51 protein-coding genes, 1 tRNA gene and 1 pseudogene (1 of these 53 running past the window's edge) are annotated in these 57,185 nt (G+C 67.9%); 27 read left to right on the top strand and 26 right to left on the bottom strand.

The window, feature by feature from the left end:
• Positions 1–367: 367 nt before the first annotated feature.
• The 3 genes from ACFSNB_RS04490 to ACFSNB_RS18870 are packed head-to-tail and all read right to left on the bottom strand — an operon-like array spanning position 368 to position 1,157.
• Complete coding sequence (locus ACFSNB_RS04490; RefSeq protein ID WP_377314973.1) at positions 368–502, bottom strand: hypothetical protein; 135 nt, start codon at positions 500–502, stop codon at positions 368–370.
• A 60-nt stretch (positions 503–562) separates the two neighbouring features.
• Positions 563–1,000 carry a recombinase family protein gene (locus ACFSNB_RS04495; protein WP_417629362.1) on the bottom strand — a complete coding sequence of 146 codons (438 nt, stop codon included), beginning with the start codon at positions 998–1,000 and terminating at the stop codon, positions 563–565.
• On the bottom strand, positions 948–1,157 hold the full coding sequence (locus ACFSNB_RS18870; RefSeq protein WP_417629363.1) for a recombinase family protein: 210 nt from the start codon (positions 1,155–1,157) through the stop codon (positions 948–950). Before ACFSNB_RS18870 ends, ACFSNB_RS04495 begins: the two co-directional genes overlap by 53 nt.
• Before the next feature lie 238 nt (positions 1,158–1,395).
• On the opposite strand from ACFSNB_RS18870, the gene ACFSNB_RS04500 reads away from it, so the two are divergent.
• The 17 genes from ACFSNB_RS04500 to ACFSNB_RS04580 all read left to right on the top strand — a co-directional run bounded on the left by ACFSNB_RS04500 (position 1,396) and on the right by ACFSNB_RS04580 (position 16,914).
• Entirely contained in the window at positions 1,396–1,824 is a 429-nt protein-coding gene (locus tag ACFSNB_RS04500; protein WP_377314842.1) for a TIR domain-containing protein, read from the top strand.
• Positions 1,825–1,828: 4 nt separating this feature from the next.
• Positions 1,829–3,052, top strand: a complete 1,224-nt coding sequence (locus ACFSNB_RS04505; RefSeq protein ID WP_377314843.1) for a TRAFs-binding domain-containing protein — start codon at positions 1,829–1,831, stop codon at positions 3,050–3,052.
• A 106-nt stretch (positions 3,053–3,158) separates the two neighbouring features.
• Entirely contained in the window at positions 3,159–3,455 is a 297-nt protein-coding gene (locus ACFSNB_RS04510) for a type II toxin-antitoxin system TacA family antitoxin (RefSeq protein WP_377314844.1), read from the top strand.
• Positions 3,456–3,986 (top strand): GNAT family N-acetyltransferase, encoded by a 531-nt coding sequence (locus tag ACFSNB_RS04515; RefSeq protein WP_377314845.1) that lies wholly within the window; start codon positions 3,456–3,458, stop codon positions 3,984–3,986.
• Positions 3,987–4,250: 264 nt separating this feature from the next.
• Positions 4,251–4,640, top strand: a complete 390-nt coding sequence (locus ACFSNB_RS04520) for a DUF3024 domain-containing protein (RefSeq protein ID WP_377314846.1) — start codon at positions 4,251–4,253, stop codon at positions 4,638–4,640.
• Positions 4,641–4,760: 120 nt separating this feature from the next.
• Positions 4,761–5,747 carry a bile acid:sodium symporter family protein gene (locus tag ACFSNB_RS04525; RefSeq protein WP_377314847.1) on the top strand — a complete coding sequence of 329 codons (987 nt, stop codon included), beginning with the start codon at positions 4,761–4,763 and terminating at the stop codon, positions 5,745–5,747.
• Between the two features lie 9 nt (positions 5,748–5,756).
• A complete protein-coding gene (locus tag ACFSNB_RS04530) occupies positions 5,757–6,170 on the top strand; it encodes a hypothetical protein (RefSeq protein ID WP_377314848.1) in 414 nt (137 codons plus the stop codon).
• Positions 6,171–6,263: 93 nt separating this feature from the next.
• Positions 6,264–7,916 carry a citramalate synthase gene (gene cimA, locus ACFSNB_RS04535; RefSeq protein WP_377314849.1) on the top strand — a complete coding sequence of 551 codons (1,653 nt, stop codon included), beginning with the start codon at positions 6,264–6,266 and terminating at the stop codon, positions 7,914–7,916.
• Positions 7,913–8,677 carry an RNA methyltransferase gene (locus ACFSNB_RS04540; protein ID WP_377314850.1) on the top strand — a complete coding sequence of 255 codons (765 nt, stop codon included), beginning with the start codon at positions 7,913–7,915 and terminating at the stop codon, positions 8,675–8,677. The genes cimA and ACFSNB_RS04540 overlap by 4 nt, the downstream gene beginning before the upstream one ends.
• 205 nt (positions 8,678–8,882) lie before the next feature.
• Entirely contained in the window at positions 8,883–9,149 is a 267-nt protein-coding gene (locus ACFSNB_RS04545) for a hypothetical protein (RefSeq protein ID WP_377314851.1), read from the top strand.
• A gap of 245 nt (positions 9,150–9,394) precedes the next feature.
• Complete coding sequence (locus ACFSNB_RS04550; protein ID WP_377314852.1) at positions 9,395–9,925, top strand: phage tail protein; 531 nt, start codon at positions 9,395–9,397, stop codon at positions 9,923–9,925.
• A 27-nt stretch (positions 9,926–9,952) separates the two neighbouring features.
• On the top strand, positions 9,953–10,492 hold the full coding sequence (locus ACFSNB_RS04555; protein ID WP_377314853.1) for a phage tail protein: 540 nt from the start codon (positions 9,953–9,955) through the stop codon (positions 10,490–10,492).
• Between the two features lie 59 nt (positions 10,493–10,551).
• Positions 10,552–11,124: a phage tail protein gene (locus tag ACFSNB_RS04560; protein ID WP_377314854.1), complete on the top strand. Its 573-nt coding sequence runs from the start codon at positions 10,552–10,554 to the stop codon at positions 11,122–11,124.
• Positions 11,125–11,388: 264 nt separating this feature from the next.
• On the top strand, positions 11,389–12,081 hold the full coding sequence (locus ACFSNB_RS04565) for a 4'-phosphopantetheinyl transferase family protein (protein WP_377314855.1): 693 nt from the start codon (positions 11,389–11,391) through the stop codon (positions 12,079–12,081).
• 219 nt (positions 12,082–12,300) lie between these two features.
• Complete coding sequence (locus ACFSNB_RS04570; RefSeq protein ID WP_377314856.1) at positions 12,301–14,358, top strand: carbon starvation CstA family protein; 2,058 nt, start codon at positions 12,301–12,303, stop codon at positions 14,356–14,358.
• Positions 14,351–14,542, top strand: a complete 192-nt coding sequence (locus ACFSNB_RS04575; protein WP_377314857.1) for a YbdD/YjiX family protein — start codon at positions 14,351–14,353, stop codon at positions 14,540–14,542. The genes ACFSNB_RS04570 and ACFSNB_RS04575 overlap by 8 nt, the downstream gene beginning before the upstream one ends.
• A gap of 272 nt (positions 14,543–14,814) precedes the next feature.
• Positions 14,815–16,914: a carbon starvation CstA family protein gene (locus ACFSNB_RS04580; RefSeq protein ID WP_377314858.1), complete on the top strand. Its 2,100-nt coding sequence runs from the start codon at positions 14,815–14,817 to the stop codon at positions 16,912–16,914.
• A gap of 507 nt (positions 16,915–17,421) precedes the next feature.
• Here ACFSNB_RS04580 and ACFSNB_RS04585 read toward each other — a convergent pair.
• Complete coding sequence (locus ACFSNB_RS04585) at positions 17,422–17,655, bottom strand: hypothetical protein (protein ID WP_377314859.1); 234 nt, start codon at positions 17,653–17,655, stop codon at positions 17,422–17,424.
• A 345-nt stretch (positions 17,656–18,000) separates the two neighbouring features.
• Between ACFSNB_RS04585 and gltB the strand changes: the two genes are divergently transcribed.
• The 4 genes from gltB (at position 18,001) to ACFSNB_RS04605 (ending at position 26,678) form a co-directional block, all read left to right on the top strand.
• Complete coding sequence (gltB, locus tag ACFSNB_RS04590) at positions 18,001–22,629, top strand: glutamate synthase large subunit (protein ID WP_377314860.1); 4,629 nt, start codon at positions 18,001–18,003, stop codon at positions 22,627–22,629.
• A gap of 1 nt (position 22,630) precedes the next feature.
• Positions 22,631–24,049 (top strand): glutamate synthase subunit beta, encoded by a 1,419-nt coding sequence (locus ACFSNB_RS04595; protein ID WP_377314861.1) that lies wholly within the window; start codon positions 22,631–22,633, stop codon positions 24,047–24,049.
• A gap of 114 nt (positions 24,050–24,163) precedes the next feature.
• Complete coding sequence (locus ACFSNB_RS04600) at positions 24,164–24,397, top strand: sulfurtransferase TusA family protein (RefSeq protein WP_377314862.1); 234 nt, start codon at positions 24,164–24,166, stop codon at positions 24,395–24,397.
• A 214-nt stretch (positions 24,398–24,611) separates the two neighbouring features.
• Positions 24,612–26,678, top strand: a complete 2,067-nt coding sequence (locus ACFSNB_RS04605) for a methyl-accepting chemotaxis protein (RefSeq protein WP_377314863.1) — start codon at positions 24,612–24,614, stop codon at positions 26,676–26,678.
• Between the two features lie 15 nt (positions 26,679–26,693).
• Here ACFSNB_RS04605 and ACFSNB_RS04610 read toward each other — a convergent pair whose 3' ends face one another.
• On the bottom strand, positions 26,694–27,311 hold the full coding sequence (locus ACFSNB_RS04610) for a trimeric intracellular cation channel family protein (RefSeq protein ID WP_377314864.1): 618 nt from the start codon (positions 27,309–27,311) through the stop codon (positions 26,694–26,696).
• A gap of 585 nt (positions 27,312–27,896) precedes the next feature.
• Here ACFSNB_RS04610 and ACFSNB_RS04615 point away from each other — a divergent pair.
• Complete coding sequence (locus ACFSNB_RS04615; protein WP_377314865.1) at positions 27,897–29,510, top strand: CHASE3 domain-containing protein; 1,614 nt, start codon at positions 27,897–27,899, stop codon at positions 29,508–29,510.
• A gap of 139 nt (positions 29,511–29,649) precedes the next feature.
• Here ACFSNB_RS04615 and ACFSNB_RS04620 read toward each other — a convergent pair whose 3' ends face one another.
• The 7 genes and pseudogenes from ACFSNB_RS04620 to ACFSNB_RS04650 all read right to left on the bottom strand — a co-directional run bounded on the left by ACFSNB_RS04620 (position 29,650) and on the right by ACFSNB_RS04650 (position 40,867).
• The gene (locus ACFSNB_RS04620; protein WP_377314866.1) at positions 29,650–30,330 is read right to left on the bottom strand and encodes an N-acetylmuramoyl-L-alanine amidase; all 681 of its coding nucleotides are present in this window, start codon (positions 30,328–30,330) and stop codon (positions 29,650–29,652) included.
• Positions 30,327–31,196, bottom strand: coding sequence for a DMT family transporter (locus tag ACFSNB_RS04625; RefSeq protein WP_377314867.1), 870 nt, complete (start codon positions 31,194–31,196; stop codon positions 30,327–30,329). Before ACFSNB_RS04625 ends, ACFSNB_RS04620 begins: the two co-directional genes overlap by 4 nt.
• A gap of 96 nt (positions 31,197–31,292) precedes the next feature.
• On the bottom strand, positions 31,293–33,110 hold the full coding sequence (locus ACFSNB_RS04630; protein WP_377314868.1) for an ABC-F family ATP-binding cassette domain-containing protein: 1,818 nt from the start codon (positions 33,108–33,110) through the stop codon (positions 31,293–31,295).
• 298 nt (positions 33,111–33,408) lie between these two features.
• A pseudogene (locus tag ACFSNB_RS04635) lies at positions 33,409–33,604 on the bottom strand (CatB-related O-acetyltransferase); the annotation flags it as partial.
• Positions 33,605–34,096: 492 nt separating this feature from the next.
• A complete protein-coding gene (locus ACFSNB_RS04640) occupies positions 34,097–38,506 on the bottom strand; it encodes a PAS domain S-box protein (RefSeq protein WP_377314869.1) in 4,410 nt (1,469 codons plus the stop codon).
• 183 nt (positions 38,507–38,689) lie between these two features.
• Positions 38,690–39,463 (bottom strand): DUF6125 family protein, encoded by a 774-nt coding sequence (locus ACFSNB_RS04645; RefSeq protein WP_377314870.1) that lies wholly within the window; start codon positions 39,461–39,463, stop codon positions 38,690–38,692.
• A 90-nt stretch (positions 39,464–39,553) separates the two neighbouring features.
• Complete coding sequence (locus tag ACFSNB_RS04650; RefSeq protein WP_377314871.1) at positions 39,554–40,867, bottom strand: GntT/GntP/DsdX family permease; 1,314 nt, start codon at positions 40,865–40,867, stop codon at positions 39,554–39,556.
• A 285-nt stretch (positions 40,868–41,152) separates the two neighbouring features.
• On the opposite strand from ACFSNB_RS04650, the gene ACFSNB_RS04655 reads away from it, so the two are divergent.
• The 4 genes from ACFSNB_RS04655 (at position 41,153) to ACFSNB_RS04670 (ending at position 44,795) form a co-directional block, all read left to right on the top strand.
• Positions 41,153–42,454 carry a glycoside hydrolase family 5 protein gene (locus tag ACFSNB_RS04655; protein ID WP_377314872.1) on the top strand — a complete coding sequence of 434 codons (1,302 nt, stop codon included), beginning with the start codon at positions 41,153–41,155 and terminating at the stop codon, positions 42,452–42,454.
• A gap of 273 nt (positions 42,455–42,727) precedes the next feature.
• Positions 42,728–42,804 (top strand) — tRNA-Arg (locus ACFSNB_RS04660).
• Positions 42,805–43,198: 394 nt separating this feature from the next.
• Positions 43,199–43,678 carry a hypothetical protein gene (locus ACFSNB_RS04665; RefSeq protein WP_377314873.1) on the top strand — a complete coding sequence of 160 codons (480 nt, stop codon included), beginning with the start codon at positions 43,199–43,201 and terminating at the stop codon, positions 43,676–43,678.
• Positions 43,679–43,769: 91 nt separating this feature from the next.
• Positions 43,770–44,795 (top strand): hypothetical protein, encoded by a 1,026-nt coding sequence (locus ACFSNB_RS04670; protein ID WP_377314874.1) that lies wholly within the window; start codon positions 43,770–43,772, stop codon positions 44,793–44,795.
• Between the two features lie 10 nt (positions 44,796–44,805).
• Here ACFSNB_RS04670 and ACFSNB_RS04675 read toward each other — a convergent pair whose 3' ends face one another.
• Positions 44,806–45,498: a response regulator gene (locus ACFSNB_RS04675; RefSeq protein WP_377314875.1), complete on the bottom strand. Its 693-nt coding sequence runs from the start codon at positions 45,496–45,498 to the stop codon at positions 44,806–44,808.
• Between the two features lie 355 nt (positions 45,499–45,853).
• Here ACFSNB_RS04675 and ACFSNB_RS04680 point away from each other — a divergent pair, with 355 nt between their 5' ends.
• Positions 45,854–46,885 carry a TerC/Alx family metal homeostasis membrane protein gene (locus tag ACFSNB_RS04680; RefSeq protein WP_377314876.1) on the top strand — a complete coding sequence of 344 codons (1,032 nt, stop codon included), beginning with the start codon at positions 45,854–45,856 and terminating at the stop codon, positions 46,883–46,885.
• Positions 46,886–47,013: 128 nt separating this feature from the next.
• On the opposite strand, the gene ACFSNB_RS04685 is transcribed toward ACFSNB_RS04680, so the two are convergent.
• The 13 genes from ACFSNB_RS04685 to rpsE all read right to left on the bottom strand — a co-directional run.
• The gene (locus ACFSNB_RS04685) at positions 47,014–47,862 is read right to left on the bottom strand and encodes a hypothetical protein (protein WP_377314877.1); all 849 of its coding nucleotides are present in this window, start codon (positions 47,860–47,862) and stop codon (positions 47,014–47,016) included.
• A gap of 70 nt (positions 47,863–47,932) precedes the next feature.
• Positions 47,933–49,180 carry an OmpA family protein gene (locus tag ACFSNB_RS04690; RefSeq protein WP_377314878.1) on the bottom strand — a complete coding sequence of 416 codons (1,248 nt, stop codon included), beginning with the start codon at positions 49,178–49,180 and terminating at the stop codon, positions 47,933–47,935.
• A gap of 422 nt (positions 49,181–49,602) precedes the next feature.
• The gene (locus tag ACFSNB_RS04695; RefSeq protein WP_377314879.1) at positions 49,603–50,067 is read right to left on the bottom strand and encodes a hypothetical protein; all 465 of its coding nucleotides are present in this window, start codon (positions 50,065–50,067) and stop codon (positions 49,603–49,605) included.
• 139 nt (positions 50,068–50,206) lie between these two features.
• Positions 50,207–50,719, bottom strand: a complete 513-nt coding sequence (locus tag ACFSNB_RS04700; RefSeq protein WP_377314880.1) for a phosphate-starvation-inducible PsiE family protein — start codon at positions 50,717–50,719, stop codon at positions 50,207–50,209.
• 557 nt (positions 50,720–51,276) lie between these two features.
• Positions 51,277–51,699, bottom strand: a complete 423-nt coding sequence (rplQ, locus tag ACFSNB_RS04705) for a 50S ribosomal protein L17 (RefSeq protein WP_377314881.1) — start codon at positions 51,697–51,699, stop codon at positions 51,277–51,279.
• A gap of 189 nt (positions 51,700–51,888) precedes the next feature.
• Entirely contained in the window at positions 51,889–52,905 is a 1,017-nt protein-coding gene (locus ACFSNB_RS04710) for a DNA-directed RNA polymerase subunit alpha (protein ID WP_377314882.1), read from the bottom strand.
• A gap of 114 nt (positions 52,906–53,019) precedes the next feature.
• A complete protein-coding gene (gene rpsK, locus ACFSNB_RS04715) occupies positions 53,020–53,415 on the bottom strand; it encodes a 30S ribosomal protein S11 (RefSeq protein ID WP_377314883.1) in 396 nt (131 codons plus the stop codon).
• Positions 53,416–53,427: 12 nt separating this feature from the next.
• The gene (gene rpsM, locus ACFSNB_RS04720; protein ID WP_377314884.1) at positions 53,428–53,805 is read right to left on the bottom strand and encodes a 30S ribosomal protein S13; all 378 of its coding nucleotides are present in this window, start codon (positions 53,803–53,805) and stop codon (positions 53,428–53,430) included.
• 232 nt (positions 53,806–54,037) lie between these two features.
• The gene (locus tag ACFSNB_RS04725; protein ID WP_377314885.1) at positions 54,038–54,691 is read right to left on the bottom strand and encodes an adenylate kinase; all 654 of its coding nucleotides are present in this window, start codon (positions 54,689–54,691) and stop codon (positions 54,038–54,040) included.
• Positions 54,692–54,753: 62 nt separating this feature from the next.
• Positions 54,754–56,100: a preprotein translocase subunit SecY gene (gene secY, locus ACFSNB_RS04730; RefSeq protein ID WP_377314886.1), complete on the bottom strand. Its 1,347-nt coding sequence runs from the start codon at positions 56,098–56,100 to the stop codon at positions 54,754–54,756.
• Positions 56,101–56,363: 263 nt separating this feature from the next.
• A complete protein-coding gene (gene rplO, locus ACFSNB_RS04735; RefSeq protein ID WP_377314887.1) occupies positions 56,364–56,855 on the bottom strand; it encodes a 50S ribosomal protein L15 in 492 nt (163 codons plus the stop codon).
• A gap of 62 nt (positions 56,856–56,917) precedes the next feature.
• The gene (gene rpmD, locus ACFSNB_RS04740; protein ID WP_377314888.1) at positions 56,918–57,100 is read right to left on the bottom strand and encodes a 50S ribosomal protein L30; all 183 of its coding nucleotides are present in this window, start codon (positions 57,098–57,100) and stop codon (positions 56,918–56,920) included.
• Between the two features lie 12 nt (positions 57,101–57,112).
• Positions 57,113–57,185: the 3' portion of a 30S ribosomal protein S5 gene (gene rpsE / locus ACFSNB_RS04745; protein WP_377314889.1), read on the bottom strand. 563 nt of this gene lie beyond the right edge of the window; only the last 73 of its 636 coding nucleotides appear in the window; its start codon lies beyond the right edge, outside the window — the gene reads right to left on this strand; it ends in the stop codon at positions 57,113–57,115.

The following is a 57,185-nucleotide window of genomic DNA, read 5'->3' on the forward strand; positions in this document are numbered from 1 at the left end:
CGGTTCGCCCGCCGATACTCACGGCGGGCGGTTTCGGTCCAGGGCATCGATCTCTCTCCGTTTCGTCTCGCAACAAAACGGAATCACAACCCTCTGAAACCGCTCAACTCTTTTTGAGTTGGGCTCTTAGAGGCTCGGCCGGGGCGTGGCAGCGCCCCTTGCCATCCTTACCCCGAACTGTTACACCAAGGGCAGTTTCGGGTTGCCTGAAGCCTAGGATTTCTGCGGGTTCTGTGGCGCGAGAGTCGAATCCCACCCTCTCCGCCATTTGCCCAAGCCAAGTCGTTGATGTGACTTGGCTTTTTTGTTGCCAAGTCGGGGGAACCCACAGGATGACCCACAAGCGGTCTCCCGGTTGCCCTCCGGCCTATGCCTCTCCCTGCCGCCCCATCCTTGTCAGCAGGTCGGTCAGCTTCCAGGCAACGGCCGGCCCCGCGAAGAAGCTCACTGGAGCTGGGAACGCCCCCTCTTTGATCCTCGCGTAAATCGCCGCCTTGCACAGGCCGACCTTTCGGTCATGATAATGCGATCTGCGCTGGTTTCCTGACGAGTCCGCGGCAAGCTACGCGCCAGCCACCGCCCGATAGACCGACGCCCGCCCGATACCGAGACGAGTCGCAATTTCGGTGGCACCAACACCCTCAGCCTTCAGCCGACGCACGTCCTCCGCCTTTACCATGGCGGTCGGCTTTCGACCTTTGCATTTCCCTTCGGCTTTCGCCTTGGCAACGCCCTCCCTTTGGCGCTCCAGCATGATCTCTCGCTCCCAGCAATGGATGCCGCCGAGAATCGTGATCATCAACTTGCCGGTCGGCGTGCTGGTGTCGATCCCCATGTTGAGGATGCGCAGGCCCGCTCCTTTCCCATTCAGCTTCTCAAAGATCGACAGCAGATGGGAGACGGAGCGCGCCAATCTTGAAAGGTCGGAGATAACGACTGTATCGCCATCACGGGCGTAGTCGAGTAGCCGGGCAAGCTGCTGGCGACCCGCAATGTCCACGGACCACCTGCTCGGCAAAGACCTTCTCGCATCCAGCCGCCTGGAGGTCGCGAATCTGCGCCTCGATCCCGGCGACCTGTTCCAGAGTCGAACTGCGGGCATAGCCGATCAGCATCGCATCCCCCGTCTCAATAAGCTCCAAGGATGCTATGGGCATTTTGTCCCAGAAGTCAAATTGCGCTCTATTGAGACATTGCGCGGGACAGAGCTGCGGGCCTCACAAGACCCTGACCTAACGATACGAAGCCCTTCCAAGCCCCCCTCATCTCAACCCGCGACCTCTTCCGGTATAGCCCGTAAGGTAGTATCATTGGCACGACCAACGGCTGAGCGACATAGCATTTAAACAAGCTCAGGCCGTCTGGAACCAAGCCTTACGATGAGGGGAAAGACGAATGACAAAGCCCAACATTATGATCTCTCACCGCTGGTCGTATGCCGACGATTACAACAGCTTGGTTGAGAAATTTAAGAAATACGGCTTTAGCTACCTGGATTATTCCGTGCCATCCCACGATCCGCTGGATGTAAATCGCGTAAACCAGATCAAGGCCGCGCTGCGCGAACAGGTGAGGCAGTGCAATTATTTTGTCGTTTTTGCACAAATGGCGATGGTGAACAGCGATTGGTGCAAGTTTGAAGTTGGTGTTGCTGTGGAATACAAAAAGCCGATCCTCTCTGTTCGGCCGCACGGCTATACTGGAAACATCCCTGTGTTCATTCAAAATGCTGACAACGAGGGTGGGCCTGTTGGCTTTAACGCCCCGGCCATCATTAGGAAGATTTGCGACACTCTCGATCACCCCGTTCCCGCAGGAGTCTGAGGAGGTGAGAAGCAAGCTCTGCTTTACCATCATGGGATTCGGAAAGAAAACGGACTTCTCCACGGGAAAGACTTACGATCTAGATAAGACGTATACGAATATAATAAAGCCCGCCGTCGAAAGATGCGGCTATACAAGCATTAGGGCTGATGAAATTCAGGACTCCGGCATCATTGACAAGAGCATGTATGCTTTGCTGGTGAGGGCGGAGCTAGTAATTGCTGATATCACCACACTAAACCCCAACGCGATTTACGAATTAGGGATAAGGCACGCTGCACGACCAAATCACACGGTGATCTTAAAGGATAGGGAAGGGAAAATTCCCTTCGACCTCGACCACAATCGCTTCCTGATATACACCCACCTTGGCGATGATGTTGGCGCTTCGGAAGCGAAGGCATGCCAGCAGCGGCTTGAAGAGCTAATCAGAGCAATAGAAGAGCAAAACGGAACCGATAGCCCGTTGTTCGAATATCTGACTGACATCACCCCACACAAGTTGTCAGATAGAGATTACGAACATGTAATCTCACGACTTCTTCAAAAAGAAAATCACGTTTTTGCCTTCTCCGAAAGAGCAAAGGCATTAAAGGCTAGCGGAGATTTCCTACGCGCCGCCTCTTTGTGGGAAAAGGCATCTGCGATAATGCCAGACGAACATTATTTCATTCAGCAGCATGCACTCTGCGTGTACAAATCCGAATACCCCAGCAAAGAGACTGCCCTGATTTCCGCCCTCACCATAATATCAAAAATATACCATGAAGATGAAACAAACGACCCAGAGACTCTTGGTCTTGTCGGAGCCATTTACAAACGCCTCTTTGAGATCAACGGGGACCGGCAAACCCTCAGCCTAGCCATCAATGCGTACAAACGAGGATACCTACTCTCAAGAAATTATTATTCAGGGGAAAATTACGCATCTTGTCTTGATATCTTGGCAAAAACGACAAACGATGAAGAAGAGGTTGCTTTCAGTAAGTTTGAGGCGAAGAGGACAAGGCGCGAAATTGTCGCGAGCCTATCACAACAAATAGAAGACTCTGACGATCAGGACCTAAAATGGGCTTATGCAACTCTTGCCAATTGCAGCTTCCACCTAGGTAATTCTGATAGTGGCTTGCGATTTGAGGCCATGTTTCTTGCGAAAAATCCCGATCAGTGGGAGATAGACACGTATCTTGCCCACAAGCCGAAAGCCTTGTCTAAACTGGAAGCCTGATTCGCCCGCTCCCTGATCTATTTGCTCTTCTGGCATACGCCCTGGCTCGTATTGCAAAATGCGCTACCGTCACACATATTAGCTTTGACATCAGGGAGCAGTTGCCATGTCCGCCACCGCCAATCGCAAAGACCATCCGCTCTCCATGCGACTGCCCGACGCCGATCTCGCCATCATTGATCGGGCCGCTCAGTTGCGCGGGCGGTCACGAACGGACTTCGTCCGCGAAGCGGCGGTGCGTGCCGCCGAAGACGCGCTGATGGAGGCCGGGTTGGTGCGCATGAGCCAGGAAGGGTTTGCCGCCTTCATGGCGGTGCTGTCCGCCCCGGCCGTACCCGTGGCTCCCATGGTTGAAATTCTGAAGCGTCCCGCGCCGTGGGAACGAGAGAGCGGGCAAGGCTGAGTGTCGACGCCCCTTTCCACCCCTGAACCGTTGAACGCGACACACGACGTGTCGCAATTCACCTGCGGCAAGCCTGCCCTTGACCACTGGCTCCAGACCCGCGCCCTGTCCAATCAGGAAAAGGGCTTCACCGTTGTGATGGTCGTCCATGATGCGGGGCGGGTGGTGGGCTATTACGGCTTGGCGCCCACGGCAGCGGTGCCGACCGTACTACCCCGCTCCATCAAGACCGGCCAACCGTCCAACCCCGTCCCTTGCTTGCTGTTGGGGCAGTTGGCGACCGATATGGAGTGGGCCGGTCACGGTATCGCTACCGGCCTGCTGCGCCATGCCCTGATCCGTTGCGTTCAGGGAGCACGGTTGATTGGTGGGCGCGCCCTGATGGTCAATGCCATCGATACCGAGGCGGCTGAATTCTGGCGCCGTCGTGGTTTCTCACCGTCCAGAGATGACCCGTTGATGCTGTTTCGATCTATCGCGGATATCGCGGCATCGGTGACGGCGGCGGGTATGGATGTCAGCGCGCCCTGAGTTCGATTCGCATATTGTCCACCGAAGCCATTGTCGGCGCTACAGAAATGGCGCGACAAAACGGCAATGGTGGCGTCATTTCGCATATTGTTTTCGCTGAATTTTTGGCGGCTCACGGGTCAATCCCACCGTCTCCACCATCTCGCCTCTGTGCGCGACTTCGATCATTCTGACAGAAATGGTTGAGTGTTGTAGCAACACCCTCTGGGCATCAAAATGGGCGTCGAATGCTCACGCTGTCCAGGAATACCAGGAGATGAGGTCATGGCAAAGCGGTTGGGGTCGTGGGGCAGGGCACTGTCCAAGGATGACAAGGCGGCCATCGCCGCCACCTGCGACCGTTTCATCGCCGACGTTCTGATCCCGCGTTTCCTCCCCGAAATCCGCCCCACGCCCTTCAACTACCCCGTCGCCCTGTTCGGGAAATGGCGCGGCGAACGCTACAGCTTCATCCGCCGCTATCGCTCGGGGTTCGCCGACAATGCCGGCGAAGAGTTCGACGCCCCCTTCGCCCGCCTCGATCACCAGGGCAACCATCGCTTCGACCTGATGTGGCATCGCCATACCGGGCAATGGCTTTGCCTGCATCCCGACCTGACCTTGCCCGAAGCCTTGCGTCTCATGGAGACGGAAGGGTTGGTGCAGCCGCTTTAACGGCCGGAACGCTTTTTGCTCCGTTCCCGGCACACCCTCCCTTATACCAGGGAGGGGGCAGCCCCCCGACGCGGCGTGGTCCGGCCTTGCTGGCCGGTCCTTTCTGACGGAGACACGATCGTGGCGTTTCGGTTTCGTCCTGACACTTTCACCCTGACGCTGGTGGGAACGGTGGTGCTGGCCAGCCTGTTGCCGGCGCGAGGGACGTTCGCGGACTATTTCCACGATTTTTCCAATGTCGCGATCGCCCTGCTGTTTTTCCTCCATGGCGCCCGGCTGTCGCGTGAGGCGGTGTTCGCCGGCCTGACCCATTGGCGGCTGCATCTGCTGGTGCTGTCGGTGACCTTCCTGCTGTTCCCCGCCCTCGGGCTGGCGATCAAGGCGCTGGCGCCGGGCTGGCTGCCGGATCGGCTGGCGCTTGGGATGCTCTATCTCGCCTGTCTGCCTTCGACGGTGCAATCCTCGATCGCCTTCACCTCGATCGCCGGCGGCAACGTCCCGGCGGCGATTTGCAGCGCCTCGGCCTCCAACCTGCTCGGGGTATTCCTCACCCCGCTGCTGGTGACGCTGCTGATGCAGGTCGATGGCGGCGGGACGATGTCGCTCGGTTCGATCGAGGCGATCGTCGCCCAATTGCTGCTGCCCTTTATCGCCGGGCAAATGCTGCGGCCGTGGATCGGCGGCTGGGTCGGCCGCCACCGCCGGCTGGTCGGGCTGGTCGATCGCGGCTCGATCCTGTCGGTGGTCTATGTCGCCTTCGGCGAGGCGGTGATCCATGGCCTGTGGCGGCAATTGCCGCTCGACGGGCTGGCGGTGATGGTGGTGGTCTGCCTGTTCCTGCTCGCCCTGGTGCTGACGGCGACGACGTTTCTCAGCCGCGCCCTCGGCTTTTCGCGCGAGGACGAGATCGCCATCGTGTTCTGCGGCTCGAAGAAAAGCCTCGCCAGCGGCGTGCCGATCGCCAACGTGTTGTTCCCCTCGGCCGAGGTCGGCCTGATCGTGCTGCCGCTCATGCTGTTCCATCAGATCCAGTTGATGGCCTGCGCCGCCCTGGCCCGGCGTTATGCCGCGCGGGCGCCGACGGCTCCCCTTCCCCCGGAATCCTGAGACACGATATTGATCAAGGGGCTGATCAAATTTCTGGCGATCTGCCTGGGCACGCTGCTCGCCCTCGGCGTTGCGCTGGTGGTCGGGGTGATTTTCCTGCTCAAGCAGGAACACGGCTTTTGCGCGCCGGATGCAATCGAACAGGAAATCGTCTCTCCGGACCGGCGCAGGGTCGCCCAACTTTGGGTATGCGGGGAGTTTCTGGGCGCGACCTACTCTCTCGAGATGGAAGACGTGGATCATCCCAACGTCTGGGGCAAACCCGGCCCGATCCAGACTTTTACGGAGATGGGAACCGGCCGCCCGCGCCTGCGTTGGGTCGATGCCCGGACACTGGAAATCTCGCTGCCGCCCAGAATGCAGCCCGGCACCGAACTCTCGCACTATCACGGCATCGCGATCCGATACAGCCACCGCGACTGACCGGCGGCCAATCAAGTTGCCCTTGGGGAACAGAATCGGGCAGAGTGCCGGGTTCCTGTCCTCTTAGCGACGAAAGGCCCGACGGGTTCAGCCATGAGCGAGCGCGTTTATCTCTACGACACGACGCTGCGCGACGGAGCGCAGACGCAAGGCGTTGACTTCTCCGCTGCCGACAAGGCGCGGATCGCGCGCGAGCTGGACCGAATCGGCATCGATTACATCGAGGGCGGCTGGCCCAAGGCCAACGCCACCGACGACGCCTTCTTCGCCGATCCGCCCGCGTTCGAGCACGGCAAGCTGGCGGCGTTCGGGATGACCCGCCGCGCCGGCCGCTCGGCCGACAACGATCCCGGCCTGGGGGCGCTGCTGGTGACTCCGGCCCGGGTGGTCACCATGGTCGGCAAGAGCTGGGACTTCCAGGTCACCGTCGCGCTGGGGATCGACCTCGACGAAAACCTGCGGATGATCGGCGACTCGATCGCCCACGCCGCCCGCAAGGTCGATGAGGCCCTGTTCGACGCCGAGCATTTCTTCGACGGCTACAAGGCCAACCCCGATTACGCCCTGGCGGCGGTGAAGACCGCCTATCAGGCCGGCGCCCGCTGGGTGGTGCTGTGCGACACCAACGGCGGCACCCTGCCCGAGGAGATCGAGCGGATCGTCGGCGCGGTGATCGCCGCCGGCATCCCCGGCGACCATCTCGGCATCCACTGTCACAACGATTCGGAAACCGCGGTCGCCAATTCGCTGGCGGCGGTGCGGGCCGGGGCGCGCCAGGTCCAGGGCACCCTCAACGGCCTGGGCGAGCGCTGCGGCAACGCCAATCTGGTGTCGATCCTGCCGGCGCTGATGCTGAAGATGGGGTTCGAGACCGGCGTCACCCCCGAGGGGCTGACCGGGCTCAAGCGGCTGTCGCGCCTGCTCGACGAGGTGCTCGACCGCGCCCCCCAGCGCGGCCAGCCCTATGTCGGCGCCTCGGCCTTCGCCCATAAGGGCGGGCTGCACGTCTCGGCGGTGGCGCGCGACCCGCGCTGTTACGAGCACATCGACCCCACCGCCGTCGGCAATCTGCGCCAGATCGTGGTGTCGGATCAGGCCGGCCGCTCCAACATCCTGGCCCGGATGAACGAGATCGGGGTCGATTTCGACGCGGTCAAGCGCGACGCCCTGGTCGAGGTGGTCGAGCGGATGCAGGTCGGCTTCGACCCGCATTCGGTCAGCGATCTGGTCGATCTGATCAAGAAGCTGGAGCATGAGGGCTACGCCTACGATCAGGCGGCGGCCAGCTTCGAGCTGCTGGTGCGGCGCGCTTTGGGCGAGGTGCCGGATTATTTCCGCCTTCAGCGCTACCGGGTGATCGACGAACGCCGCCGCAACGCCCGGGGCGACTGGGTCACCCTGTCCGAGGCCACCGTCAAGGTCGCGGTCGGCGAGCACGAGCACATGGAGGTCGGCGAGGGCACCGGTCCGGTCCACGCCTTCGATGTCGCTCTGCGCAAGGTGCTGGTGGCGGTCTATCCCGAGCTGGCCGAGATGGAGCTGAAGGATTACCGGGTGCGGATCACCGAAAGCACCGCCGGCACCTGCGCCAAGACCCGGGTGACGATCGAGAGCGAGGACGGGCGCGGCCATCGCTGGACCACCGTCGGCGTCCACACCAACGTGCTGGAAGCCTCGCTGGAGGCGTTGCAGGACGCCATCACCTTCATGCTGTTCCGCCTGCGCGACGTCGAGGTGCCGGAATGAGTGACGGGAGCGCGCCGGCGCTGGCGCCGGCGATCATCCTGGTCCGCCCGCAATTGTCGGAGAACATCGGCACCACCGCGCGGGCGATGCTCAATTGCGGCCTGACCGATCTGCGGCTGGTGGCGCCGCGCGAGGACTGGCTGTCCGACCGCGCCGTCGCCGCCGCCTCGGGCGCCGACCGGGTGTTGCTGGCGGCGCGGCGGTTCGACACCACCGCCGAGGCGGTGGCCGACCTGACCCGGGTGTGGGCCACCACCGCGCGCGACCGCTACATGGTCAAGCCGGTCGATACCCCGCGTCAGGCCGCCAATGTCATTCGCGGGCTCGAGGCCGAGGGCCAACGTTGCGGCGTGCTGTTCGGGCCGGAGCGGACCGGGCTCGAAAATGACGACGTGGCGTTGGCCGACACCGTGCTGACCGTGCCGCTCAACCCGGATTACACCTCGCTCAACCTCGCCCAGGCGGTGCTGCTGATCGCCTATGAATGGTATCAGGCCGAGGCACCGGACTCGCTGCCGGCGATGACCAAGGGCGCCCGCGACACCGGCCCGGCGCCGAAGGAAAAGCTGATCGCCTTCTTCGAGCATCTCGAACGCGAACTCGATGCCTGCGGCTTCCTGCGGGTGCCGGACAAGCGGCCGGTGATGATCCGCAACATCCGCAACATCTTCCAGCGCGCCCATCTGACCGGGCAGGAGATCCAGACCCTCCATGGGATCGTCCACGAGCTGGTGACCTTCCGGCTGCGCAAGGGCGCGTGACAAGGCGGCGGGGCTGACGCCTGTGGGCTCCGCCCACCCCCGCCAAGGGCCGCAAGGCCCTTGGAACCCATTAATGGTCGGGCACGGAAAGGCCGGTCAGCTTGGGCGCGAGCGTTGGTCGCGCGAAGAACAAGGAAAGGGTTCCAAGGGCCTTGCGGCCCTTGGCGGGTGCGGGCAGAGCCCGCGCAAGCAGACGGGGGAGCGGATGCGGACCATTCTGATCCTCGGCATGCATCGCAGCGGCACCAGTTGCCTGACCGGGATGCTGGAACAGGCCGGCCTGCCGCTCGGCGAGGTCAACACCGTCAGCCGCCACAACCGCAAGGGCAACCGCGAGAACAACGAGGTGATGCGCCTCAACGACGCGGTGCTGGCGGCCAGCGGCGGCCGCTGGGACCAGCCCCCGCCGGCCTTGTGCTGGGACGACCTCCACCGCGCCGAGCGTGAAACGCTACCACCCGCCCACCCCTGAGCCCCATCACCGCCCCCGGAACCGGGAAACAAAAGGTGACCGATTCCTTTCGCTGGGGATCGGGTGTCAACCCCATACCTTACGATGATAATAAAGACCGATAGACAACCTTAGGGTTGATCCGGGTTTGACTCGGATCATGGGTTGAGGCCATACTAAATTACCTTCAGTAGCTGACTGAAAGACAGCATCAACCAGGATGCCGCCTCGCGGAAGGCTTATGACCTAATGGAATGGAGGGTCTTATGGCGGAACCATTTCTTGGCGAAGTCAAGCTTTTCGGCTTCGGCCGCATTCCCCGGGGATGGGCGCCCTGTGACGGTTCGTTGTTGCAGATCCGGTACTTTCAGGCGCTGTTCTCTCTGATTGGAACAACCTACGGCGGTGACGGCAAGACGACCTTCGGGGTTCCCGACCTGCGCGGTCGGGTGGCGATTGGCGCGAGTTCGACCTCGCCAAGTGATCCGACCCACCTCGGCGCCGCCAGCGGTCAGGAAGGGGTGGTGCTGGTCGCCAACAACATCCCCGCCCACAACCACCATTTCATGGTCAGCGTCAATGCCGGCAACGCCACCGGGGTCGCCGACGCGGTCTATGCCTCGCCCCAAACGCCGTCGCCGGAAAACCTGTATGGGCCTCCATCGACCCCGATGGTGACGATCGGCGCCAATTCGCTCCAATCCGCCGGGGGGTCCGCTCCCCACCAAAACATGCAGCCCTACACCGTCCTGACCTACTGCATCGCGGTCCAAGGCGTCTATCCCACCCGTCCCTGAGCGATTCGGATAAGTAAGGAGAACGAAATGGCGGATTCTTTCATCGGCGAAATCCGAATGTTCGCGGGTTCCTACGCCCCCCAGGGTTGGCTGCTGTGCGACGGCACGACCTACCAGGCTCAGTCCTATCAGGCCCTGTTTTCCCTGATCGCGGGGTTGTTCGGCGGCAACGGCACCACCACCTTCGCGGTTCCCAATCTCTGCGGCAACGCGGCAGTCGGCAGCGGCCAGGGCCCCGGCCTCACCAACCGGGTCCTGGCGGCAACCGGCGGGGTGGAGCAGGTCTCCCTGACCGAGGCCAACTTCCCCTCCCACACCCACGCCCTCAACTGTTCGAGCAGCCTCGCGACCCAAGGCGTCCCCAACCAGACACTGGCCCTGGCCAGGGTCGCCGACACCCTGCATCTCTATGGCGACACCAGCCAGGGAACGGACGGGACCAGGTTCTTCAACGCCGCCGCGATCACGACCTCGGTTGGCGGCAACCTGCCACATGACAACATGATGCCGTCGATCGCGGTCAATTACATCATTTGCTGGAACGGGATCTTCCCGAACTTCAACTGATTGATCCTGGCGCGACGCACGCGCCGGATCCTGGCGACAATGAAGAAAGGTGATCCGTCATGAGCGATCCATTTATTGGGGAAATCCGGCTTTTCGCCAACATTTTTGTCCCGGATGGCTGGCTGCTCTGCGCTGGTCAGACCCTGACCATCGCCCAGTATCAGAGCCTGTTCATGGTGATCGGGAACATCTATGGCGGCGATGGGATCAACAATTTCAAGTTGCCCAATTTCACCGGCCGGACCGGAATCGGGGTGGGGCAGGCCTCCAACGGGCGGGGAATGACCAGCTACCCATTGGGGGCCACCCCGGGCGAAGCCAGCCTTGCCCTGGACATCACCATGCTGCCGAGCCATACCCACGGGCTCGAAAAGCTCAACCCGGTGCGAGGCAACGACCAGAAAACCGCCGCCCCACTGAACTCGTCGAACCTTGACGCGCTGACGGCCGCGAGCAACAACGCGCCGCGCTATGCCAATCTCAGCCCGCCCGCGGATCTGGTGCCGCTGGCGGACAACGTCATCGGTCCGTTCGGGGCGGCACAGGGGGTCGTCGCCCACGAAAACCGCCAGCCCAATCTGGCGCTGTTCCATGGCATCGCCTACGCGGGAATCTATCCGGCCCGGCCCTGACGGTGGCGCCGGCGTTCCATCCGGCGGGGCTTCAGACCAAGCCGGGGTGAGGGTCACCCGACGCCGCCTGGTTTCAGCCCCGCCTTCGCTTTTCCGGCCGACACGGTTTCCGCGCGCGCCCAGACAGGGCTTGTCGTCATCCGGCGAGCGATTATGATTTTGCCGTCGCCCGGATTCCGGTCGCCCCAACCGGAGTTTCGTCACGATGATCAGCCCGCCCGCCCCGCCCCCGCCTGTCCCGGCGCGCGGGGCCATGGTGCGGCGATGGGCGTGACGCTCTACAGCCTGCTGCTGCCGGACGACCGCGCGGTCGATCCGGCGTGGCGGGGGCTGCTGGCGCCGGAAGAACGGGCCCGTGCCGACCGTTTCCGCCGCGCCGCCGACCGTCAGTCCTTCACCGCCGCCCACGCCCTCGCCCGGCTGGCGCTGGGCCGGGCGCTGGGCCTGGATCCGGCCGGATTGACCTTCACCGCCACCGCCAAGGGCAAGCCGGTGCTGTGCGGCGGCCCGGTCCGGCTCGATTTCAGCCTCAGCCACGCCGAGGGCGCGGTGGCGGTGGCGCTGGCGCCGGGCGAGGTCGGCGTCGATGTCGAGACCCTGCGCCGGATCGAGATCGATCAGGCCCTGGCCGAAACCGCGTTGGGCGCCGCCGCCGCCGCCCGCCTCGGCCCCGACCCCAGCAGCCCGGCCTGGCGGGCCGGGTTCCTGGCCGCCTGGACCGCGCGCGAGGCGGCGCTGAAGGCGGCCGGGCTCGGCCTGACCGCGCCGATGAGCGGGATCCGCATCGCCGGCGCCACCGCCACCTTCGGCCATCTGCGCTGGCGCCTGTGGCAGAGCCCCCTGCCGCCCGACCATCATCTCGCCGCCGCCTGGAGCGGCACCCCCGGCCTGTCCCATCATCCGCTCGATCCCGCCGCCTTCACCGCCTGGTGCCGTGGCGCCGCGCCGCCGCGCTGAGCGGCGACGCCGGCACGACCGTTGACGCGGAAAGAATTGCCGCCCCGCCAGGGTTAGGCGCGGACCGCGCCGCCGCCGTGGCAAATGGTGGAAAATAACAAAATCAGCCGGCACGACGTGCTTTTATGACCGAAAAGCGGTTCCGACCCCTGTATCCGGCATATATACTGCGGCGGTACCTGCATTCACGGCCGGATCGTTCGAAAGGGAGGATCTGTCATGGGGTCATCCGTCACAAAAGTAGGCTGGGGCATCGTCGCCGCGCTGGGCGCGCTGGCGCTGGGGGTGATCGCCCTGCATCGGGGCGAGACCATCAACGCGCTGTGGCTGGTGATGGCCGCGGTCTGTCTCTACCTGATCGCCTTCCGTTTCTATGGCCTGTTCCTCGGCCACCGGGTGATGGGGATCGATCCGGCCCGACCCACCCCGGCGGTGCGGCGCAATGACGGGCTCGATTACGTCCCCACCAACCGTGTCGTGCTGTTCGGCCACCATTTCGCCGCCATCGCCGGGGCCGGGCCGCTGGTCGGGCCGGTGCTGGCGGCGCAGATGGGCTATCTGCCCGGCACGCTGTGGATCCTGGCCGGGGTGGTGTTCGCCGGCGCGGTGCAGGATTCGATGGTGCTGTTCATGTCGGTGCGACGGGACGGCCGTTCGCTCGGCGACATGATCCGCGCCGAACTCGGGCCGGTGCCGGGGGCGATCGCCCTGGTCGGGGTGCTGATGATCATGACCATCATCCTCGCCGTGCTGGCGCTGGTGGTGGTCAAGGCGCTGGCCGGCAGCCCGTGGGGCACCTTCACCGTGATCGCCACCCTGCCGATCGCGGTGCTGATGGGGCTGTATGGCCGCTTCGTCCGGCCCGGCCGGATCGGCGAGATGAGCGTGATCGGCTTCGTCCTGCTGTTCGCCGCGCTGGTCTATGGCCGCACCGTGGCCGAGACGCCGGAACTGGCCAACCTGTTCAGCTTCCGCGCCGAAACCATGGCGCTGATGCTGATCGGCTACGGCTTCGTCGCCTCGGTGCTGCCGGTGTGGCTGCTGCTGGCCCCGCGTGATTATCTCTCGACCTTCCTCAAGATCGGCACCATCGCCGGCCTCGCCATCGGCATCCTGGTGGTGCTGCCCGACCTCAAGATGCCGGCGGTGACCCGCTTCGTCGATGGCAGTGGCCCGGTGTTCGCCGGCGCGCTGTTCCCGTTCCTGTTCATCACCATCGCCTGCGGCGCGGTGTCGGGCTTCCATGCCCTGATCTCGTCCGGCACCACCCCCAAGATGATCGAGAGCGAGGGCCAGATCCCGCTGATCGGCTATGGCGGGATGCTGATGGAAAGCTTCGTCGCGGTGATGGCGATGGTCGCCGCCAGCGTGCTGGAGCCCGGCCTCTATTTCGCGATGAACAGCCCGGCGGCCAAGATCGGCACCGACGCGCTCCAGGCCGCCCAGACCATCGCCTCGTGGGGCTTCGTCGTCACCCCCGAGATGCTGACCGAAGCCGCCCGCGACGTCGGCGAGACCACCATCCTGTCGCGCGCCGGCGGCGCCCCCACTTTGGCGGTGGGGATGGCCCACATCTTCTCCGGGGTGATCGGCGGCAAGGCGATGATGGCGTTCTGGTACCATTTCGCCATCCTGTTCGAGGCCCTGTTCATCCTCACCACCGTCGATGCCGGCACCCGCGCCGCCCGCTTCATGGTGCAGGACATGATCGGCGCCGCGATCCCGTCGTTCCGCCAGACCCGCAACTGGGCCAACAACCTGATCGCCACCGCCATCGCCGTCTCGCTGTGGGGCTACATCCTCTATGTCGGGGTGATCGACCCGCTGGGCGGCATCAACACCCTGTGGCCGCTGTTCGGCATCGCCAACCAGATGCTGGCCGGCATCGCTCTGACCCTGGCCACCGCCGTGCTGTTCAAGATGAAGCGGCAGCGCTTCGCCTGGGCCACCGCGGTGCCCGCCGTCTGGCTGCTGATCTGCACCCTGACCGCCGGGTTCGAGAAGGCGTTCCACCCCAACCCGGCGATCGGCTTCTTCGCCCAGGCCGACAAGTTCGGCTCGGCCCTGGCCGAGGGCAAGGTGATCGCCCCGGCCAAGAGCCTCGACCAGATGAGCCAGATCGCCTTCAACGCCCAGCTCGACGGGGCGATCACCCTCGCCCTGCTCGGTCTGGTGGTGGCGATGCTGGGCTACGGGGTGGCGATCATCCGCCGCGCCGCCGCCGACCCCCGCCCCAGCGCGGTCGAGATCGGCGCCCCGGAGGCCGGCCGTGTTTGACCTCAAGGCCGCCGCCCGGATCCTGCGCCAGGCCGGGCGGCTGATGGTCGGCGTGCCCGATTACGATGCCTACGTCATCCACCAGATGACCCAGCATCCCGACGCGCCGATCATGAGCTACGAGGAATTCTTCCGCGACCGCCAGCAGGCCCGCTATGGCGGCGGGGTCGCCCGCTGCTGCTGATCCCTCCCGGCCGGGGTCCCCACGCGCCCCGGCCTTGCGCGGGCTCTGCCCGCACCCGCCAAGGGCCGCAAGGCCCTTGGATCCCTTTCCTTGCCCTTCGCGCGGCCAACAACCAATGGGTTCCAAGGGCCTTGCGGCCCTTGGCGGGGGTGGGCAGAGCCCACATCCCCCGCGTCCGATTGTGACAAAATGGCGGCGCGGGCCGGTCGGGATCGATATAGTGCGATCGGTTGATCATCGAGCCGACGGCTCGCGCGGAGGGTCCGGGGGGAATGACGAATTCGATCGTAAAGCTGGGATGGGGCATCGTCGCCGCGCTGGGGGCGTTGGCGCTGGGGGTGGTCGCCCTGCAACGGGGCGAGACCATCAACGCGCTGTGGCTGGTGGTCGCCACGGTCTGTCTGTACCTGATCGCGTTCCGTTTCTATGGCCTGTTCCTCGGCCGCCGGGTGATGGGGCTGGATCCGGCCCGGCCGACCCCGGCACTGCGGCACAATGACGGGCTCGATTACGTTCCCACCAACCGCTACGTGCTGTTCGGCCACCATTTCGCCGCGATCGCCGGGGCCGGACCGCTGGTCGGGCCGGTGCTGGCGGCGCAGATGGGCTATCTGCCCGGCACGCTGTGGATCCTGGCCGGGGTGGTGTTCGCCGGCGCGGTGCAGGATTCGATGGCGCTGTTCCTGTCGGTGCGGCGCGACGGCCGCTCGCTCGGCGAGATGATCCGCGCCGAGCTGGGCACCGCCGCCGGCGGCATCGCCCTGGTCGGGGTGCTGATGGTGATCACCGTGCTGCTGGCGGTGCTGGCGCTGGTGGTGGTCAAGGCGCTGGCCGGCAGCCCGTGGGCCACCTTCACCGTGTTCGCCACCCTGCCGATCGCGGTGCTGATGGGACTGTATGGCCGTTTCGTCCGCCCCGGCCGGATCGGCGAGATGAGTCTGATCGGCTTCGTCCTGCTGATGGCCGCGCTGGTTTACGGTCGCACCGTGGCCGAGACGCCGGAACTGGCCAGCCTGTTCAGCTTCAGCCCGGAGACCCTGGCGCTGATGCTGATCGGCTATGGCTTCGTCGCGGCGGTGCTGCCGGTGTGGCTGCTGCTGGCCCCGCGCGACTATCTCTCGACCTTCCTCAAGATCGGCACCATCGCCGGCCTCGCCATCGGCATCCTGGTGGTGCTGCCCGATCTCAAGATGCCGGCGGTGACCCGCTTCATCGACGGCAGCGGCCCGGTGTTCGCCGGTTCGCTGTTCCCGTTCCTGTTCATCACCATCGCCTGCGGCGCGGTGTCGGGCTTCCATGCGCTGATCTCGTCCGGCACCACCCCCAAGATGATCGAGAGCGAGGCCCAGATCCCCTTCATCGGCTATGGCGGAATGCTGATGGAAAGCTTCGTCGCGGTGATGGCGATGATCGCCGCCAGCGTGCTGGAGCCCGGCCTCTATTTCGCAATGAACAGCCCGGCGGCCAAGATCGGCACCGACGCGCTCCAGGCCGCCCAGACCATCGCCTCGTGGGGCTTCGTCGTCACCCCCGAGATGCTGACCGAGGCCGCCCGCGACGTCGGCGAGGCCACCATCCTGTCGCGCGCCGGCGGCGCCCCCACCCTGGCGGTGGGGATGGCCCACATCTTCTCCGGCGTGATCGGCGGCAAGGCGATGATGGCGTTCTGGTACCATTTCGCCATCCTGTTCGAGGCCCTGTTCATCCTCACCACCGTCGATGCCGGCACCCGCGCCGCCCGCTTCATGGTGCAGGACATGATCGGGGCGGTGATCCCGTCGTTCCGCCAGACCCGCAGTTGGGCCAACAACCTGACCGCCACCGCCATCGCCGTGGCGATGTGGGGCTACATCCTCTATGTCGGGGTGATCGACCCGCTCGGCGGCATCAACACCCTGTGGCCGCTGTTCGGCATCGCCAACCAGATGCTGGCGGCGATCGCGCTGATCCTGTGCACTTCGGTGCTGTTCAAGATGAAGCGGCAGCGCTTCGCCTGGGTCACCGCGATCCCCACCGCCTGGCTGCTGGCCTGCACCGTCACCGCCGGGATCGAGAAGGTATTTCATCCCAACCCGGCGATCGGCTTCCTGGCCCAGGCCGACAAGTTCGGCGCCGCCCTGGCCGAGGGCCGGGTGATCGCCCCGGCCAAGAGCCTGGGCCAGATGAGCCAGATCACCCTCAACGCCCAGATCGACGCCGCGATCACCCTGGCCCTGCTCGGTCTGGTCGGGGCGATGCTGTTCTATGGCGGGCTGACGATCCGCCGCGCCCTGGCCGACCGCCACCCCAGCGCGGTCGAGATCGGCGGGCCGAGCGCCGCCCTGCCCCACCCCGCCGCGGCCCTGCCCCAGGCCCACGGCTTCATGGACTGACACGAGGTCTGTCCGTGCCCGCCCCCCGAGGGGATCCAAGGGCCTTCGGCCCTTGGCGGGCGCGGGCGGCGCCCGCTTGACAGCGTCATGCTGCACCCGCGATACTGCATCTGCGAAACAAGGCGTCCCCGGCAGCGGCGCCGGCACGCCTTTCCGTCCCAGCCGTTTGACGCGAGGCCCACCATGGACCACCGGAACGACGAAAGCGGACCCTCCGAGCTTCGGACCGAGGCTCCCCTGCCCTCTTCACTCCCGCCCCACGACGGCCCCCACCAAGACGACCCCGCCACGACCCGCACCCGCCGGGCCGCCCCGCAACCGGCCGAACCGCCGATCAATGCCTCCTGGCATTCGGTCCATTTCCTGTTCATGTGACGTGAGGAAAATCCGGGCGGCGCGGGCCGCCCGGATGGTCGGTTGGCGTGACGCGCCCCGTACCGGGGCCGCTCAAGCGCCGCGCGGGCTGATCGCCTTTTCCCCCCCAACTTCGTTCGCGTGGGAAAGGCTCTAGCTACGGATCCGCACCACCAGATCGCGCAGCGCCAGCACCACGAACAGCGCCGGCATCGCCATCGCCAGGATGGCGAAGGCGGTGCTGACCTGCTCCATCCCGGCATTGGCCAGGGTGCCGGCGATCAGGAAGAACACCGGCGCCGACAGCAGCGCCACCCATTTCTGCGCCCGGCGCGAATCGTCGCGGCGGGGGCCATCGATCACGGTCACGGTCACGTCCTTGGCCATTGCGGTCCCTCCCGTCTCGGTACGACCGTTCACTGTGCCGGACCGGGCGCGGTGGCGCAACCCCGCCCCCAACGGAAGTCAGGCCGCCCTGTCCAGGCGATGGGGGCGCCCCCGTCAAGCCGTTGAAACCGCCCCCACACCGAATTTTATGATGTCAAGGGAGCCCGACCGCTTCAGCCGACACTTGGCGTCGGCGACGGAATGGCTTATGAAGTCCACTTTGCCCGCCCGGCGCGCCCGGCGCGGGCGAGGTCGGTCGCGCCCATGCGGCCGGCAACCTTGATCGATCGTACCGGCGCAACGAACCCGTTGGGACGGTGGGGATATGAAGGAAGTGACGGAGAGATGAGCGGATTGCCTGAGGCCCAGGGGCTGTACGACCCGCGCCACGAACACGATGCCTGCGGCGTCGGTTTCATTGCCGACATCAAGAACCGAAAGTCGCACGACATCATCCGCGACGGACTTGAGATTCTGGTGAATCTCACTCATCGCGGCGCGGTCGGGGCCGATCCCAAGGCCGGCGACGGCGCCGGCATCCTGATCCAGCTCCCCGACGCCTTCCTGCGCGCCGAGGCGGGCCGGCTCGGCCTCGCCCTGCCGGCCGAGGGCCATTACGGCGCCGGCTGCGTGTTCCTGCCCCAGGACGCCGCGATCCGCGCCGCCTGCGAGGCCCATTTCGAGGCGATGGTCGCCGAGGAAGGCCAGACCCTGATCGGCTGGCGCGACGTGCCGACCGATTCCTCGCTGCTGGGTGAGTCCGTGCTGCCGACCGTGCCGGTGGTGCGGATGGTGTTCATTGGCCGCAACGCCGCCCTGGCCGACCAGGACGCCTTCGAGCGCAAGCTGTTCGTGATCCGCAAGCGGGTGTTCAACAACGCCCCCGCCGGCTCCGAGGCTGATTTCTACATCCCGTCGCTGTCGTCGCGCACCCTGATCTACAAGGGCATGCTGCTGGCTGATCAGGTCGGCGCCTTCTATGCCGACCTGCGCGACGAGCGGATGGAAAGCGCCCTGGCGATGGTGCACCAGCGCTTCTCCACCAACACCTTCCCGAGCTGGCGGCTGGCCCATCCCTTCCGCATGATCTCCCATAACGGCGAGATCAACACCCTGCGCGGCAACCTCAACTGGATGAACGCGCGGCGCCAGACCGTCTCCTCGGCGGTGCTGGGCGAGGATCTCGCCAAGCTGTGGCCGCTGATCCCCGAGGGTCAGTCGGATTCGGCCTGCTTCGACAACGCGCTCGAACTGCTGGTGATGGCCGGCTACCCGCTGGCCCACGCCATGATGATGCTGATCCCCGAGGCCTGGGCCGGCAACCCGCTGATGGACGCCAAGCGGCGCGCCTTCTACGAGTACCACGCCGCCCTGATGGAGCCGTGGGACGGCCCGGCCGCCGTCTGCTTCACCGACGGCCGCCAGATCGGCGCCACGCTGGACCGCAACGGCCTGCGCCCGGCCCGCTACATCGTCACCAAGGACGACAAGCTGCTGATGGCCTCCGAGATGGGCGTGCTGCCGATCAAGGAAGAGAACATCGCCCGCAAGTGGCGGCTCCAGCCCGGCAAGATGCTGCTGATCGACCTGGAGCAGGGCCGGATCATCGGCGACGACGAGATCAAGGACCAGCTCGCCTCGGCCCAGCCCTATGCCGCGTGGCTGGCCCAGTCGCAGCTGGTGCTGGAGGACATCGAGGTCGCCGCCGAGCCCCAGGCCGGTGATCCCGCCACCCTGCTCGACCGTCAGCAGGCCTTCGGCTACACCCAGGAAGACCTCAAGTTCCTGCTCCAGCCGATGGCCAGCACCGGCCAGGAAGCGATCGGCTCGATGGGCACCGACACCCCGATCGCGGTGCTGTCGGACAAGTCGAAGCTGCTGTTCACCTACTTCAAGCAGTGCTTCGCCCAGGTCACCAACCCGCCGATCGATTCGATCCGCGAGGAATCGGTGATGAGCCTGGTGTCGCTGATCGGCCCGCGCCCCAACCTGCTCGGCCGCGGTGACGGCAGCGCCCAGAGCCAGCGGCTCGAGGTGCGCCAGCCGATCCTGACCAACGAGGCGCTGGAGAAGATCCGCCGGATCGAGACCCTGCCCGGCTCGACCTTCCGCAGCGTCACCCTCGACATCACCTGGGACGCCGCCCAGGGCGCCGACGGGCTGGCCCCGGCGCTCGACGCGCTGTGCGCCAAGGCCAAGGCCCTGGTCGAGGCGGGTTACAACATCCTGGTGCTGTCCGACCGCGCCATCGGCCCGGAGCGGGTGGCGATCCCCTCGCTGCTCGCCACCTCGGCGGTCCACCACTTCCTGATCCGCGAGGGTCTGCGCACCCGCGCCGGTCTGGTGGTCGAAACCGGCGAGGCGCGCGAAATCCACCACATGTGCGTGCTGGCCGGCTACGGCGCCGAGGCGATCAACCCCTACCTCGCCTTCGAGACGCTCGAATCGATGCGGCCGACCCTGGCCGAAAAGCTCGATTCGCATGAGGTGCAGAAGCGCTACATCAAGGCGCTCGACAAGGCCATCCTCAAGGTGATGGCCAAGATGGGCATCTCGACCTACCAGTCCTATTGCGGCGCCCAGATCTTCGACGCGATCGGCCTGTCGGACGCGTTCGTCGCCCAGTACTTCGCCGGCACCGCCAGCCGGATCGGCGGCGTCGGTCTGGCCGAGATCGCCGAGGAAACCGTCCGTCGTCACCGCGCCGCCTATTCCGACGCGCTGATCTATCGCGGCGCCCTCGACGTCGGCGGCGAATACGCCGTCCGCCTGCGCGGCGAGGACCATGTCTGGACCAGCGAGACCATCGGCACCATGCAGCACGCGGTGCGTTCGGGCTCTTACGAGACGTTCCGCCAGTTCAGCCAGACGGTCAACGACCAGACCCGCCGCCTGCTCCACCTGCGCGGCCTGTTCGAGCTGAAGCCGGCCGGCGCCCCGGTGCCGCTCGACGAGGTCGAATCCGCCAAGGACATCGTCAAGCGTTTCGCCACCGGCGCGATGTCGTTCGGCTCGATCTCGTATGAGGCCCACACCACCCTCGCCATCGCGATGAACCGCATCGGCGGCAAGTCGAACACCGGCGAGGGCGGCGAGGAGCCGGAGCGGTTCCTGCCGCTCGCCAACGGCGATTCCAAGCGGTCGGCGATCAAGCAGGTCGCCTCCGGCCGCTTCGGCGTCACCGCCGAATATCTGGTCAACGCCGACGACATCCAGATCAAGATGGCCCAGGGCGCCAAGCCCGGCGAGGGCGGCCAGCTGCCCGGCCACAAGGTCAATGCGGTGATCGCCAAGGTGCGTCACTCCACCCCCGGCGTCGGCCTGATCAGCCCGCCGCCGCACCATGACATCTATTCGATCGAGGATCTGGCCCAGCTGATCTTCGACCTGAAGAACGTCAATCCGCGCGCCCGCATCTCGGTCAAGCTGGTGTCCGAGATCGGTGTCGGCACCGTCGCCGCCGGCGTGGCCAAGGCCAAGGCCGACCACATCACCATCTCCGGCTTCGACGGCGGCACCGGCGCCTCGCCGCTGACCTCGATCAAGCATGCCGGCAGCCCGTGGGAAATCGGCCTCGCCGAAGCCCACCAGACCCTGGTGCTCAACCGTCTGCGCGGCCGCGTCGCGGTGCAGTGCGACGGCGGTCTGCGCACCGGCCGCGACGTGGTGATCGCCGCCCTGCTCGGCGCCGACGAGTTCGGCTTCGCCACCGCGCCGCTGATCGCCGCCGGCTGCCTGATGATGCGCAAGTGCCATCTCAACACCTGTCCGGTTGGCGTCGCCACCCAGGACCCCGAGCTGCGCAAGCGTTTCGTCGGCCAGCCCGAGCACGTCATCAACTACTTCTTCTTCGTCGCCGAGGAAGTGCGTGAGCTGATGGCCAGCCTGGGCGTGCGCAAGCTGGAAGAGCTGATCGGCCGCGCCGACCTGCTCGACACCCGCGCGGCGGTCGATCACTGGAAGGCCAAGGGGCTCGACTTCTCGAAGCTGTTCCACCAGATCCCGGTCGGCCCCGAGGTCGCCACCCGCCATGCCGAGCCGCAGACCCACGAGGTCGATACCGTGCTCGACCGCGACCTGATCGCGGCGGCCGAACCGGCCCTGGCCGGCCTCGGCCCGGTGCGGATCGAGCGTCCGGTGCGCAACTACAACCGCTCGGTCGGCGCGATGCTGTCGGGCGAGGTGGCCAAGCGGCACGGCCATGCCGGCCTGCCCGCCGCCACCCCGCTGCACGTCCATCTGTCCGGCACCGCCGGCCAGAGCTTCGGCGCCTTCCTCGCCAAGGGGGTGACGCTCGAGCTTGAGGGCGAAGGCAACGATTATGTCGGCAAGGGCCTGTCGGGCGGCACCATCGTCATCTATCCGCCCAAGGTCTCGTCGATCGTCGCCGAGGACAACATCATCGTCGGCAACACCGTGCTGTACGGCGCGATCAACGGCCAGAGCTACTTCCGGGGTGTCGCCGGCGAACGTTTCGCCGTGCGCAATTCCGGCGCGGTGGCGGTGGTCGAGGGTGTCGGCGACCATGGCTGCGAATACATGACCGGCGGCTGCGTCCTGGTGATCGGCCCGACCGGCCGTAACTTCGCGGCCGGCATGTCGGGCGGTGTCGCCTATGTCTTCGACGCGGCCGGCGATTTCGCCAAGCGCTGCAATCAGGCGATGGTCGAACTCGAGCCGATCGCGGCCGAGGAAGCGATCGCCTGCGGCGTTGACGGCCAGTGCGGCGACCTCGAGGGCCATGGTCTGGTCGAGCTGCTGAGCGACATGACCCGGGACGACGCGCGGCGGATCAAGACCCTGCTCAAGCGTCACCTCGCCCTCACCGGCAGTGCCCGGGCCGAGGAGATCCTGCGGACCTGGACCACCAGCCTGCCGAAATTCGTCAAGGTGATGCCGGTCGATTACCGGCGTGCCCTGGAAGAGATGCAAAAAGCCCAGCAGCCCAAGCTGGCCGTGGCGGGAGGACGCTGAGATGGGCAAGCCGACCGGATTCAAGGAATTCGACCGCAAGACCCCGAGCTATCAGCCGGCGGCGGAGCGTGTCCGTCACTATCACGAGTTCACCCTGCCGCTCGAGGCCGACGAGCTGACCCGGCAGGGCGCCCGCTGCATGGATTGCGGCGTGCCGTTCTGTCATCAGGCCTGCCCGGTCAGCAACATGATGCCGGACTGGAACGATCTGGTGTATCGGGGCCGGTGGCAGGAGGCGCTCGCCGTGCTCCATTCCACCAACAACTTCCCCGAATTCACCGGGCGGATCTGCCCCGCCCCGTGCGAGGCGGCCTGCACCCTCAACCTCACCGACCAGCCGGTGACGATCAAGAACATCGAGCTGTCGATCGTCGAGCGCGGCTGGGCCGAGGGCTGGATCGTCCCCGAAATCGCCCAGCACCGCACCGGCAAGAAGGTGGCGGTGGTCGGCGCCGGCCCGGCCGGCCTCGCCGCCGCCCAGCAGCTGGCCCGCGCCGGCCATGACGTCGTCCTGTTCGAGAAGAACGCCAAGGTCGGCGGCCTGCTGCGCTACGGCATCCCCGACTTCAAGCTCGACAAGGGGGTGATCGACCGCCGCGCCGCCCAGATGCAGGCGGAAGGGGTCGAGATCCGCGCCAACACCCTGGTCGGGCGCGACATCAGCGCCGAGGATCTGGTCGCCGGCTTCGACGCGGTGCTGCTGACCGGCGGCTCCGAGCAGCCGCGCGATCTGCCGGTGCCCGGCCGCGAGCTGAACGGGGTCCATTTCGCGATGGAGTTCCTCGCCCAGCAGAACCGCCGCAACGGCGGCGAGCCGGTCGGCGTCGCCGACATCCTCGCCAAGGGCAAGAAGGTGGTGGTGATCGGCGGTGGCGACACCGGCGCCGATTGCGTCGGCACCTCCAACCGCCAGGGCGCGGCCTCGGTCACCCAGATCGAGATCATGGCCCGGCCGCCGGAGAAGGAAGACAAGCTGGTGACCTGGCCGAACTGGCCGTACAAGCTGCGCACCTCCTCGTCGCATGACGAGGGCTGTGATCGCCGCTGGTCGGTCGGCACCGTCCGCTTCACCGGCGAGAACGGCCGCCTGACCGGGCTCGACTGCACCGAGGTCGATGCCAAGTTCCAGCCGATCCCCGGCACCGAGTTCCATCTCGAGGCCGATCTGGTCCTGCTGGCGATGGGCTTCGTCCATCCGGTCCATGCCGGCCTGATCGACGGGCTCGGCATCGCCAAGGACAAGCGCGGCAACGTGCAGGCCGACACCGAGGGGTATCAGACCTCCAATCCCAAGGTGTTCGCGGCCGGCGACATGCGCCGGGGGCAGAGCCTGGTGGTGTGGGCGATCCGCGAAGGCCGTCAGGCCGCCCGCGCCGTCGATGGCTGGCTGATGGGGTCGAGCGCGCTGCCGCGCGTCTGACCGCAAGAGAACAGGGCTCCGGCGGGGAACCGTCGGGGCCCTTTTTCGTGGGCTTTGCCCACACCCACCAGGAACCTGAGGTTCCTGGACCTCCCTGACCGGGAGTCCGCAACGATGACCGATGATCCTCTGACCCTCGATGTGCGCGGGCTGGCCTGTCCGTTGCCCGTGCTGCGCGCCAAGAAGGCCCTCGACCGGATCGAGCCGGGCGCGGTGCTGACCGTGCTCGCCACCGATCCCGGCGCGCTGCGCGATTTTCCCTCCCTCTGTCAGCAGACCGGGCATCATCTGCTCGAGTCCGGGCAGGAGGGCGAGGTTTATCGCTTCCGGATCCAGCGCAAGGGCTGAACCCAGGCCTGGGTGATCGCTCTCCCTCATCCCGATTCGAACCGCCGACGCTGTGTTACGTCAGCGAAACCACCGCGCTCGGCCCGATGTTCCGACCTGAACGTCAGGGTTGGTCAAAATTAATTAGCGATCAGCGGGGTGGATTTCCCGCCCTGCCTTCGTTAGCATCACCCCTAGTCGTTGCCCTTTTTTTGGTCACGAACAGGCGGTGGACATGGTCGGGCTGCGGATATCTTCGATCAGGGCGCGTATCCTTCTGCCGGTGCTGCTGCTGATCATCGGCGGCTTCGTCCTGATCATCGGGCTGGCCAGCCTTGAAGCGTTCGGCGACGCCAAGGCCAACGCGCTGGCGCTGATGCGTCAGACCGCCTTCGCCGCCGCCGGTCAGGTCCGCCAGATGATCGAAACCGGTCAGACCACCGCCCGCGCCAACGCGCTGTGGCTGGGGCGCGACGATCCGGCCAGCCTCGACCGCGCCACCGTCGCCACCGACCTGCTGCGGATCCTGCATGAAAATCCCGGCGTGGTCGGGGTGTTCGCCGGCTTCGAGCCCGATTTCGACCACCGTGACGCCGCCAATGCCGGCGGCAAATGGGGCGACGAGACCGGCCGCTTCCTCGCCTACGCCTACCGCAAGTTCGGCGCCGAAACGGTCGAGGTCACCCCGCTGACCGGCGATCCGGCCGAGCAATTCTGGTACTACACCCCGATCCGCGAAAAGCGCGAGGTGATCACGCCGCCCTATCTCGACGAGGCCGGCGGGCAGAAGACCCTGATGGTGTCGGCGGTGGCGCCGATCCTGTCCGGCGGCAAGGCGGTCGGGGTCGCCACCGTCGATCTCGCCCTCAACCGGCTTCAGCAGGATTTCGCCGCCCTCACCCCGATGGGCACCGGCCGGGTCGGGCTGGTGTCGCATGACCGGCGCTGGGTGGTCGCCACCGGCACCGGCACGGTCGGACAGGCGGTGACCGAGCCCGGCCTGCTCGCCGCGCTCGACCGCACCGGCCGGGGCGAGGTGGCGGAAACCGCCCTGACCGATTCCGCCGGGCGGGCGCAGCTCGCGGTGCTGGTGCCGATCCGCTTCGGCCGCGCCCCCGAAAGCTGGAGCGTGCTGATCGCCGTGCCGGAGGACACCGTGCTGGCGGCGGCGCGGGCGACCCGGACCCGGCTAATCCTGTCGGGCGCCGGAGTGCTGGCGCTGGCGATCCTGCTCGCGCTGGGTCTCGGCAACGCCATCGCCCGGCCGATCCGCGCCCTGACCGGAGCGATGACCCGGCTGGCGGCGGGCGAACTCGACACCGCCATCGCCGGCACCGCCCGCCACGACGAAATCGGGGCGATGGCCCGCGCCGTCGCGGTGTTCAAGGACAACGCCCTGGCGATGGCGGCGTTGCGGCGCGAGGCCGACGATCATGCCGCCCAGGCGGCCGAGCAGCGCCGCCGCCTGCTGATCGACACCGCCCAGGCGTTCGAGACCGAGGTGGCCGCCCTGGTCCGCTCGGTCGGCGAGCGCACCAAGGCGCTCGAGGACAGCGCGCACGGCATGTCCGACACCGCCGCCAGCGCCTCGGCCGGGGCCGACACCGTCGCCCGCGCCGCCGGCGAGGCCACCGACCGGGTCCACACCGTCGCCGCCGCCAGCGAGCAATTGGCCGCCTCGATCGCGGAAATCAGCGGTCAGGTCGGCCAGTCGGCCCAGGTCGCCCGTGACGCCGCCGGCCAGCTCGACCACAGCCGCCAGACCATCCTCGACCTCGCCCAGGCGGCCGAGCGAATCGGCGACGTGGTCGCCCTGATCACCGACATCGCCAGCCAGACCAACCTGTTGGCCCTCAACGCCACCATCGAGGCGGCCCGGGCCGGCGAGGCGGGCAAGGGCTTCGCGGTGGTGGCGGGCGAGGTCAAGAACCTCGCCAACCAGACCGCGCGGGCCACCGACGAGATTTCCAGCCAGATCGGGGCGGTGCAGGCCCGCACCCGCGACGCCGTCGCGGTGCTGGGGGCGATCGGCGCCACCATCGACAGCGTCAACGCCATCTCGGCCCAGATCTCCGCCGCGGTCGAGCAGCAATCCGCCGCCACCCGCGAAATCAGCCGCAACGTCCACCATGCCGCCGATGGCACCGCCGAGGTGTCGCGCGCCATCGCCGGGGTCAACGACGCGATGCGCCGGAATGGCGCGCGGGCGGCGGAGATGCGGGAATCGATGCAGCAGCTCGGGACGGAAATGCGCGGACTCGACGCCCAGGTCGAGGGCTTCCTGGCGCGGATCCGGGCCTGAGCCGCGATGGCGCGGTCAGTCCCACCGCTCGTGATAGGAAAAGGTCGGCAGCCGCCAGCCGCGCCAGATCGCCAGCAGCCGCAGCACCAGCCCGGCCACCACGCTGATGGCGATGGCGATCGGCTCGGCCACGCCACAGAAGGCCAGGCCGAGATAGAGCGCGCACACCGCCAGCGACACCACCGCGTACAGTTCGCCGCTGAACACGATCGGCACCTGATTGCACAGAACGTCGCGCAGGATGCCGCCGCAGATCCCGGTGATCATCCCGGCCAGGATCACCACCGGGGTGGCGTAGTCCATCTCCACTGCCACCCGGCAGCCGATCAGCGAAAAGGCCGCCAGTCCCATCGCGTCCAGCACCAGGAACAGCCGTTTCAGCCGGACCATGTGGCGGGCGATCAGGGTGGTGAGCAGACCGGCCGACACCACCAGATAAATCGTGCCGGGATGCTGGGTCCAGCCGATCGGGAAATGGCCCAGCACCAGATCGCGGATGGTCCCGCCGCCCAGCGCGGTGACGAAGGCGATCACCACCACGCCGAAGAAATCGAGATTGCGCTGTCCGGCCGCCAGCGCGCCCGACATCGCCTCGGCGGTGATCGCAACGAAATAAACCACCGTCAGCAGCATCCGCCACCGCCCCTTCCTGCCAAGGTCATGCTGGTCCCCCGCCGGAGATTATCCCCGGGAAGATGGCGGATTCGTGGCCGAACCCAGCCCCCCCTCCCTGGCCGATCCACCGCAGGGACGCCCGGTCCCGGAGGCGGTCGGCGTAGATCGTCCAAACGTATGGGGAGATAAATATGTTAACAAATTCTACCTATATGGGAGAGATCCGTCCCTGACACCGGACGGTAACTTTTCCCGAGAAAATCGCCGTTTCATCATCTGGGGATTGGCGCGGGGCGGATCAAGCATGGCCGCAGCGGCGGAGCGGTGAGAGGAAATCAACGACCATCAGGAGATTCTGGGTTACAGTTTGGAACGTTTGGCATGTGCGCCTGAGCCGAGGCGCGTGATCCTCTGTTTCCCACGACCGTGATTTTGTAGCGACCAAGGAGGGGACAGGCAGCGTTCACGGACCGACGATCGCTCAAGAATCGGGTTCGTGCGCCAATGGCTGGATGATCAGACAAAGGAGAGGGTTCGATGAATTTTTCCGATTGGAAAATCTCCCGTAAATTATCCATTTCATTCGGCGGCGTTCTTCTGATCATGACGTGCGTGTCGGCCGCGACCTGGTCGGTTCTGGCGACCCTGGACCATGCCAATGAATGGAACACCCATACCTACACGGTGCTGGGGACGGTCGAGGAGATCAAGGGCGCGATGCTGGACCAGGAGACCGGACTGCGCGGTTTCCTGGTGTCGGGCGAGGACGGCTTCCTTGCCCCCTATCGCGCCGGTCATGCCAGTTTCGAGAGCGCGCTCGGCCGGCTGCGCGGGCTGACCCGGGACAATCCGGTCCAGCAGGGCCGGATCGACGGGCTGGAGCGGCAGGCCGGACGGTGGCACAACGAGATCGCCACCCGGGAGATCGATCTGGCCCGGCAGGGCCGGATCGAGGAGGCGCGCCAGCTGGAGGCCTCGGGCCAGGGCAAGGCCAGCATGGACGCGGTGCGGTCGATCCTGGGCGAGATCCGCGACACCGAGGCGGCGCTGCTGGCCCAGCGCGGGCAGGAGGCGGCCTCGGCCAGTTCGACCGCCCGCCTGTCGGTGGCCGGCGGCCTGCTGGCCGGCCTCGCCCTGGCGCTGGCGATGATCCTGCTGCTGATCCGCACCGTTTCGACCCCGATCACCGCGATGACGGCGGCGATGACCCGGCTGGCCGGCGGCGACAAGGGGGTGGCGATCCCCGCCACCGAGCGGCGCGACGAGGTCGGGGCGATGGCCCAGGCGGTGCAGGTGTTCAAGGACAACCTGATCCAGGCCGAGCAATTGCGCGCCGCCCAGGAGCAGGACCGGGCCGCGCGCGAACGCCGCGCCAGCGTGATCGAGACCGAGACCCGCCGCTTCGACGGCACGGTCGGCGAATTGCTGGTCACCCTTGAAAGCTCGGCGACGCGGATGCAGGCCACCGCCGGGACCATGTCGGCCAGCGCCGGGGAAAGCGCGCGTCAGGCCGGGGTGGTGGCCAGCGCCGCCGAGGAGATTTCCGCCAGCGTCCAGACCGTCGCCTCGGCGGCGGAGGAACTGTCCAGCTCGATCAACGAGATCGGCCGGCAGGTGACCCAATCCTCGCAGATCGCCGGCAACGCGGTGGAACAGGCCCGCGAAACCAACACCATCGTCAACGGTCTGGCCGACGCCGCCGCCCGGATCGGCGACGTGGTGCAGTTGATCACCGACATCGCCAGCCAGACCAACCTGCTGGCGTTGAACGCGACGATCGAGGCAGCGCGGGCCGGCGACGCCGGCAAGGGCTTCGCGGTGGTCGCCAACGAGGTCAAGGGGCTGGCCAACCAGACCGCCAAGGCCACCGAAGAGATCGGCCAGCAGATCGCCGAGGTCCAGGGCGCCACCGCGCAGGCGGTGGAGGCAATCAAGGCGATCGCCGGGATCATCGGCCAGATCAACGACATCAGCGTCGGCGTCGCGGCGGCGGTCGAGGAACAGGGCGCGGCGGCGCAGGAGATCGCCCGCAACGTCCAGCAGGCGGCGATCGGCACCGCCGAGGTCACCACCAACATCGCCGGAGTCCAGCGCGCTGCCGCCGAGGCCGGTCAGGCCTCGACCGAGGTGCTGGGCGCCTCGGGCATCCTGTCGCGCGAGACCGACCGGCTGAAGGGGGCGGTGCAGACGTTCCTGGGCGAAGTCCGCGCCGCCTGAACGGCCCGCGTCGTTATTGGGCTATCGCCCAAACCCATTTGGGGCGATGCCCCAAACCCCCTTTGTTTTCAAACAAGGGGGAGGTCTGGAGGCGCCAGCCTCCAGGCGGGGTGCGGGGCGGCAGCCCCGCCAGGGGGGCTTAACGCGTGATCCTGAGCAGCGACCGCAACCGACCGCAGGTCTCGGCATCGGCCGCGCCGTTAAGCAACCAGGGCCGAAAATGGCGCTGGAACGCCACCAGCGCGGCGGTCGGCTCGCTGACGTCGTAACCGTAATGGGCCAGCCCGGCCAGGATCACCGCCAGCGGCGGCGGCTCGACCGGCTCGCCGCACGGCCACAGGCCGATGCCGTGATGCTCGGCCAGGTCCTGCCAGGGGAACAGCTCGCCCGGATCCTCCTTGCGGGTGGGGGCGATGTCGGCATGGGCCACCACGTTGCGCGGCGGGATCGGATGGCGGGCCAGGATGCCCTGAACCAGCGGCACCAGCGCGACCAACTGGGCGTCGGTGAAGGGCCGGTAGCCGAATTCGTGGCCGGGATTGACCAGTTCGATCCCGATCGAGCGCGAATTGATGTCGGTCTCGCCCCGCCACCACGCCTGCCCGGCATGCCACGCCCGGCGGTCCTCATCGACCAGCGCCTCGATCCGCCCGTCCTCGTCGATCAGGTAATGGGCGCTGACCTTGGCCTCGGGATCGGTCATGCGGGCGCGGGCGTGATCGGCGGTCGGCATCCCGGTGTAATGCAGCACCAGCATGTCGACCGGCCCGCCCCGGCGCGGTTCGTGGTTGGGCGAGGGCAGCGGCTCGATCGCGATCATGATTTCCCCCGGGCGGATCCGGTCCAGAGTTGCACCACCGCCACCCCGGCGACGGTCAGCACGCCCCCGGCCAGCTTGTGCCAGGTCAGCGGCTCGCCCAGCAGCAGCACGCCGCCGGTGATGCCGACCGCCGGCCCGAGCAGGGTGTAGGGCACCACCTTGTTGAGGGCATGGCGGCGCACCAGCCAGTACCACAGCGAATAGGCCACCAGCGAGGCGCCGACGACGATATAGGCCAGCCCGGCCCAGCCGCGCCAGTCGGTGGCGGCCAGCGCCGCCGCCTGATCCTGCTCGACCAGCGCCGACAGAATCAGCAGCAGCGGCGCGGCGACCAGCGCCATCCCGCCATTGAGGGCAAGTGGATCGATCGGCCCGATCCGCTTGACCACCAGATTGGACAGCGCCCAGCACAGGGTGCTGACCGCCATCACCAGCAGCGGCCCGATCCCTTGGGCATGGGGCTCGCCCGCCAGCAGCGCCACCCCGGCGAAGGCCAGCCCCAGCCCGGCCCCCCGCCGCCAGCCCAACGGCTCGCGATAGGCCACCCAGGCGACCAGGGCGCTGAACGGGATCGACAATTGCACCGCGACGGTGGCGGCGGCGGCGTCCATCCCACGCACGGCAAGGAACAGCAGCCCGAAATGGCCAACGCCCAACACCAGCGCCAGCAGCGCCACCAACCGCCATTGCCCCCGCTTCGGCCGCACCCACGGCAACAGCAGCGCGGCAACGATGACGAAGCGAATGCCGGTCAACAGAAACGGAGGCAGGGTGGCGACGGCCGCCTTGATCGCGACCATGTTGCCGCCCCACAGCGCCGAGACGGCGATCGCGGCGAGGATCTCGATCGGCGCCAGCCGCCCCATCACCCCGCCCGCCCCACGAAGGAGGGGACAGGGATCCAAGGGCCCCCGGCCCTTGGCGGGTGCGGGCAGCGCCCGCGCGATCCCCCCCGCCCCATTTTACTTGCCCCCCGCCGCCTCGCGCTTGGCTTCAAGCTCAAGCCAGCGATCCTCGGCCGCGCTCAGTTCGCCCCGGGCGAGATCGAGCCGCCCCGCCGCCTCGCTCAGCCGCTCCGGCTTGCGGCTGTAGAGGGTCGGATCGGCGATCTCGGTTTCCAGTTTGGCGATCTCGACCTCCAGCTCGGCGATCCGCTTCGGCAGCCGTTCCAATTCCCGGGTCTCGTTGTAGGACAGCCGCACCCGCCCCGGCGCCGAAGCCGGCCTTGCCGCCGCCACCGCCGCCGGCTTGACCGCCGCCGGGGGAGCGACCGGCGCCGGCCGCTGGCGCAGATAATCGCTGTAGCCGCCATCATATTCGACCACCTCGCCGTCGCCCTCGACCGCGATCACGCTGGTGACCAGACGGTCGAGGAAATCGCGGTCGTGGCTGACCAGCAGCAGGGTGCCGTCATAATCCGCCAGCATCTCTTCGAGCAGATCGAGGGTGTCGATGTCGAGATCGTTGGTCGGCTCGTCGAGGATCAGCAGGTTGGAGGGCTTGGCCAGCAGCTTGGCCAGCAGCAGCCGGTTGCGCTCGCCGCCCGACAGGGCGCGGACCGGGGTGCGGGCCTGGGCCTCGCTGAACAGGAAGTCCTTCATGTAGCCGACGACGTGGCGGGGGGTGCCGCGCACCCACACCTGATCGCCGCGCCCGTCGGTCAGGGTGTCCCACACGCTGGCTTCCGGGTCGAGCAGCGAGCGGTGCTGGTCGAAGGTGGCGGTCTCCAGATTGGTGCCAATCCGCACCGTGCCGGCATCGGGGGCGAGCGCCCCGGTCAGCAGCTTGAGCAGGGTCGATTTGCCGGCGCCGTTGCGGCCGATCAGGCCGACCCGGTCGCCGCGCAGGATCCGGGTCGAGAAATCGCGGCAGATCACCCGCGCGCCGAACGCCTTGGCGAGATGGCTGGCCTCGATCACCAGCCGCCCCGACAGATCGCCGGATTCGGCCGCCAACTGAACCTGCCGCCCGGCATCGAGCAGCGCGGTCTTGCGCTCGCCGCGCTCGGCCCGCAGCACCTGCAACGCCCGGACCCGGCCCATGTTGCGCCGCCGCCGCGCGGTGACGCCGCGGGCCAGCCAGTGCAGTTCCTGGCGCAGCTTGTTCTCGACCCGGGCCAGGGTGGCCTCCTCGGCCGCCAGCACCTCTTCCTGCCATTCGGTGAAGCGGTTGAAGCCGACCTCGGCCCGGCGCACCACCCCGCGTTCCAGCCACAAAGTCTGCTTCGACACGGTGTCGAGGAAGCGGCGGTCGTGGCTGATCATCACCACCGCGCCGGAGAAGGCGGCCAGCCATTGCTCCAGCCACAGGATGGTGGGCAGGTCGAGATGGTTGGTCGGCTCGTCGAGCAGCAGCACATCGGGCTCGCCGACCAGGGCGTGGGCCAAGGCGGCGCGGCGGGCCTCGCCGCCCGACAGGGTGGCGGTGTCGCGGTCGCCGCTGAGGCCGACCGCGTCGAGCAGGACCTCGACCCGATAGGTCTGGTCGCGCTCGCCCTCGGGCAGGCCGGTGGCGACGTGATCGGCGACGGTCGGGCCGCCGAGGGTCGGCTCCTGGGCCAGCAGGGCGACGCGGCAGCCGGGCTGGAGGAAACGCTCGCCGGAATCGGCGAGGATCTCGCCGGCGAACACCTTGAGCAGGGTGGATTTGCCGGAACCGTTGCGACCGACCAGACAGGTCTTGTCGCCCCGGCCGATGGCGGCGGTGACGCCTTCGAACAGCGGTTTGCCGCCGAAGGTCAGGCGCACGTCGCGCAGGGTGAGCAGAGGGGGAGGAGCCATGACCGATGGCCTACCATTCCCGGCGGGTGACGTCAAACCCGGCGCCCCGACCCGGCGCGCCTTTGACCGGCTTCATGCCGCGCCCCCGCCCCTTTCCGTCATCCCGAACCGGGGGCCCGCCGCACATTCATCCTGCCATTGACCAGTCCGATCCGAAAACGCGTCACCGTCACGGGCGGAATCAATCCACACTCGATGTTCTGGCGGATGATGTCGCATCCCAAATCAACGTTCCGGTAGACCATGTCTTTGAGATTGGGCGCGATCGTCCCGATATTGTAATTGTACCATTTGAGATTCAGCAGCTTTTCAATCAGATCGTCATCGAATCTCTTCCTGATGACCCGGGCCGGGACCCCGCCGACGATGGCATAGGGCTCGACATCGCGCGTGACCACGGCGCCCGATCCGATGATGGCACCGTCTCCAATCCGCACGCCCCGCATGATGGTCGCCTTGGCGCCAATCCAGACATCGTTGCCAATGACCGTCGGAGGATTCCGGGTGTGATCCTCCGGGTTATTGATATTTTGATAGAAGGCATTCCGCTCGAATGGCCCGCCGTGACAAAAACTGAACAGATGAGTGGACAGAAAATCGGGGGGATGATTGGTCGGACCGATCGTCACATCCCAACCGATTGAGCAATAGCGCCCAATCTCCACATCCCCGGTGATGGTCGCGTTCCGACCGATATAAGAGAAAAATCCGATACGCAGCGGGGTGCTGATTTCCCCAGGACCATTAATATTGAAGGGACCCTCGGCTTCGATATATCCACCAAGCCTTACCGACGGATCGATCCACAAATTATACTCGGTAGAGCCCTCCCAAACGGTACCGGTAAATATAGCCGACAGATCGACATCGTCCATTCTTCGCCCCCGGCCCGCATCGCCCCAGCCAGTGCCGGAGCCGGTGGGAAACCCTGTCATACTCTTCCGCCATCAGCAATACTGCGTATCCCCCCCCGGCGCGGCTTGGGATCACCCGTCGAGACGATCGAGCACGGCAACCAGATCCGCCACGGCTTCGGCCAAGGGCTCGACCGGGCCGGGCCGGCCGGCGCGGGCGGCGCGTTCGACCTCGGCCGCCAGGGCGCCCAACGCCTCGGCGCCGACATTGCCGGCGGTGCCCTTCAGGCTGTGCGCCAGCGCGGCGAGACGGTCGGCCGCGCCCTCGGCGGCGGCGGCGCGCAGAACGGCCGGGGTATCGCGGTGGCTGGCGACCACGGCGGCGGCGAGACGGCGGACGAAGTCACGGCGCCCGCCATGACGGGCCAGCAGACAGGCCGGGTCGAAGCCGGGCACGGCGGAGGGCGGGGCGACGTGGCGCAGGATCGCCGCCACCAGGGTGTCGCTCTGCACCGGCTTGACCACCCGCTCGACCAGCGCGTCGGCCCCGGCGGGGCGGGTTTCCTCGCCGAGCGCGTCGGCGGTCAGGCCGATCACCGGCAGGCCGGGGGCGAAGGCGGCGACGGCGCGGGCCAGATCGTAGCCATCCATTTCCGGCATGTGCAGGTCGGTCACCACCACGTCAAACGCTCCGGCATCGGCCGCGCGCAGCGCCTCGAGGGCGAGGCGGCCATTGTCGAAGCAGCTCAGCCGGGCGCCCTCCCCGCTCAGCATGTCCTCCAGCACCAGCCGGTTGACCGGGTTGTCCTCGGCCCCCAGCACCCGCAGCCCGGCGAGGCGGGCGGTACCGGCGGCGGCGCCCTGGCGGCGGGCCGGTTCGGCCAGCAGCCGGCGTAGCCGGCGCGGGCGCAGCGGCCGTTCCAGCACCACCGCCGCCTCGCAGCCGGGGACGGTGCCCTCGGCCACCCCGGCGGCGCCGGCATCGGCCAGGATCGCCACCGCGCCGCCCGCCGCCAGCCTGGGCGCGGTGGCGGCGGCGGTGGCCGGGTCGGCCAAGGCGGCGCGGTCGATCACCACCAGCGCCGCGTCGACCGGCAGCGTCGCCCCCCCGGCCAGCGGCCGCACCACCCCCTCGGCCAGCGGCCGCGCCGCCGGCAGCGCGGTCAGCATCTGCGCCGTCTCGTCCTCGGGCAGGCCGAGCAGGACGACCGCGCCCTCGGGCCAGGGCGGCGGCGGCTCGGCCCCGACCAGCGGCAGGGTGACGGTGAAGGTGCTGCCGCCGCCGGGAACGCTGGTGACGGCGATGGCGCCGCCCATCAGCCCGAGCAGGTCATGGGTGATCGACAGGCCGAGCCCGGTGCCGCCGAAGCGGCGGGTGGTCGAGCCGTCGGCCTGCTCGAACGGCTTGAACAACCGCTCGACCGCCTCGGGGGCGATGCCGATCCCGCTGTCGCTGACCGCCAGCACCAGCCGGTCGGCCTCGACCGCCGCCCGCAGCGTCACCGCGCCGCCGGCCGGGGTGAACTTGATCGCGTTGCTGAGCAGGTTGACCAGCACCTGCCGCAGCCGGTTGGGATCGCCCAGGCAGCGCGCCGGCAGATCGGGGGCCTCGTGCACGGTGAAATGCACCCCCTTGTCGCCGGCCCGCAGCGCCAGCATCTCGACCGCGCGGTCGATCACCTCGCCCAGATCGAGCGAAATGCGCTCGACCGTCATCTTGCCGGACTCGATCTTCGAGAAATCGAGCACGTCATCGACCACGTCCTGCAACCCGTGCGCCGCCTCGATGATCCGGCCGCACATCTCGGCCCCGGCGCCGTCGCGGCGCTGGCCGATCTGGGCCAGACCGAGGATCGCCGCCAGCGGGGTGCGGATCTCATGGCTCATGTTGGCGAGGAAGGCGCGGCGCACCCCGGCCAGCCGCTCGGCCTCGGCCAGCGCCGCCTCGCGCGCCCGCTCCGCCGCCTGCCGGGCGGAAATGTCGGTGAAGCTGACCACCGCGCCGACGATCTTCCCCCCCTGCACCATCGGATGGGACGAATAGCTGACCGGCAGCGCCCGGCCGTCGGCGGTGCGGAACACCTCGCCCTCGACCCGGCGCACCTCGCCCCCGGTCAGGGTCGCCTCGATCGGACAGTCGGCCTTGGCATAGGGGGCGCCGTCGCCGTGCCCGTGCAGCAGCACGGCATGGCAGCAGCGGCCGATCAATTGTTCGGGCCGGTAGCCGAGCAGGGCGCAGCCGCCGGGATTGATGAAGGTGATGGCGCCGGCCGGATCGAGCCCGAACAGACCGTCGGCGGTGGATTCGAGGATCAGCCGCAGCCGCGCCTCGGCGCTTTCCAGTTCGGCGGTGCGGGCCGCCACCGCCTGTTCCAGTCCCTGGCGGTGCCGTTCCAGCTCGGCCTCGATCGCCTTGCGGGTGGTGATGTCCTGGCAGAAGGCGGCGAAGCGGCCGGGAGCGATCCGCACCGCCGCCAGCGACACCCACGGCTGGCGCCCGTCGGCGCCGATCAGGCGGTATTCGGCGGCGATCCGTCCGCTGGCGTTGAGGGCGACCAGATCGCGCAGCGCCCGGGTCCGGTCGCCCTCGGCGACCAGATCGGCGATCGAGCGCCCCGTGAGCGTCGCCGCGTCCCAGCCCAGCAGCGCCACGGCGGCGGGATTGACTTCGGCCAGCCTGCCGTCGCCGTCGGTAATCAGGATCGCCAGCGGCGAGGCCTCGATGTAGGTGCGGAAGCGCTCCTCGCTCTGGCGCAGGGCCAGCTCGCTCTGATAGCGCCGGGTGATGTCGCGGCCGATGCCGAGCACCCCGATCACCCGTCCCTCGCCGTCGAGCATCGGCGCCTTGATGGTTTCCAGCAGCGCGGTCTGGCCGTCATCGGCGAAGGTGATCCATTCCTCGTTGGCGGTGGGCCGGCCGGCGGCGATCGCCTTGAGGTCATGGGCGCGGAAGAACTCGGCCTGGGCGCGCGGCAGCAGATCGAAATCGGTGCGGCCGACGATCTCGGCCTCGTCGCGGCCGATGAAGCGGCGGAAGGCATGGTTGCAGCTGAGATAGATCCCGCCGACATCCTTCAGCCACACCAGGTCGGGAATGGTGTGGATCAGGGTGGCGAGCAGGCCGCGTTCCTTTTCCAGCTCGGCCTGGAGCCGCTCGCCGGCGCGGCGGGCGGTGACGTCGTGAAAGGCGACCAGGATGCCGTCGGGCAGGACGATCCGCGACAGTTCGATCGTCCGCGTCATCCCGTCCTTGCAGGCGATCGGATAATCCTGCGGCCCGGCGGCGGCATCCCCGCCCCCCCGCGCCACGTCGCGCGCGGCGGCCCAGGCGGCCTGGGCCCGGTCGCGCACCGCCGGATCGGGATAGGCCAGAGTCCACCACGCCTCGAGGGTGACGAGGTCGTCCTCGTCATAGCCGAACACCGCGCGGAAGCGGGCATTGAGCGTCACCCGCTCGGAGCCGTGCTCGACATAGGCCATCGGCACCGGCGAGCGCAGGAACATGCGGCGGAAGCGGTCCTCGCTCTCGCGCAGGCGGGCGTTGGTCTGGTCGAGCCGGTCGCGGGCGGCGATCACCTCGGCCACCGGCAGCGGCGGCGGCGCCCCGGCCGGGGCGGTCGCCAGCCAGTCCATCGTCGCCGACAGCCGCCGCGCCGCGAACAGGCCGACCAGCCCGCCCACCAGCGTCACCAGGGCAACCCCGGCGGCGCAGACCGCCACCACCCCCAGCAGCGACCGCCAGTACAAAGCCTGGGGGATCGCCACCGTCGCGGTCCACGGCGCCACCCCGGTGGCAACGGTGAAGCGCACCGCCTCGTCCTCGCCCGTCACCGCCGCGCCACGGCGAACGATCTCCGCCCCGGCGCTGTCGCCGAGGACGACGCCCCAGCCGGGCGGCAGCCGGATCTGGTCGAGGATCTGCTGGAACGCGGCGGCCTCGAGGGTGGTCAGCAGGATCGCGGTGACCTTCCCCTGGCGCAGCACCGGCACCGCCACCCCGGTCAGCGGCAGGTTGGCGATCGGGCCGGTGAACAGGTCTCCCACCTCGGGCCGGCCCTGGCGGCGGGCCTCGACCGCCGCCGACCGCCCGGCCGGCAGCGGCAGCGGCGGCAGCGCCGTGCCGAGCGGAACCCGGGTGTTGAACAGCATCCGCATCGGCTCGGTGGCGCTGGCCAGCACCACCTGACTGCCGAAGCTGCGGGGGAATTCGCCCGCCTCGCGATACAGCGCCGGCCACGAATCCGGCCGGTCGGCGTTGGGCGAGGCGGCCAGCATGGTCAGGGCGCCGATCCGTGCCGACAGATATTGATCGACCGCCGCCGCGACATCCTCGGCCAGCCCCAGCGCCTGACGCCGGTCCTCGCCCTGGTGATGGAAGAACAGGTCGGCGGACAGCCACAGCGCCAGCGCCACCACCGGCAGCAGGCTGACCACCACCAACCGGGTCAGGAAACGCGACAGGCGCATCCCGCCGCCGTTCCGGGGACCGGGCAGCCCGGTCAGGACATCGGGAAACGGCGGCGTCGGCAACATCGTCGTCATGGTACAGGGGACTCCCCGCCCCCGGCGGGACGGCCGCTGCCGCCCCTGCCCAGGACTATACCAAAGGTAATAGACACAAGGCAGGGCGTCAAGGCCTGAGACCGGGCAAACACCCGATGACATCCCCGACGGGGGAACAGGAAGGCGACAGGCCCCCCCAACCCGAGGGGAGACGCGGCGCCGTCAGGGGGCGAGGCGGAAGCGCCACGCGCAATACCAGCCTTCGGGATGGGGGTCGGGCGGACAGGCGATGCAACTGCATTCGAGGCGGGGATCGATGGTGTGGGCGAAGCTGGTATATTCGACCACCCCGGCCGACTTGCAGGGATAATCGGGCAGGCCCTTGCGCCGCCGCGCCGACTGCACCCGGCAGTCGCGCATCCACAGCACCACGCTGCCGTCGGGCTCGATCTCGATCTCCTGCCGGTTGATCGCGGCGTAAAGGCGGTGGCGCAGCGCCTCGGCCAGCGCCGCCGGGCCGCCCCCCTCCTCCAGCCCCACCAGCGCCTTGATCCGTGCCGCCTCCAGCGGCGAAAAGGCCGACCAGCAGCCGTCATTGACCGCCTTGGCCGCGTCCATCCCGGCGCGCTGTTCGACCGCCTGGAACCACACCCCGTCGGCGGCCAGCCAGATCACCGCCAGGGCGCGCAGCAGTTCCTCCCGCTGGGCCGGCGCCAGCCGCAGCAGCGGCTCGGGCAGGCCGTCCGGGCTGGCGAAGCCCAGCGTCCGCCCCAGTCGGTCGAGCAGGATCGGCAGCAGCCGGTCGCCGGCCTCCTGCTCCATCGCCAGCGCCGGCTCGATCCCGAACCGCTCGACCGCCCCGGCGAACCACAGGCCGTAATGCACCGCCAGCCGCCGCACCGCGTCGAGCGCCGCCCGCGCCACCGCGTCGGCCTCCTCGCCGGCGGGAGCGGCATTGTCGGCGGGAACGGGAGCGGCGGGGGAAAGCTGTTGCATCGGTCACCTCGAATGGCTCAACTCCTCCCACGGTAAGGGAAGGTCGGATGATGCACAACCAGTCAGATGCCCGCGCGGCACGGGGGGCCGCTACCGCGCCGCCGCCAGCGCCATCAGCACCGCCAGACCGGCCAGGGCCTGGACCAGCGCGCCGCCGCTGACCCGGCGCAGGCCCTCGGCGGCGCGGAAGCCGGCGAGATGGTTGGCCAGCCAGAAATAGCCGTCATTGACATGGGGCAGCGCCATGCTGCCGGCCCCCACCGCCAGCGCGGCCAGAACGCGGCCGTCGCCATCGCCGAGGCCGAGCGGGGCCAGCAGCGGCTGCATCATCCCCGCCGCGGTCAGGGTGGCGGTCAGGGGCGAGCCCTGCAAGGCCCGGCTGACCAGGGCGATCAGGAACGGCACCGCCAGGGCCAGACCGGCCGGCAGGCCGGCGCCGAGGCGCGGCACCGCTTCCGCCACCACCACCGCCATCCCGCTATTGTGCAGGATCATGCCGAAGCCACCGGCGGTTCCGATCGTCAGCACCAGCCCGGCACTGACGGCGAGGCCCCGGGCCAGCGGCCCGTCTTCGCCCAGCAGGCCGCGCCGCCAGCCGCCGAACAGCAGCAACGCGCCGCCCAGCCCGACCCAGGCCAGGAGCATCGGCCGCCCCGCCCCCAGCAGGTTCTCGCGGATCGGGCCGCCGCCGAACGGCTCGGCGGCGATCTGGCCGAGCGACTGGGCGATCAGCAGGGCGATCAGGGCCAGGGTCAGCAGCGGCAGGGCAAGGCCGGCACGGGCCCGGGGCGCCGCCGTCCCCGCCGTCTCTGCCATCGCCGCGCCGGGCGGGCCGCGCCGGGCCAGCAGGATTCCGACCGCACCCTGGGCCAAAGCGGCGAGCAGGCCGAACAGCAGACCGCGCCGCCAGTCACCATCGAGGATGGTCAGGGCGGCGACCGGCAGCGGCGCCGGCAACAGGCTGCCCTGAGCGGCGTTGATCATGGCGGTGGCGGTCAGGGTCAGCCGGGCGCGGGCGATGCCGGCCGCCCGCAGCAGCGGGGCCAGGATCGCCAGCGCCGCCACCGGCTGGCCACCCAGCCCGGCGAGCAGGCCGAACAGAGCGATGCCGGCCTGACGCGCCCGGGGCGACAGACGCGGCGCCAGCCACGCCCCGGCCCCGGCGGTGGCGGCCCATTCGGCCAGCATCGCCCCCACCGCCACGGCGAGGCCGGCGGCGGCGATGGCCTGACCGAAGCCGATGCCGAACTCGCCGGCGGTCCAGGGCGGCGCCCCGCCCTGCATCACCCCATAGAGCCCGGTGGCGGCGAGCAGGGCGAGCAGCGGCATCACCAGGGCTTTTTCGGTCAGCACGGCGACCAGCGCCACCGCGAGCAGCAGATAGACGGCATTCCATTCGAGCAAGGCGGCGTTCCCTTCGCGGCGCGGAGCGGGTCTTATACCCTGTTTACGCCAGAATCCGAATTTGCGGGCTCTGCCCGCGCCCGCTGGGGCCTTGAGGCCCCAGACCCCGGAACATTTTGAGTCTCAACAAAAAAGAAGGAGGTCCGGAGCATCGCTCCGGGTGGGGCCGGGGCGGCAGCCCCGCGAAGGGATCCCCGGTTTTGGGCATGAACGAGGTATATCATTGCGCCCGGCCGGCGAACAGCCTACCAAGGCGGCGACGATTCCCCGGAGGTTCCGCCCCGCATGGCCCACCGGCCCGCCCGCCGCGCCATCCTCGCCGCGCTCGCCGCCCTGCCGCTGTGGCTGGCCGCGCCCGCCCCCGCCGCGCCCGCGCCCGATCCCGGTGCCGGCCTGATCGCGGTCGAGGGCCGCCACCTGATCGCCGCCGACGGCACCCCGTTCGCGATTCGCGGCATCGCCCTGGGCAACTGGCTGATGCCCGAGGGCTACATGTTCAAGTTCAAGCGCCACAAATCGCCGCGCGCCATCGCCGGGGTGATCGAGGCGCTGATCGGCCCCGACGACGCCCGCGAATTCTGGCGGCTCTTCCGCGACCGCTACGTCACCCGCGCCGACATCGCCCTGATTCGCCGCGCCGGCTTCAACACGGTGCGGATCCCGTTGCATTACGGCCTGTTCCTCGACCAGCACGACCCCTACGGCGCCGATGCCGACCAGCCGCCGAGCTTCGGCGGCCCGGGCTGGGCCCTGCTCGACCGGGTGATCGGCTGGTGCCGCGCGGAAGGGCTGCGGGTGATCATCGACCTCCACGCCGCCCCGGGCGGCCAGACCGGGGTCAATCACGATGACGGGGTCGGCTATCCACTGGTGTTCTACGTCCCGCGCGAACAGCGGCGGACCGAGGCGCTGTGGGTCGAACTGGCCCGCCGTTATCGCGGCGATCCGACCGTGCTCGGCTATGAGCTGCTCAACGAGCCGATCTCGACCTACAGCGACCTCGACACCCTCAACCCGGCGCTGGAGCCGTTCTACCGCCGCCTCGCCGCCGCGATCCGCGCGGCCGATCCCGACCACATCCTGTTCCTGCCGGCACCGCAATGGGGCCAGACCATCGGGGTGTTCGGCCCGCCCTTCGCGCCCAATCTGGTTTACGTCTACCATCAGTTCTGGTCGACCACCGGGCCGGAGGCGATCCAGGACTACATCAATTTCGCCAACCGTTATCAGGCGGCGGTCCTGGTCGGCGAGGCCGGCGAGGCGACCGACCAGTGGAACGACGAATTCCGCCGCCTCAACGAGCGGTTCGGCTTCGGCTGGAGCTTCTGGACCTACAAGAACCTCGACACCCCCTCGACGGCGGTGTCGATCGTGCCGCCGCCCGGCTGGGACCGCATCGCCCGCGCCGGCTCGATCGCGGATCCGACCCCGGCCAAGGTCGGGCTCGACCGCGCCGGAGCCAAGGCCATCCTGTGGGCCTATCTCGACGCGCTGACGCCCGACCGGGCCCGGATCAACGCCTGCTATCTCGATTCGCTGACCGCCGCGACCCTGCCCGCCGCCTGCCGCGAACGGCCCCAACCGTAACCGCGTACTTCAGACGCCAAAAACCCCGCACGGGGAGGGGCGTGCGGGGCTTTGTATGGCGATTTGGCTTCGGTCTGCGGGCGGGGAGTTCAGGCTCGCCCCTCGACCGGGAAAACTGTCTGTCGAGTCGTGAAGATGATGACTCTCCGGCCTTTACCGCAGGATGGAGGCCAGATGATTTTTTGTTAATGCCGCAGGATCAAAAAAAGGCTTGCGCCCCCCCTCGGTTACGGTTAGGTTTCGCCTCCCCGCCGGACCTCACGGCCCGGCCGAGCGCCCGTAGCTCAATTGGATAGAGCATCAGACTACGAATCTGAGGGTTGGAAGTTCGAGTCTTTCCGGGCGCGCCATTGAAGGCCCCAGCGGTTAAGCCGCTGGGGCCTTCGCCTTTTCCGGAGCCGGAGCGGCAGCCCCGCAGAGAACGAAAAGATCCCGGCCGATCCAGGATGACCCAAAGTTAAAGCCCCGCACGAGGGTGGGGCGTGCGGGGCTTTGACTTCTACATGGCTGATCCGGTGTCGGGGCGGGGAGTTCAAGCTCGCCCTTATCCGGGGGTATCGTCTGTCCGATGAGAAACATCCTGCCCCACCCCGCCTTACCATCAGGTGGAGTGAAGGTGATTGTTTTGTAATGACTCAAAATAGCTAGGGGTATTGGCTCCGGATACGGCGCCCAGGGGGGGCCTTTGACCGGGAGCGCCGACCACGGCAGACTGAAGGTCGGTTCGGCGGCAAAAGGCGAGGCATGATGTACGCGGTTGACGGTAAAGACGAGATCGTCGAAATCGAGGACCTTCCCCTGCCGGCGTCGGGAGCGCCAATGCCGCTGATCCTGGCCGATGACCAACACCTTATGCTGGGCTACGAAATCGCCCCGGGTGGCGAGGAACTGGCGGTGCTGCGCTTTCCTCACTCGCTCGCCCATTTCTTCGGTCCGCCGAACGAGGAGAGCTGGCGGGGGCATCCGCTGGCACAACGCGGTTTGACGCCCGGTGGGGTGTACGAGGTCCGCCATTCCTCCTGGTGTCGTGCCCTGGAGCGGCTCAACCGCGTCCATCCCCGGCATGACCCGCGCCGCTACGACCGGTACCGGCATTTCGTGTTCGCCTTTCATGACGAGACCTTCGAATGTATTGCCGAAGAAGTGGTGCTGGCGGCGACGTTGTCGAACGGGGAGAAGGCCAGGGCCAGCCTGCTGGCCGTAATGGCCGAGATTCTGCGCTGAGAGCCGAGCGGCACCCGCCGCGCTTGACCGCGCCGGCCGGCTGGCTCACTTTCGGGCGGATTTCCCCATCGGCATGGAGCGGCGCGGGCGGATGTACACCGAAAGCGACATCGACGCGGCGGTCGCCGCCGGGGTGCTGACCCCCGAGGCGGCAACCGCCCTGCGCAGCTTTACCGCCCAGCATCGCGCCGGGCCGGCCGCCGACGAGGAGCATTTCCGGCTGCTGTCCGGCTTCAATGACATCTTCGTCGCCATCGCCGCCCTGCTGATGCTGGTCGCCGCCGGCTGGCTGGGCGGGCGGGTCCTGCCCGGTGGCGGCGGGCTGGCCGTCGCCGCCCTCAGTTGGGGCCTGGCCGAGATCTTCACCCGCCGCCGCCGGATGGCCCTGCCCAGTATCCTGCTGCTGCTCGGCTTCGTCGGCGGGGTGTTCACCGCCGCCGCCGGACTGGTCGCCCCGACCGCCGCCGACTGGTTCGACAATCCCGACCTGCGGCTGGCCGGCTGCGCCGCGCTGACCGCCGGCGCCGCCTGGCTGCACTGGCGCCGCTTCATGGTGCCGATCACCTTCGCCGCCGGCACCGGCGCGGTCCTGCTGTCCATCGCCATCCTGCTGCTGTCGCTGTTCCCCGCGCTGCGCCACGCGGGCATGGCGTTGCCGCTGCTGTTCACCGGCGGCCTCGCCACCTTCGCCCTGGCGATGTGGTGGGACGGGCGCGACCGGCTGCGGGTCACCCGCCGCTCCGACGTCGCCTTCTGGCTCCATCTCGGCGCCGCGCCGCTGATCGTCCATCCGATTTTCGCCAGCCTCGGTGTGCTCGACGCCGAGGGGGCCGAGACCGGCGCCGCCGCGATCGCCCTCGCCACCTATCTCGGCCTCGCCGCCGTCGCCCTGGCGGTGGACCGCCGCGCCCTGCTGGTGTCGGCCCTGATCTATGTGTTCTACGCCATCGGCACGCTGTTCAAGGCCGCCGGCACCCCGGGCGCGACCTGGGCGCTGGCCGCGTTGCTGATCGGTTCGGCCCTGCTGATGCTGTCGGCGTTCTGGCAGCGCGCCCGCCGCCCGGTGGTCAGCCTGCTGCCCGCCGCGTTGCAGGCCCGTCTGCCGCCGCTGGCCTGAGCCGACCCCGTCAGCAGGGGCGGACCACCCGCAGCCCGTCGAGCTTGACCCCGGCGTCGGCCAGCCAGTGCAGCAGCCGCAGCAGGCGCGCCGTCACCCGGGTGCCGGCCGCCACCACCAGCCCGCCCGACGGGTCAAGCAGGTTGCGCGCGATCACCATCCCCTCGCGCAGATCGGCCAGTTCGACCGCCTCGCCCGGGCCGAGGTTGGTGTCGATCAGCCCCCCCGCCACCATCCATTCGACGTCGATCGCGGCATAGCGCTCGGCCGGCTGGCAGTCGCGCTCGCTGCCGAACAGTTCGGTCAGATGCCGCCGCAGCACCGCCGCCGAGGTCGGCTTGGACAGGAAGGCATCGACGTCGAGCACCACCGCCGCCGCCACCAGCACCAGCACATCGATGCCGGTGACCATCATCACGATCACGTCATGCGCCACCGCCAGCCCGCCGCTGCGGATCGCCTTCAGCACCTCGATGCCGTTGACCCCCGGCATGTTGAAATCGAGGACCACCACCCGCAGTTCCGCCGCCGCCGGCTCGGCCAGCAGCGCCATCGCCTCGTGCCCGTCACGCGCGGCGATGATCTGCGGCTTGCCCAGCTGGTCGAACAGCTCGGCGGTCAGGAAACGCGAAAACGCCTCGTCATCGGCAATCATCACCACATCGTCGGCGGAGAGCAGAGGGGCGTCGGTCGTATCGGTCATCATCGGGATCCCGCTTCAAAGGAAGATCATGCCTATCGACCAGAGATATGAATCGGCTAGGCCGAATAACAGGGGTGGACGACGAATCCGGCCCCGCCGCCCCGGCGGCGGGCCGGCGCGATAGCGGTTGACTCGTCTCCGGGCCTTGCCGCAGATTTGCCCGGCCCGGACCACCCCCGGAGCAGTCACGATTGCTCCGGCGCCGATAAGTATTTTCCCCTAGACTTTCCATTCCGGCCCGACGACTTCCGCCCGACCCGACCGGCGCGCCGCTTTTCTTCGGCCGGAGGGAGGCGGCGGAACCGGGCCGGCCGTTCTCTTCCCCTTCGTCCGCTCCGTCGAGGCTTTTACCCCCATGACCCATTTCGGCTTCCCGACCGAGACGATCCTCGTCTTCCTGCTGGTGATCGCCTTTTCCCTGTTCATGGACCTGTTCGCCCACCGCAAGGCCAAGGAGATCTCGGTTCTCGACGCCTCGCTGTGGTCGGGCTTCTGGGTCGGGCTGGCGCTGGCGTTCTACGCCTATCTGTGGATCCGGTTCGACCGGCAGTGGGCCGACCTCTACCTCGCCGGCGTGGCGCTGGAGAAATCGCTGTCGATCGACAACATGATGGTGTTCATGGCGATCTTCGCCTCGTTCGGCATCAAGGGCGCGTTGCAGCACCGCATCCTCTATTGGGGCATCCTCGGCGCGCTGATCTTCCGCGCCCTGTTCGTCGCCGCCGGCACCGGGCTGTTCCTGCTGACGCCGTGGGTCGGCTTCATCTTCGCCGCGATCGTGGCGTGGTCGGCCTGCAAGATGCTGACCGCCCGTGGCCATGCCGAGGAGATCGCCGATTATTCGACCCATTGGGCGGTGCGGCTGACCGGGCGGGTGATGCCGATCTTCCCCCGCCTGCACGGCGAGCGCTTCTTCGTCTCCCGCGCCACGGTCACCCGGCTGGCCGAGGCCGATCCGTCGCTCGGCGCCCTGGGCAAGGCCCGGCTGTTCGCCACCCCGGCCTTCCTCTGCCTGATGGCGATCGAGGCCTCCGACCTGATGTTCGCGTTCGATTCGGTGCCGGCGGTGATCGCGGTGACGCAGGAGCCGCTGCTGGTCTATGCCGCGATGATCTTCGCCATCCTCGGCCTGCGCTCGCTCTATTTCGTGCTGGCGGCGCTGACCCGCTATCTGGTCCACCTGGAAAAGGCGGTGATCGCGCTGCTGTTCTTCATCGCCTTCAAGCTGACGCTCCAGGCGGGCGAACATGTGTTCGGGTGGGATTTCCTCCACATCGACCCGCAGGTCAGCCTGCTGATCGTGCTCGGCACCCTGGCGCTTGGGGTGGTGGCGTCGCTGCTGTGGCCGGGCCAGGGACGCGACGCCGCGCCCGACCGCCACGGCTGAAGCGGGTCCGCCGGGCCCCTGGCCCGGCGCGGAGAGCGCCGAGAGGCAGAGCCTCTCGGCACACACCCGTTCCGCCCGCCAGAGCGGATTCACTCTCCAGGATCCTGCGATCCTGGCGCGATCCGCTCCTAGCGCGCCGGCCCGCCCCAGCCGGGGCCGTAACCGTAGCCATAGCCGCCGCCATAGCCACCGCCATAGCCGCGATACCACTGGTCCGGGCCGTGCCAGGTGTAGGCGACCGGATTGTCGATCATCGGCTTGATCTTGGCCACCGCCGAGGTCGGCAGGGGTTCGGTGGCCAGGGTGGCCGGACCGTCGCCGCTGCGCGAGAACGGCACCACCGACACCGTCAGGAAGCGGCCGTCCTTGAAGCCCTGGGTGCGCAGGTAGGTCTTGCCGTTATAGACGTCGACCCCCTTGTTGGCGCTCCACAGGCTGTGCTCGGTCCCGGTCAGCAGGGCGGCGCTGAAGCGGCGCTGCCACGCCTCGGTGACATAGACGATCTGCTCGTTGTCGCTGGTGGGGTGATAGCGGCTGCCAAGATGGTTGATCAGGCTGACCGAGTAGCCCGGCACCATCGCGTGGGCCTCGTCGGTGACGGTGACTTCCAGCGTCTGGCCGCCGGCCTCGCCGAGGGCGCCGGTGATCAGCGGAACATCGGTCTGGAGGCTCGGATCGACCAGCGAGGAATACAGCACCTGATTGACCGTCTCGACCACCGGACGGGTGCGCGGATCATAGGGATTGGCGATCGGCTCCAGCACCTGGAGCGACCGTTCCTGGCGGTTGTAGACGGCGATGGTGCCGACCAGGGCGGTCAGATCGTTCTGATAGCCGGCGGCCGGCACCGCATCGCGCAACTCGGCCGGGGGGACCAGATTGACCGGCTTGGCCTCGCTGGCGAAATGCCCGCCGGCGCAGCCTCCGAGGGTGGGCAGCGCGCAGGCGATCAGCGCGGTGATGCGAAAATTGTTCATTGGTCTTCTCCCACATCTCTTGTTCGGCGGGGGCGCGCGCCCGGTGAGCGGCGGCCGCCTGCCGGAAGGATCAGTAGTCGAACAGGATCTCGACGCGGCGGGCATGCCCGTTGTCGGACGGCCCCCAACCGGACCCGGCGCGGGACTCGGTCACGGCGGCACTGCCCCCCAGCCGCGACAGCTCGGCCGCCACCGCGCGGGCGCGGGCATCGGCGAGGCGGGCATTGGCGACGGGCGACCCGGTGCGATCGGTGAAGCCGACCACCCGCACCACCTTGGGATTGAGCGCCTTCTGGTCGGCCACCACCTGCTTCAGCCGCTCGACCGAATCCGAGGTCAGCCGGCTCGACCCGGTGGCGAAGAACACCGCATAGCCGTGATAGCCGTAGCCGCCCCAGCCATGGCCGCCCCAGCCGTAGCCGTAGCCGCGATCGCCATAGGCATAGCCGCCATAGCCGCCCCGGCCCCAGGCCAGACCGGCCAGGGCGATCTCGACCCGGCGGTTGCGCTGCTCGGCGACGTTGGCGCCGGTGGCAACGGCGAGATGGCTTTCGCCCAGGGCATCCTCGCTGATCAGCCCGGGCGGCACGCCCTTGCGCACCAGTTCGGCGGCGACGACGTCGGCCCGCTGGCGCGCCAGCCGCAGATTGAGGTCGGCCGAGCCCACCGTGTCGGTATAGCCGGCCACCGCGACGAACGGGGCGCGCAACTGGGCCTGGGCCGCCGCCGCCTCGGCGACGGTCTGGGCCGCCTGCGGGGTCAGTTCGGCCGAGCCGAGCGCGAAGGTCACCACATAGCGGCGCTGGGCCTCGGCGACCTGCTCGCCCTTGGCGCGGGCCTGCTTGAGGATCGGCTCATGGGCGAGGAAGGTCGAGCGGCACGAACCGTTGGGCCGCCCCTCGGATTCCTGCTCCAGCCAGCAATCGAACGCCACCTGCACCTTGGCGGTGGCCGCCGGCACCCGGTCGGCGGCGCCGCCGGCGAGATAGCCCAACAGGCGCTCGTGCGCCGCAGCCAGCTCCGGTCGCCGCGCCGCCGGCACCGACCATCCGGCCGGATCCTCGGGCGCCACCACCTCGCCGGCGGCGACGCGCTGCGCCTTGCGGGCGGTGGCGGCGGCATCGACCCACTCGACCTCGCTCTGAACTTCCGAACGGGTGTAGGCTTGATATTCCTGGAACAGCGCCCGGGTGAACGGCGTGCCGCTTTCGGCACGGGACCCCAGGACATCCTGGACGTCGGCGACTTCATCAGGAAGCGCGCAGGCAGCCATGGTCGCCGCCGCACAAATTCCCGCCCATTGCACGATGTTCTTCATGTCCAGCTCCTTGCTTGACCGGAATTACGTCCGCATCGACTTACCGTCCTGACATTCTGGTTGTGGTCCCCCCCGTTTTCCGCGCGCGCCCGGCGCCCCTCGACGCGATGCCCGGACCCTCCGTGGCAATAGAGATATGTCCCATGGCATGGCAGTTCTGTGCCTTGATAATACCCTTCGTAGGATATCTGTCCAGACACGGGTTGGTTTGCTGCATAAGTGAATAGAGCGCATAGGCCAATCACCCTAGGCCAATACTCCCAGGGCGGATCAAAGCCGTGCGCACGCGGCGCGGGAGACGCGCCGAGCCGGTTCTAGAGAAGAGGAAAAGGGAGGGTCTGGGGGCGCCAGCCCCCAGGCGGGGTGGCGGGGCGGCAGCCCCGCCAGAAACGCAGGTATTATCCCAGGCGCGGCCCTTGGCCTCAGACGCCCGGCGACGCGGCCGCCCGGGCCTCGCGCTTGGCCAGCAGACCGTCGCGCACGCTGACGACCATCAGACCCAGGGTGAGCAGACCGGCGATCAGTTCGACCCCCTGCAGGACGAGGAACAGGGTCGAGCCGGCCTGACCCTGCTGGACCAGGGCATCGAGGGCAAGGGTCGCCGGCAACAGCACCACCACCGCGACGGCGACGATCAGCCGCAGCCGGCGCCGCTTGCGCGCGGTGATCGGGCCGGGCCGGCCATAGCCGAGGCGCAGGCCGGTGGCGGCGGTCAGCATCGCCGCCGGCACCAGCAGGAACAGAGACCACACCGCCACTTCCTTGATGAACACCATCAGTTCGGTGTCGGCGAACAGGCCGGCGGCGACGGCGGCGCCCCAGATCAGGGCAAACAGGCCGAGCGTGACGCGCGCGACCAGCGGATGAAACAGTTCAGCGAACAACATCGGGTCGGATCCTTCGGCAGCGTCCACCCCTGGTGCCCCGGCGGGGCTGCCGACCCGCCAGGCGCGGCGGCAGTATCGGCGCAGCGAGGGAAGGCACGCAACCCCCGCCGCACCGGCCGGAAGCATGGGCCGGCCGGCCTCAGCCGCCCGGCGGCTGGTCCCGACGCCGGCTGTATTTGAGGAAACAGATCGAGACGACCATCACCAGGATCAGCCCGCCCAGGATCACCAGTTCGATCATGGTGGACTGGAGATAGGCCTGATGCTCCGGGGTCCATTTGCCGCCCTCGGTGACCTGGGAGGATTGCAGGGTGATCGAGAGGATGCGCCGGATCGAGGCGATCAGGCCGACCACCAGGAACGGCTCGGCCACCAGCGAGCCGGAGCGGAAGGATTCGCGCACGGTGTGGAGGATCTCGACGATCATCAGCACGAACAGCAGGCGGTCGATGGCGACGATCAGATGCTCAACCTGGCCGAACTCGGCGACCGCCCCGAACAGGGCCTGGCCGGCGGTGCCGATCCCGATCAGGATCGCCACCGCCAGCATCAGCCCGAGCACGATGTAGGCAATGGTTTCGAGCCGGTGAAACGCCCGGGTGGCGAGAGCGACCAGGGGGGTGGCAGGGGGAGCGTGATCAGGGGGAGTCATGGACGTGTCCTTCCGAGGAAGCGGCAACCGTCCCGATCATCCGTCACCCGCCCGCCGCTGTCCACCGGTGCCGGTAGGGAAAACCGGGCGTGCCCTGCCCTGCCGCAAGGCCGGCCCGGACGCGGCCGCCAGACAGTCGAAGCCCCGCGGGAGGCTGGCTCACCGCGGGGCTGGTGACTGTTGTCACAGGTCTTTGGACCCTATGGATTCGGCTGGAACGCCGACGCATTGTATTCAGTGATGTGAAAGACTGGTGTCATTCCTGCAGACACCCTACACTTGACCCGGTGGAGTATTTTCCTTGACTATGTCCTCCTCCTCTTGAGTGGAGCCCACATACGTGGTGAGGTTCATTAGCAAGATGAGCACTCTACTTCGCGAAGTCTTGGGTTCCTTTCCTCTTCATCACGCCTATAGTATTGCGCGGTCCGCCCCCCTTGTCAAGAACCGTGACGCAGACGTGACAAAGCCCGCGCGGCAGGGGCCGGCGGGGGACAGGACGAGGCGGGAATGAAAGAGGCCCGGGAGCGCCGCGGGGCGCCCCCGGGTGGGAAGCGTTAGTCTTCCGACTCTTCGCTGGCCTTCTCGGCGGTCGGGCCGGAATCGGTGCCCTTGGCGGCCGGATCGCGGTCGACCAGCTCGATGATCGCCATCGCGGCGCAGTCGCCGTAGCGGAAGCCGGCCTTCAGCACGCGGGTGTAACCGCCGTTGCGGGCCTGATAGCGCGGGCCGATCACCGCGAACAGCTTGGCGACCACCTTGTCATCGCGCAGGAAGGCATAAGCCTGACGGCGGGCATGCAGGTCACCGCGCTTGCCCAGGGTGATCAGCCGCTCGACGATCGGGCGGAGATCCTTGGCCTTGGGCAGGGTGGTGCGGATCTGCTCGTGCTTCAGCAAGGCGTTCGACAGGCTGACGAACAGGGCCTTGCGGGCCGAACTGTCGCGGTTCAGCTTGCGGCCGGACATACCATGACGCATTGAAAACTCTCCTCGTCGCCTGGGCCTCGCCGGGCGAGACCGATGGTGGGACCGGGACGCCACCCCGCAGGACGCGGGCGTGAACGGCCGGGACGGGTCGGGATGACCCTCAGGGACAGATGAACGGGCGCCGGCCGCACGGGTCCGCAAGCGGACCGGGGGCCGGCGCCCGGATCAGGGGGGAGCGCCTCAGTAGGGCTCCTCGAGCTTCTTGGCCAGCTCCTCGATGTTCTCGGGCGGCCAGTTGGGGATCTCCATGCCGAGATGGAGGCCCATCTGCGCCAGCACTTCCTTGATCTCGTTCAAGGACTTGCGCCCGAAATTCGGGGTGCGGAGCATCTCGGCCTCGGTCTTCTGGACCAGATCGCCGATATAGATGATGTTGTCGTTCTTCAGGCAGTTGGCCGAACGGACCGACAGTTCGAGCTCGTCGACCTTGCGCAGCAGGTTCTTGTTGAAGGGAAGCTCGTCGCGCTTCTCTTCCTCGACCACCTGGGTCGGCTCCTCGAAATTGATGAAGAGCTGAAGCTGGTCCTGCAGGATGCGGGCGGCCAGCGCCACCGAATCCTCGGGGGTCACCGAGCCGTTGGTCTCGATCGTCAGCGACAGCTTGTCATAATCGGTGACCTGGCCGACGCGGGTGTTCTCGACCTTGTAGGCGACGCGGCGGATCGGCGAGAAGATCGCGTCGATCGGAATGAGGCCGATCGGCGAATCCTCGGGACGGTTCTGCGACGCCGGGACATAGCCCTTGCCGGTCTCGACGGTGAATTCGACGTTGAGCTGGGCGCCGTTGTCGAGGGTGCAGAGAACCAGATCGGGATCCATGATCTCGATGTCGTGACCGACCTCGATCATGCCGGCCTTGACCTCGCCCGGGCCGGTGGCGCGCAGATGCATCCGCTTCGGGCCCTCGCCATGCATGCGGAGCCCCATCGTCTTGATGTTGAGGATGATGTCGGTGACATCTTCCCGCACGCCGGGGATCGACGAGAATTCGTGCAGCACGCCTTCGATCTGGATCGCGGTGACGGCCGCCCCTTGCAGCGACGACAGCAGCACCCGCCGCAGCGAATTGCCGAGCGTCATGCCGAAGCCGCGTTCGAGCGGCTCGGCCACCACCACCGCGACACGCCGCGGATCGGCGCCCGGCTCGATGCTGAGCTTGCTCGGCTTAATCAGTTCCTGCCAGTTCTTCTGAATCACGAGCGTGACCTCATGCTGGGATCAGGGAGGGGGGACCGGAACGACGCTGCCGCCGGGTCGCCACTCCCACAGGGAGCGGCGACCCGGCGGCGCAGGTTCCGTATAGTGACCCGATCAGACGCGGCGACGCTTGCGCGGCCGGCACCCGTTGTGCGGGATCGGCGTGACGTCGCGGATCGACGTGATCTGGAAGCCCACCGCCTGCAGGGCGCGCAGCGCGGATTCGCGGCCGGCGCCCGGGCCCTTCACCTCGACCTCGAGGGTGCGCATGCCGTGTTCCGACGCCTTGCGGCCGGCATCCTCGGCCGCGACCTGGGCGGCGTAGGGGGTGGATTTGCGGGAGCCCTTGAAGCCCTGCATCCCCGCCGAAGACCAGGAAATGGTGTTGCCCTGGGCGTCGGTGATGGTGATCATGGTGTTGTTGAACGTCGCGTTGACATGCGCCACGCCCGAAGTGATGTTCTTGCGCTCGCGACGACGGGGACGCGCGGCGACAGCAGGCTTTGCCATCTGAGGTATTCCTTACTTCGTCACTTTCTTCTTGCCGGCGATCGGCTTGGCCGGACCCTTGCGGGTACGGGCATTCGTGTGGGTGCGCTGGCCGCGGACCGGCAGGCCGCGACGGTGGCGCAGGCCGCGATAGCAGCCGAGGTCCATCAGACGTTTGATGTTCATCGCCACGGCGCGGCGCAGATCGCCCTCGACCTGGAAGTCGCGGTCGATCAGCTCACGGATCTTGAGAACCTCGTCGTCGCTCAGCTGATTGACGCGACGATCCTCCGGGATGCCCAGCGTGGTGGTGATTTCGATGGCCTTGGACCGGCCGATACCGTGAATGTAGGTCAACGCGATGACGACGCGCTTGTTCGTCGGAATATTGACGCCAGCGATACGAGCCAAAGCTGGTTACTCCTTCACCAGATAAATCCGCGCCAGGACACACCCGCCCGGAGCTGTTAGCGACAAAACGCAGCCCAAGGCCTTTCCCAGGGCGGGAAAACCGAAGGTGCGGGATTATAGGGCGACACGGAAAAAAGTCAACCGTCTCGCCGCTCGAAACCGACCGGGCCCGCCGGCGGTCCAAGCTTGGCCAAAGGGGGCCGGATCCTCGCCCGGCCCTCCCCTCGCCCGATCAGGCGGGACGGTCGAGGATCGCCTGAAGCGACCGGGTCACCGCCTCGATCTCCTGGGTGCCGTCGACCGCGACCAGCTTGCCCTGCGCCTGATAGAACGGCAGCAGCGGCGCGGTCTGGGCATGATAGGTCTCCAGCCGCTTGGTCACCGTCTCGACCGAATCGTCGGGGCGACGGACGAAGTCGGTGCCGCCGCACTGGTCGCACACCCCCTCGGCCTTCGGCTGCTGGAACTTGTCGTGATAGCCGGCGCCGCACTTGGCACAGGTGAAGCGGCCGGTGATGCGCTCGACGATGTAATCGTCGGGAACGCGGATCTCGATCGCCGCGGCGATGCGGCGGCCGCGCCGGGCCAGCAGGGCGTCGAGCGCCTCGGCCTGGGCCACGGTGCGGGGGAAGCCGTCGAAGGTGGCGCCCCAGGCGACGTCGGGCTGGTCGAGCCGCTCGTCGATGATGGCGATCACGATCTCGTCCGACACCAGCTGGCCGGCATCCATCACCGCCTTGGCGCGCTTGCCGACCTCGGTGCCGGCGGCGACGGCGGCACGCAGCATGTCACCGGTCGAAAGCTGGATCAGGCCGTAACGCTCCTGCAGGCGCTTGGCCTGGGTTCCCTTGCCGCCACCCGGCGGCCCCAGCAGGATGATGTCCATTCGAGCCTCCCTCCCCACTTGGTTGCTGCCGGCGGCGGCGCCCGAGCGCCGCCGCCGAGCCATTATCGGCGGCTGCTGCGCAGCCGCGCCTTCTTGATCAGGCCCTCGTACTGGTGCGCCAGCAGGTGGGACTGGATCTGCGCCACCGTGTCCATCGTCACCGACACCACGATCAGCAGGCTGGTGCCGCCGAAATAGAACGGCAGCGAGAATTTCGAGATCAGGATCTCGGGCAGCACCGACAAGGCGGCGAGATAGGCCGCGCCGATCACGGTGAGGCGGGTCAGCACGTAATCGAGGAAGTCGGCGGTGGCCTTGCCCGGACGGTAGCCGGGGATGAAGCCGCCATACTTCTTCATGTTGTCGGCGGTATCGACCGGGTTGAACACGATCGAGGTGTAGAAGAAGGCGAAGAACACGATCAGGGCGACGTACAGCGCGATGTAGAGCGGCTGGCCGTGGCCGATCAGCGAACTGGCCGCCACCAGCCAGTCCGGCCCGCCCTGGGCGGCCAGCTGGGCCACCGTCGCCGGCATCAGCAGGATCGAGCTGGCGAAGATCGGCGGGATCACGCCCGAGGTGTTGACCTTGAGCGGCAGATGCGAGGCCTCGCCGCCATACATCTTGTTGCCGACCTGACGCTTCGGATACTGGACGATGATCCGGCGCTGGGCGCGCTCGAGGAACACGATGAAGGCGATCACCGCCACCACCATCGCCAGGATGCCGAGGATCAGCAGCACCGGCAGCGCGCCGGTGCGGCCCAGCTCGAGGGTGCTGCCGATCGCCGCCGGCAGTTCGGCGACGATGCCGGCCATGATGATCAGCGAGGTGCCCTGACCGATGCCGCGCGCGGTGATCTGCTCGCCCAGCCACATCAGGAACAGGGTGCCGCCGACCAGGGTGCACACCGCCGAGAAGCGGAACAGCAGATGGCTGTCCATGAACACCGCCGACCCGGCCGGGCCGTGCATGCTCTCCAGTCCGACCGCCATGCCGTAGGCCTGGGCGGTGGCGATCACCAGGGTCAGATAGCGGGTGTACTGGTTGATCTTCTTGCGCCCGGACTCGCCTTCCTTCTTCATCGATTCGAGCGAGGGCACCACCGAGGTCATCAGCTGAATGATGATCGAGGCGGTGATGTAGGGCATGATGTTGAGCGCGAAGATCGTCATGCGATGCAACGCGCCGCCGGCCAGCATGTCGAACATGCCGAGGATGCCGCCGCCGTTCTGCTTGAACAGCTCGCCCAGGATGTGCGGATCGACCCCAGGCAGGGGGATCCAGGTGCCCAGGCGGTACACCACCAGCGCGCCCAGGGTGAACCAGATCCGTTTCTTGAGATCGGTGGCCTTGGCGAACACGCCGAAATTGAGGTTGGAGGCGAGCTGCTCGGCAGCGGAGACCATGCGTTACTCCCGGTGCGAAAGATTCGGGGTCGATCGTCGCTTTCGTTTACGCCATCCGCGCCCCGACCACCACCCCCTTTCGGCGATGCCGAACCGGGAGGCCCCTTGTTTTCGAGGACGGAAAATAAGGGGTCCGGGACATCGCGCGCCCAGGACGGCGCCAGGCGGCGGATCCGGGCGGCGGCCCGGCGGCGGACGGCGGGCAGGCGAAAGGGGCGGCGCCGGACGACGCCCCCCCTCGCGCTGCTAAACCCGAAGGCGCCTTAGGCTTCGGCGGCGACCGGAGCGGCCTTCTTCGGCGCCTGGATCACCAGGGTGCCGCCGGCCTTCTCGACCGCTTCCTTGGCCGAGGCCGAGGCACCGGCGACGGTCAGGGTGACCTTGGCGGTCAGGGCGCCACGGCCGAGCAGGCGAACGCCGTCCAGGATCTTGCCGATCAGGCCGGCGGCCTGGAGCTTGGCGGCGTCGATCGGCTGGCTGGCGTCGATCTTGCCGGCATCGATCGCGGCCTGGAGACGGCCGAGATTGATCTCGGAGAATTCGAGCGCGAACGGCACCTTGAAGCCGCGCTTCGGCAGGCGCCGGTAGATCGGCATCTGGCCGCCTTCGAACCCGTTGATGGCGACGCCGGTGCGGGAGGTCTGACCCTTGACGCCCTTGCCGGAGGTCTTGCCCTTGCCCGAGCCGATGCCGCGGCCGAGGCGCTTGGAAACGTGGCGGGCGCCCGGATTGTCGCGAATTTCGTTCAGCTTCATCGTCTTTTCCTCGTGGTGATCCGGAAGGCCCGGGCGGGAATGCCGCCCGGGCCCCGGAGCGCCTACTCCTCGACCCGCACCAGATGGCGGACCTTGGCGATCATGCCGCGCACCGCCGGGGTGTCTTCCAGTTCGCGGGTCCGATTCACCTTGTTGAGCCCCAGCCCCACCAGGGTGGCCCGCTGGTCGGCCGGACGGCCGATCGGGCTGTGGGTCTGGGTCACCTTCACGGTCTTGCCGGACATGGTCCCTCTCCCTTACGCGGTGGCGGCGGCGGCGGCGGCGGTGCCGTCGCGCCGGCCGATGATGTCACCGACCTTCTTGCCCCGC

Source organism: Phaeospirillum tilakii (assembly GCF_042683125.1).
GTDB classification, from domain to species: Bacteria; Pseudomonadota; Alphaproteobacteria; order Rhodospirillales; family Magnetospirillaceae; genus Phaeospirillum; species Phaeospirillum tilakii.

Excerpts from the sequence above, each read along its gene's own strand:
- ACFSNB_RS04655 (WP_377314872.1), top strand. The coding sequence starts at position 41,153 with ATGGCCCACCGGCCCGCCCGCCGCGCCATCCTCGCCGCGCTCGCCGCC.
- ACFSNB_RS04645 (WP_377314870.1), bottom strand. The coding sequence starts at position 39,463 with ATGCAACAGCTTTCCCCCGCCGCTCCCGTTCCCGCCGACAATGCCGCT.
- ACFSNB_RS04510 (WP_377314844.1), top strand. The coding sequence starts at position 3,159 with ATGTCCGCCACCGCCAATCGCAAAGACCATCCGCTCTCCATGCGACTG.
- ACFSNB_RS04560 (WP_377314854.1), top strand. The coding sequence starts at position 10,552 with ATGAGCGATCCATTTATTGGGGAAATCCGGCTTTTCGCCAACATTTTT.
- ACFSNB_RS04610 (WP_377314864.1), bottom strand. The coding sequence starts at position 27,311 with ATGCTGCTGACGGTGGTTTATTTCGTTGCGATCACCGCCGAGGCGATG.
- ACFSNB_RS04680 (WP_377314876.1), top strand. The coding sequence starts at position 45,854 with ATGACCCATTTCGGCTTCCCGACCGAGACGATCCTCGTCTTCCTGCTG.
- ACFSNB_RS04595 (WP_377314861.1), top strand. The coding sequence starts at position 22,631 with ATGGGCAAGCCGACCGGATTCAAGGAATTCGACCGCAAGACCCCGAGC.
- ACFSNB_RS04520 (WP_377314846.1), top strand. The coding sequence starts at position 4,251 with ATGGCAAAGCGGTTGGGGTCGTGGGGCAGGGCACTGTCCAAGGATGAC.
- ACFSNB_RS04625 (WP_377314867.1), bottom strand. The coding sequence starts at position 31,196 with ATGGGGCGGCTGGCGCCGATCGAGATCCTCGCCGCGATCGCCGTCTCG.
- ACFSNB_RS04615 (WP_377314865.1), top strand. The coding sequence starts at position 27,897 with ATGACGTGCGTGTCGGCCGCGACCTGGTCGGTTCTGGCGACCCTGGAC.
- ACFSNB_RS18870 (WP_417629363.1), bottom strand. The coding sequence starts at position 1,157 with ATGCCCATAGCATCCTTGGAGCTTATTGAGACGGGGGATGCGATGCTG.
- secY (WP_377314886.1), bottom strand. The coding sequence starts at position 56,100 with ATGGTCTCCGCTGCCGAGCAGCTCGCCTCCAACCTCAATTTCGGCGTG.
- ACFSNB_RS04565 (WP_377314855.1), top strand. The coding sequence starts at position 11,389 with ATGGGCGTGACGCTCTACAGCCTGCTGCTGCCGGACGACCGCGCGGTC.
- ACFSNB_RS04640 (WP_377314869.1), bottom strand. The coding sequence starts at position 38,506 with ATGACGACGATGTTGCCGACGCCGCCGTTTCCCGATGTCCTGACCGGG.
- ACFSNB_RS04665 (WP_377314873.1), top strand. The coding sequence starts at position 43,199 with ATGATGTACGCGGTTGACGGTAAAGACGAGATCGTCGAAATCGAGGAC.
- rplQ (WP_377314881.1), bottom strand. The coding sequence starts at position 51,699 with ATGCGTCATGGTATGTCCGGCCGCAAGCTGAACCGCGACAGTTCGGCC.
- ACFSNB_RS04670 (WP_377314874.1), top strand. The coding sequence starts at position 43,770 with ATGTACACCGAAAGCGACATCGACGCGGCGGTCGCCGCCGGGGTGCTG.
- cimA (WP_377314849.1), top strand. The coding sequence starts at position 6,264 with ATGAGCGAGCGCGTTTATCTCTACGACACGACGCTGCGCGACGGAGCG.
- rpsK (WP_377314883.1), bottom strand. The coding sequence starts at position 53,415 with ATGGCAAAGCCTGCTGTCGCCGCGCGTCCCCGTCGTCGCGAGCGCAAG.
- rpmD (WP_377314888.1), bottom strand. The coding sequence starts at position 57,100 with ATGTCCGGCAAGACCGTGAAGGTGACCCAGACCCACAGCCCGATCGGC.
- ACFSNB_RS04570 (WP_377314856.1), top strand. The coding sequence starts at position 12,301 with ATGGGGTCATCCGTCACAAAAGTAGGCTGGGGCATCGTCGCCGCGCTG.
- ACFSNB_RS04690 (WP_377314878.1), bottom strand. The coding sequence starts at position 49,180 with ATGAAGAACATCGTGCAATGGGCGGGAATTTGTGCGGCGGCGACCATG.
- ACFSNB_RS04555 (WP_377314853.1), top strand. The coding sequence starts at position 9,953 with ATGGCGGATTCTTTCATCGGCGAAATCCGAATGTTCGCGGGTTCCTAC.
- ACFSNB_RS04630 (WP_377314868.1), bottom strand. The coding sequence starts at position 33,110 with ATGGCTCCTCCCCCTCTGCTCACCCTGCGCGACGTGCGCCTGACCTTC.
- ACFSNB_RS04580 (WP_377314858.1), top strand. The coding sequence starts at position 14,815 with ATGACGAATTCGATCGTAAAGCTGGGATGGGGCATCGTCGCCGCGCTG.
- ACFSNB_RS04700 (WP_377314880.1), bottom strand. The coding sequence starts at position 50,719 with ATGACTCCCCCTGATCACGCTCCCCCTGCCACCCCCCTGGTCGCTCTC.
- ACFSNB_RS04620 (WP_377314866.1), bottom strand. The coding sequence starts at position 30,330 with ATGATCGCGATCGAGCCGCTGCCCTCGCCCAACCACGAACCGCGCCGG.
- rplO (WP_377314887.1), bottom strand. The coding sequence starts at position 56,855 with ATGAAGCTGAACGAAATTCGCGACAATCCGGGCGCCCGCCACGTTTCC.
- ACFSNB_RS04500 (WP_377314842.1), top strand. The coding sequence starts at position 1,396 with ATGACAAAGCCCAACATTATGATCTCTCACCGCTGGTCGTATGCCGAC.
- ACFSNB_RS04605 (WP_377314863.1), top strand. The coding sequence starts at position 24,612 with ATGGTCGGGCTGCGGATATCTTCGATCAGGGCGCGTATCCTTCTGCCG.
- gltB (WP_377314860.1), top strand. The coding sequence starts at position 18,001 with ATGAGCGGATTGCCTGAGGCCCAGGGGCTGTACGACCCGCGCCACGAA.
- ACFSNB_RS04685 (WP_377314877.1), bottom strand. The coding sequence starts at position 47,862 with ATGAACAATTTTCGCATCACCGCGCTGATCGCCTGCGCGCTGCCCACC.
- ACFSNB_RS04545 (WP_377314851.1), top strand. The coding sequence starts at position 8,883 with ATGCGGACCATTCTGATCCTCGGCATGCATCGCAGCGGCACCAGTTGC.
- ACFSNB_RS04550 (WP_377314852.1), top strand. The coding sequence starts at position 9,395 with ATGGCGGAACCATTTCTTGGCGAAGTCAAGCTTTTCGGCTTCGGCCGC.
- ACFSNB_RS04695 (WP_377314879.1), bottom strand. The coding sequence starts at position 50,067 with ATGTTGTTCGCTGAACTGTTTCATCCGCTGGTCGCGCGCGTCACGCTC.
- ACFSNB_RS04675 (WP_377314875.1), bottom strand. The coding sequence starts at position 45,498 with ATGACCGATACGACCGACGCCCCTCTGCTCTCCGCCGACGATGTGGTG.
- ACFSNB_RS04725 (WP_377314885.1), bottom strand. The coding sequence starts at position 54,691 with ATGGACATCATCCTGCTGGGGCCGCCGGGTGGCGGCAAGGGAACCCAG.
- ACFSNB_RS04585 (WP_377314859.1), bottom strand. The coding sequence starts at position 17,655 with ATGGCCAAGGACGTGACCGTGACCGTGATCGATGGCCCCCGCCGCGAC.
- ACFSNB_RS04600 (WP_377314862.1), top strand. The coding sequence starts at position 24,164 with ATGACCGATGATCCTCTGACCCTCGATGTGCGCGGGCTGGCCTGTCCG.
- ACFSNB_RS04540 (WP_377314850.1), top strand. The coding sequence starts at position 7,913 with ATGAGTGACGGGAGCGCGCCGGCGCTGGCGCCGGCGATCATCCTGGTC.